The sequence below is a fragment of the Sorangium sp. So ce834 genome, from assembly GCF_051521425.1.
Taxonomy (GTDB): domain Bacteria; phylum Myxococcota_A; class Polyangia; order Polyangiales; family Polyangiaceae; genus Sorangium; species Sorangium cellulosum_D.
The window spans coordinates 13,525,064-13,582,734 of sequence record NZ_CP150351.1 but is presented as its reverse complement, the minus strand read 5'-3'; the positions used below and the strand labels follow the sequence as shown (position 1 = coordinate 13,582,734).

General features: G+C 73.6%; 39 protein-coding genes and 1 other RNA gene (2 of these 40 running past the window's edge). 15 read left to right on the top strand and 25 right to left on the bottom strand.

The window, feature by feature from the left end:
* Nucleotides 1-87: the 3' portion of a tRNA (adenosine(37)-N6)-dimethylallyltransferase MiaA gene (gene miaA / locus WMF20_RS49715; RefSeq protein WP_437609126.1), read on the top strand. 912 nt of this gene lie to the left of the window's left edge; 87 of the gene's 999 nt are visible here — the last part of the coding sequence; the start codon falls outside the window, past its left edge; its stop codon occupies nt 85-87.
* 341 nt (nt 88-428) lie between these two features.
* Here miaA and WMF20_RS49710 read toward each other — a convergent pair whose 3' ends face one another.
* The 9 genes from WMF20_RS49710 to WMF20_RS49670 form a co-directional block, all read right to left on the bottom strand.
* A complete protein-coding gene (locus WMF20_RS49710; protein WP_437609124.1) occupies nt 429-1,232 on the bottom strand; it encodes a phytanoyl-CoA dioxygenase family protein in 804 nt (267 codons plus the stop codon).
* 159 nt (nt 1,233-1,391) lie between these two features.
* Nucleotides 1,392-2,123 (bottom strand): hypothetical protein, encoded by a 732-nt coding sequence (locus WMF20_RS49705; protein WP_437609122.1) that lies wholly within the window; start codon nt 2,121-2,123, stop codon nt 1,392-1,394.
* Between the two features lie 100 nt (nt 2,124-2,223).
* On the bottom strand, nt 2,224-2,367 hold the full coding sequence (locus tag WMF20_RS49700; RefSeq protein ID WP_165374594.1) for a hypothetical protein: 144 nt from the start codon (nt 2,365-2,367) through the stop codon (nt 2,224-2,226).
* 194 nt (nt 2,368-2,561) lie between these two features.
* A complete protein-coding gene (locus tag WMF20_RS49695) occupies nt 2,562-4,892 on the bottom strand; it encodes a methyltransferase domain-containing protein (protein WP_437609119.1) in 2,331 nt (776 codons plus the stop codon).
* A gap of 271 nt (nt 4,893-5,163) precedes the next feature.
* Complete coding sequence (locus WMF20_RS49690) at nt 5,164-6,498, bottom strand: DUF1552 domain-containing protein (protein ID WP_437609117.1); 1,335 nt, start codon at nt 6,496-6,498, stop codon at nt 5,164-5,166.
* A 51-nt stretch (nt 6,499-6,549) separates the two neighbouring features.
* On the bottom strand, nt 6,550-8,220 hold the full coding sequence (locus WMF20_RS49685; RefSeq protein ID WP_437609115.1) for a DUF1592 domain-containing protein: 1,671 nt from the start codon (nt 8,218-8,220) through the stop codon (nt 6,550-6,552).
* Between the two features lie 677 nt (nt 8,221-8,897).
* Complete coding sequence (locus WMF20_RS49680; RefSeq protein ID WP_020742099.1) at nt 8,898-9,440, bottom strand: inorganic diphosphatase; 543 nt, start codon at nt 9,438-9,440, stop codon at nt 8,898-8,900.
* A 209-nt stretch (nt 9,441-9,649) separates the two neighbouring features.
* Nucleotides 9,650-12,067: a DUF1592 domain-containing protein gene (locus tag WMF20_RS49675; protein WP_437609113.1), complete on the bottom strand. Its 2,418-nt coding sequence runs from the start codon at nt 12,065-12,067 to the stop codon at nt 9,650-9,652.
* A gap of 59 nt (nt 12,068-12,126) precedes the next feature.
* On the bottom strand, nt 12,127-13,422 hold the full coding sequence (locus WMF20_RS49670; protein WP_437609111.1) for a DUF1552 domain-containing protein: 1,296 nt from the start codon (nt 13,420-13,422) through the stop codon (nt 12,127-12,129).
* 745 nt (nt 13,423-14,167) lie between these two features.
* Here WMF20_RS49670 and WMF20_RS49665 point away from each other — a divergent pair.
* Complete coding sequence (locus tag WMF20_RS49665; protein ID WP_437609109.1) at nt 14,168-15,412, top strand: hypothetical protein; 1,245 nt, start codon at nt 14,168-14,170, stop codon at nt 15,410-15,412.
* A 106-nt stretch (nt 15,413-15,518) separates the two neighbouring features.
* Here the strand turns inward: WMF20_RS49665 and WMF20_RS49660 are convergent, their stop codons facing one another.
* The 3 genes from WMF20_RS49660 to WMF20_RS49650 all read right to left on the bottom strand — a co-directional run bounded on the left by WMF20_RS49660 (nt 15,519) and on the right by WMF20_RS49650 (nt 20,932).
* Nucleotides 15,519-16,850, bottom strand: a complete 1,332-nt coding sequence (locus WMF20_RS49660) for a phosphoribosyltransferase family protein (RefSeq protein WP_437609107.1) — start codon at nt 16,848-16,850, stop codon at nt 15,519-15,521.
* Nucleotides 16,851-16,975: 125 nt separating this feature from the next.
* Nucleotides 16,976-18,673, bottom strand: coding sequence for a DUF6882 domain-containing protein (locus WMF20_RS49655; RefSeq protein WP_437609105.1), 1,698 nt, complete (start codon nt 18,671-18,673; stop codon nt 16,976-16,978).
* A 282-nt stretch (nt 18,674-18,955) separates the two neighbouring features.
* Nucleotides 18,956-20,932: a DsbA family protein gene (locus tag WMF20_RS49650; RefSeq protein WP_437609102.1), complete on the bottom strand. Its 1,977-nt coding sequence runs from the start codon at nt 20,930-20,932 to the stop codon at nt 18,956-18,958.
* A 207-nt stretch (nt 20,933-21,139) separates the two neighbouring features.
* Here WMF20_RS49650 and WMF20_RS49645 point away from each other — a divergent pair, with 207 nt between their 5' ends.
* The 4 genes from WMF20_RS49645 to WMF20_RS49630 all read left to right on the top strand — a co-directional run bounded on the left by WMF20_RS49645 (nt 21,140) and on the right by WMF20_RS49630 (nt 27,658).
* Nucleotides 21,140-22,426: a GNAT family N-acetyltransferase gene (locus WMF20_RS49645; protein ID WP_437609100.1), complete on the top strand. Its 1,287-nt coding sequence runs from the start codon at nt 21,140-21,142 to the stop codon at nt 22,424-22,426.
* A 78-nt stretch (nt 22,427-22,504) separates the two neighbouring features.
* Nucleotides 22,505-25,363, top strand: a complete 2,859-nt coding sequence (locus tag WMF20_RS49640; protein WP_437609098.1) for a DUF4175 family protein — start codon at nt 22,505-22,507, stop codon at nt 25,361-25,363.
* Nucleotides 25,360-26,931: a hypothetical protein gene (locus WMF20_RS49635; protein WP_437609096.1), complete on the top strand. Its 1,572-nt coding sequence runs from the start codon at nt 25,360-25,362 to the stop codon at nt 26,929-26,931. The genes WMF20_RS49640 and WMF20_RS49635 overlap by 4 nt, the downstream gene beginning before the upstream one ends.
* Nucleotides 26,932-27,052: 121 nt before the next feature.
* A complete protein-coding gene (locus WMF20_RS49630) occupies nt 27,053-27,658 on the top strand; it encodes a hypothetical protein (RefSeq protein ID WP_437609094.1) in 606 nt (201 codons plus the stop codon).
* Between the two features lie 40 nt (nt 27,659-27,698).
* Here WMF20_RS49630 and WMF20_RS49625 read toward each other — a convergent pair whose 3' ends face one another.
* The gene (locus WMF20_RS49625; RefSeq protein ID WP_437609092.1) at nt 27,699-29,204 is read right to left on the bottom strand and encodes a sigma-54-dependent Fis family transcriptional regulator; all 1,506 of its coding nucleotides are present in this window, start codon (nt 29,202-29,204) and stop codon (nt 27,699-27,701) included.
* Between the two features lie 32 nt (nt 29,205-29,236).
* On the bottom strand, nt 29,237-30,079 hold the full coding sequence (locus tag WMF20_RS49620; RefSeq protein ID WP_437609090.1) for an MBL fold metallo-hydrolase: 843 nt from the start codon (nt 30,077-30,079) through the stop codon (nt 29,237-29,239).
* Nucleotides 30,080-30,634: 555 nt separating this feature from the next.
* Here WMF20_RS49620 and asd point away from each other — a divergent pair.
* From asd to WMF20_RS49605, 3 genes are read left to right on the top strand one after another with little or no spacing between them, the layout of a single operon-like run.
* Nucleotides 30,635-31,360 carry an archaetidylserine decarboxylase gene (asd, locus tag WMF20_RS49615; protein WP_129582082.1) on the top strand — a complete coding sequence of 242 codons (726 nt, stop codon included), beginning with the start codon at nt 30,635-30,637 and terminating at the stop codon, nt 31,358-31,360.
* On the top strand, nt 31,357-33,663 hold the full coding sequence (locus WMF20_RS49610) for a methyltransferase domain-containing protein (protein ID WP_437609088.1): 2,307 nt from the start codon (nt 31,357-31,359) through the stop codon (nt 33,661-33,663). The genes asd and WMF20_RS49610 overlap by 4 nt, the downstream gene beginning before the upstream one ends.
* A 22-nt stretch (nt 33,664-33,685) precedes the next feature.
* Nucleotides 33,686-35,740 carry an FAD-binding protein gene (locus tag WMF20_RS49605; RefSeq protein ID WP_437609086.1) on the top strand — a complete coding sequence of 685 codons (2,055 nt, stop codon included), beginning with the start codon at nt 33,686-33,688 and terminating at the stop codon, nt 35,738-35,740.
* A 21-nt stretch (nt 35,741-35,761) separates the two neighbouring features.
* Here the strand turns inward: WMF20_RS49605 and WMF20_RS49600 are convergent, their stop codons facing one another.
* From WMF20_RS49600 to rpmE, 5 genes are all read right to left on the bottom strand, one after another.
* A complete protein-coding gene (locus WMF20_RS49600) occupies nt 35,762-36,100 on the bottom strand; it encodes a histidine triad nucleotide-binding protein (RefSeq protein ID WP_437609084.1) in 339 nt (112 codons plus the stop codon).
* Between the two features lie 235 nt (nt 36,101-36,335).
* Complete coding sequence (locus WMF20_RS49595) at nt 36,336-36,899, bottom strand: hypothetical protein (protein WP_437609082.1); 564 nt, start codon at nt 36,897-36,899, stop codon at nt 36,336-36,338.
* Nucleotides 36,896-37,999: a peptide chain release factor 1 gene (prfA, locus tag WMF20_RS49590; protein ID WP_437609080.1), complete on the bottom strand. Its 1,104-nt coding sequence runs from the start codon at nt 37,997-37,999 to the stop codon at nt 36,896-36,898. The genes WMF20_RS49595 and prfA overlap by 4 nt, the downstream gene beginning before the upstream one ends.
* Before the next feature lie 62 nt (nt 38,000-38,061).
* Nucleotides 38,062-39,183, bottom strand: coding sequence for a DUF1385 domain-containing protein (locus tag WMF20_RS49585; RefSeq protein WP_129580793.1), 1,122 nt, complete (start codon nt 39,181-39,183; stop codon nt 38,062-38,064).
* Between the two features lie 328 nt (nt 39,184-39,511).
* Nucleotides 39,512-39,718, bottom strand: coding sequence for a 50S ribosomal protein L31 (gene rpmE / locus WMF20_RS49580; RefSeq protein WP_012241637.1), 207 nt, complete (start codon nt 39,716-39,718; stop codon nt 39,512-39,514).
* A 560-nt stretch (nt 39,719-40,278) separates the two neighbouring features.
* On the opposite strand from rpmE, the gene dnaK reads away from it, so the two are divergent.
* The 3 genes from dnaK (at nt 40,279) to WMF20_RS49565 (ending at nt 45,148) form a co-directional block, all read left to right on the top strand.
* Entirely contained in the window at nt 40,279-42,195 is a 1,917-nt protein-coding gene (gene dnaK / locus WMF20_RS49575) for a molecular chaperone DnaK (protein ID WP_129580792.1), read from the top strand.
* 266 nt (nt 42,196-42,461) lie between these two features.
* On the top strand, nt 42,462-44,486 hold the full coding sequence (locus tag WMF20_RS49570) for a hypothetical protein (RefSeq protein WP_437609077.1): 2,025 nt from the start codon (nt 42,462-42,464) through the stop codon (nt 44,484-44,486).
* 236 nt (nt 44,487-44,722) lie between these two features.
* On the top strand, nt 44,723-45,148 hold the full coding sequence (locus WMF20_RS49565) for a TraR/DksA family transcriptional regulator (protein WP_020742079.1): 426 nt from the start codon (nt 44,723-44,725) through the stop codon (nt 45,146-45,148).
* 57 nt (nt 45,149-45,205) lie between these two features.
* Here the strand turns inward: WMF20_RS49565 and WMF20_RS49560 are convergent, their stop codons facing one another.
* Both WMF20_RS49560 and def read right to left on the bottom strand, forming a co-directional pair.
* Nucleotides 45,206-46,801 carry a bifunctional metallophosphatase/5'-nucleotidase gene (locus WMF20_RS49560; protein WP_437609075.1) on the bottom strand — a complete coding sequence of 532 codons (1,596 nt, stop codon included), beginning with the start codon at nt 46,799-46,801 and terminating at the stop codon, nt 45,206-45,208.
* Nucleotides 46,802-46,828: 27 nt separating this feature from the next.
* Nucleotides 46,829-47,404: a peptide deformylase gene (def, locus tag WMF20_RS49555; RefSeq protein WP_437609073.1), complete on the bottom strand. Its 576-nt coding sequence runs from the start codon at nt 47,402-47,404 to the stop codon at nt 46,829-46,831.
* A 115-nt stretch (nt 47,405-47,519) separates the two neighbouring features.
* Here def and WMF20_RS49550 point away from each other — a divergent pair, with 115 nt between their 5' ends.
* Entirely contained in the window at nt 47,520-48,443 is a 924-nt protein-coding gene (locus tag WMF20_RS49550; RefSeq protein WP_437609071.1) for a hypothetical protein, read from the top strand.
* Nucleotides 48,444-48,518: 75 nt separating this feature from the next.
* Here the strand turns inward: WMF20_RS49550 and WMF20_RS49545 are convergent, their stop codons facing one another.
* A complete protein-coding gene (locus tag WMF20_RS49545) occupies nt 48,519-49,307 on the bottom strand; it encodes a hypothetical protein (protein ID WP_129580786.1) in 789 nt (262 codons plus the stop codon).
* A gap of 276 nt (nt 49,308-49,583) precedes the next feature.
* Between WMF20_RS49545 and ffs the strand changes: the two genes are divergently transcribed.
* An RNA gene (gene ffs, locus WMF20_RS49540) (signal recognition particle sRNA small type) lies at nt 49,584-49,673 on the top strand.
* An 87-nt stretch (nt 49,674-49,760) separates the two neighbouring features.
* Here ffs and WMF20_RS49535 read toward each other — a convergent pair.
* The gene (locus tag WMF20_RS49535; protein ID WP_437609069.1) at nt 49,761-51,233 is read right to left on the bottom strand and encodes a hypothetical protein; all 1,473 of its coding nucleotides are present in this window, start codon (nt 51,231-51,233) and stop codon (nt 49,761-49,763) included.
* Nucleotides 51,234-51,289: 56 nt separating this feature from the next.
* A complete protein-coding gene (locus WMF20_RS49530; protein ID WP_437609067.1) occupies nt 51,290-55,558 on the bottom strand; it encodes a protein kinase domain-containing protein in 4,269 nt (1,422 codons plus the stop codon).
* A 345-nt stretch (nt 55,559-55,903) separates the two neighbouring features.
* On the opposite strand from WMF20_RS49530, the gene WMF20_RS49525 reads away from it, so the two are divergent.
* Nucleotides 55,904-57,310 (top strand): sigma 54-interacting transcriptional regulator, encoded by a 1,407-nt coding sequence (locus WMF20_RS49525; RefSeq protein ID WP_437609065.1) that lies wholly within the window; start codon nt 55,904-55,906, stop codon nt 57,308-57,310.
* Between the two features lie 79 nt (nt 57,311-57,389).
* On the opposite strand, the gene WMF20_RS49520 is transcribed toward WMF20_RS49525, so the two are convergent.
* Nucleotides 57,390-57,671 carry the 3' portion of a deoxycytidylate deaminase gene (locus WMF20_RS49520; protein ID WP_129580783.1) on the bottom strand. Its footprint extends 159 nt past the window's final position, so 282 of the gene's 441 nt are visible here — the last part of the coding sequence; its start codon lies beyond the right edge, outside the window; it ends in the stop codon at nt 57,390-57,392.

Here is a 57,671-nt window from a genome sequence, read left to right as displayed (position 1 = left end):
GTGCGCTCCACGCGCGTCTTCGTGCGGCGGCAGCGCACCTGGCTGAGGGATCAGCCGGTCGCGTACGTCGCGCTCGCCGAGCGGTGATAGTTAGATAGTCTAACGAACCTTATCGCGCCGCGAAGCAGCCCCCGACGAGCGGACGAGGGCGGTCGAGGGGGGCAGGCCGGTCGCATGCGCCAGGCTCACGGGCAGCGTTGATAGTTAGATAGGCTAACGAACCTTATCGCGCCCCGAAGAGCCCCCCCGACGAGCGGCCGAGGGCGGCCGAGGGATCAGGCGGTCGCATACGTCGCGCTCGCAGAGCGATGATAGTTAGATAGTCTAACGAACCTTATCGCGCCGCGCGGAAGCCCCTCCTCCACGAGCCCCCGATGCAGCCCCGGGGCGTCGCGGCCACGGGCGGTCCGGGCGCGCGACGGCGCGGGTCAATAGGCGAAGGCCTGGTAGACCTCGGTCTCCTCGGGGCCGTCGAGCGACTCGACGATCGGGTTGAAGCGGAGCATGCGCTTCGCCCGCTCGGACAGGTGGGGGAGGCTCTCGCGGGGCACCCGGATCGAGACCTCCGGGCGGAAGAGCCAGCGGCGGCTGTAGCCGATGACGACCATGGGCCGCGGCTCGCGCGAGCGGTTCGGGGTCCCGCGGTGCAGGCCGCGAACGTCGCGGACCATGACGTCGCCGAGATCCATGGTGATCGGCTCGAGCGCGACCTCGCCCTGCTCGAGGCGCCGCATCCCCTCGGCCTTGGAGAGCATGTGCGTGCCACGAGCGATCTCGAGCGGGCCGTTCTCGGCGGTGACGTCGACCAAGGGGAAGTTGACGGCGAGCTGGAACGCAGGCGTCTCCCTGCCGGTCTCCGGGAAGAGCGGCGGCGTGTCGCGGTGGACGTCCTGGTACTCGGACCCGAGGAGCGGTGTGTCGGTCGCGAGCTGGACCATGGTCATGTCGGCCCCCACCAGGCGCTCGACGACGCCCAGGATCGTCTCGTCTTCGTAGATGCGCGGCTCCGCGAAGGGGGCTTTGAACGGGAGCGTCACGTAATAGCGCCCTGGCCCCCGGTTCTTGAGGTGCCCCTCGCGCGCGATGTGCGCGTCGAGGAGCGGCGCGAACGCCTCACGCCACGAGTGCAGCAGGCTCTTCGGGATGAGGCTCTTGATCAAACAGAACCCATCGCGCTGCGCTGCGTGGGCAAGCTCATCCAGTTCGGCGCTCGTGCGTCGGGCGTGGCTCATAGCTCGGCGCCAAGCTTGGTGTGGCTCCCGCCGAGTCGTCAAGCTCAGCACTCGCCGTCTACCGATTCGTGCCGACCCCGCCTTTCGCGGAATCGTCGTCTTCGAAAGAGAAGTCGCCGCGTCAGGCAGTTGGAGCACGCGCGGGACGGACGAGCGCTCTCATCTCGCCCGATGTCCGGAGGACGCCGCGTCGGCGGCGTCGATTCCCTCGCCGTCAGCGCGGCTGCACCTCACCTCGCCGTCGCAGCGCGGGCAGCCCGCGCCGCGGGGCCGCGGCTCCTGCGCGAACGCGACCCGACCGCAACCAGCGCAGACGGTCATGTGGCTCCGGTAGAGCTCCGCGTCGGAGAGGATCTCGGCGGCGAACAGGCTGAGCACGATGTCGCTCAGGAGGTCGCTCTCGCGCGGCGCCGGGATCCAGCCCGAGCGGTCGCCGACCACGCTCCACCTCACGCGCGCGCTGTACAGCGCTGCGCGGAGGAACCCGCGATCGGGGTTCGGCGACACGAAATCGAGCAACGCGAGCGCCACGCGCCGGCGCGCACATCCGGTGAGCGCCGCGATCTCGCGGTGACGCTCGTCGAGCTCGCAGAGCTCCACGGTCGCCGCGCCCGGCTCGCGCACCGCGCGGGGGGCCTTCATCCAGCCGGGCGCGACCACGTGCTCGTGGAGCCACGCCGCGAGCTCGTGGGGTTCCCACGGACGGGTGGTGACCTGCATGAAGCTGAGCGCGCCGGCCAGGCTCGGGCTCGCGAGCAGGCGCGCCCGCAGCGCGACGAACGAGCTGGCCCGCCCAGCGCCGACTCGAACGCCCTGCCCGAGCGCCTCTCGTCGGACGGAGCGGCTCGCGGGCCTGAGGCCTTCCATCGCGATCTTCAGGGAATTGCTCATAAGTTCCATGGTGTTCCGTCCCGCGGTGCGCTGCGGGGGGCGGCCGATCGCCGGCGATGTGCGGCGCTGTAAGCGCCCCGCGTGCCAGCCATTCGATGCGTCAGCCCTCCGCCGCATCGCGCGAAGACGCGCTGATTGCGCTCAAAAGAGCGCGGCGCGCGAATGCAGCTGAGGTCTCGAGACCGCCGTCCATCGCACGCAATTGCTGCGTCCAGGCATCAGGCAGCTGGAACGCAATCGACATCTGCGCTCGGAGCGCGTCCTGCGCTCATCCGCGGCTCGATGAAGAGGGTCCGTTTCGCGCGCCGGCGCGGCACGCAGGCGATCATCCGCCCGCGACAACCCGAGATCGCGTCCGATCGCTCCCCGAAACATCGTGATGAGAGCACCCGGATGCGTGCCTGCCGTCGGCTCACCCGCCGGGCAGCGAGGAATCCATCACTGCGGGCGCGGCGGCGAGATCGCGGCGCCGAGCGCGTGGGCCGCGCGCAGGGTCACGACCCGCAGGTGACCGTCGGGCAGGTGCTCCCGCCCCGCGACCAGCGCGGTCAGCGGCACCCAGTGAAGCCGCCGATGCGGAGCGGACACCGGCGCGGCCACCCCGGTGACCACGAAGGCGATGGGATGGACCAGCTCCGGCGTCAGCCCTGCCGAGGGGCGGTAGGCGCCTCCGAGCTCGACGGCCTCGCCCGCGTCGACGCCGTACTCGACCAGGAGCCGCGCCCGCACGAAGGCCTCGGCCTCCGCGAGGGTGCGCGCGCTCCGAGGCAGCCGCCACGCCGGCGCGACCAGGAGATCGCTGTTGCCCGAGAAGCTCTGGGCGGCGGGCAGGTCGTGGTCGTCCACGCCGAGCACCACCTCTCCCGACGGCGCGCGCGCCAGCAGCGCGGTCGAGACGGTCAGCGCGCCGAGCGGCCGCGGCACCACGTACTCGAGCTCGCGCGCGGCCACCACGGCGCCGCCTTCGGCGAGCTCCTCGAAGCGCGCCCGCCGCACCTCAAGGAACCCGGCGCTGGCGCTCGGGTCCACCCGCGCGTACCGCCGGCGGCTCGGGCGCTCGAGCAGGGCGCGCAGCGACGTCGGCTCCACGACGGCCACCGCGCCGCCGCCCACGCTCGCGAACGCGGCGCCTGCGGCGCCCGCTCCGGGCGGCGCGGAGGCCCCCCCCGGGAGCGCGATGTCGTCGCCGATCCACGGCCCGAACGGCAGCCCGAAGCGCGCCAGCAGGTCGTAGACGTTCAGCTCGAGCCGCGCGTCGGGCAGGCCGCCGACCTGCGCGGCGCGCAGCAGCTGGCGCGCCTCGATCGCGCGGATGCGGCCCGAGGTGCCGAACCCGGAGACGTTCTCGGGAGGCGCGTTCACGAACGACGGCTCGACCTCCACGAGCATCGAGCGCACCTCTTCGAGGATGCCGCCGGGCGACGGGTAGTACGTCGTCCCCGGGATCATCCGCTGGATCGCCTCCGCCCGCACGCCGGCCGCGCGCTCCAGCGCTCGCTCGACCGTGTGGCCGACCGGGAGCTCGGTCTGCACGACCGCGATCGGCTCGGCCAGGTAGTCGGCCGGGCCGCTGCCGTCGAGGGGCGGCGTCTCCTCGCGGCAGGCGCGCGCGATCGGGCGCGGGTAGCTCGTCCTCGCCAGCACGTACGCCGTCTCGCCGGCGAAGAAGAACGGCACGATGTCCAGCGTGGGGTGGGGCCGCGCCGCCAGGTCGAACACCCGCCCGGTGGCGCGATCCTGGTGGTGCTCGATCCGCAGGAACCGCGGAGGGCCCTCCGCCGGCCGGAGCCGGAACGCGACCCCCTGACCGGCCCTCACCTTCTCGCCGACGATGAGGTAGTTCGTGGGCGGATACGGCAGCCGCGCGCCCGCGGCGTCCCGCAGCTCGAAGCGGCCGGCGAACCGGTTGCGCACGATCCACGGGTTGCGCAGCGGCGTGGACGACAGCACGCGCAGGCCGAGCCGGGCGAAGAGGGCCTCGAACTGCGCTTGCGAGAAATAGGTGTACTCCTCCTTGACCTCGGCCTCCCAGTCGGCGCGGTAATCCTTCCGCAACGCGAACTCGACCGCGTGCTTGTGGGCGAGCCGATACCGCCGCCACCCGGGGCGCGGCGCGGGAAGCGCGCCGGACGGCCCGGGGGAGAGCCGCTCCAGCGGGAACCCGGGCTCGGGCGACAGCGAGCGAAACTCGCCGGCGAACCGCTCGAGCAGCGCCGCGGTCGAGGCGCTGCGGGGGTCGGGGCCGCCGTCGCCGTCGTCGGCGGGCACGTCGAGCAGCACCGGCTCCGGCCCCGGGTCGACGAAGTCGCGCACCACCAGCACGCCGCCCGGCGCGAGCTGCTCCACCTGCGCCGAGAGCGCGTCCGCCGCGTTCGCGTGGCGATAGCCGCCATACGAGGTCACGTGGTGCAGCACCGACGAGTCGAAGATCCCGTCGAGGCTCTCGGGCGGGAAGACCGCCGTGGCGATGTCGCCCAGCTGGAAGCTGAGGTTCGGGTGCCGGTGAGCGCGGCGCGCGAGCTCGATGACCGTGGGATCGATGTCGACGCCGATCACCTCGAGCCGCGGGTAGAGCTGCGCCAGCGCGGCGCTGCCCTGCCCCGAGCCCATGCCCATGTCGGCGACGCGGCCCTCGCACAGGAGGTGCGCGGCCGTGAGCGCGATCTTCTGGCGCATGGACGCGTCCATCGCGGACAGGTACCGCGCGTACGCGGAAAGGTCGTCTCGCCGTTGATCCGCCTCGTACCCCGCCGCCGCGCTCGTCGTCATGGCCACGAGTGTACGCGGGGCGCGGGGGGCGGAAAGACCGCAGCGCGGGTCGTCGAGCGCGCTCCTGCGTGCGGCGCAGCACCTCGTCCGAGGTGGTGTTCGACGGGATCGCCGCGCCGAAACAGGGTGGAGTACGCGGGTGTTGGGGGAAGCGATGGTCGGCAGGTCGTCCGCGGCTCCGCGCGACCGACCCTTCCAGTCGCCGACCCCCGCGGAGCCCGCCGCGACAGGCGCGTGGGGGCGCGCCTGTCGCGGCGGCGGTGCGCGTGGCTCAGGTCGCGGCCAGGCCCGGGAGCGGCGACTTCGCCGGGAGGGCCGGATCGCCGAAGCCAGCGTAGTCCGTGACGCCCATCGCGTCGCACAGGCTGAGCAGCACGCGCTCGTGCCGTTCGTTGCTCCTGATGAACCGGCCGCCCGGGGCCGTCTTCAGGTAGCCGCCGGTGCCGCTCGCCAGGACGAACTTCATCTCGTTCTGGGTGTGGTTCGGCGCGTCGCCCATGTCGCGGCACCAGGCGACCAGCGTGTTGTCGAGGAGCGTTCCCGAGCCGTCGGCCTCGGGGATCGACTTCAGCTTCTTGACGAGGCTGACGAACTGCTGGTGCAGCCACTTCTCGAGCTTGATCAGGTCGGCGTGCGCAGGGGCGCCGGTGTGGATCATGCCGTTATGCTCCTCACCCCTGAGGCCGATCTCGTCCAGAGCCACGTTCATCGTCTGATCCGAACCCCACTGGATCCCCGCGACCCGGGTCATGCCGCACGCAAAGGCGCTGACGATGATATCCATATGAATCAGGTTCGCCTTCAGATTGTTGGTGAAGTCGCCGGTGGGCTTTCCCGGGACCGTGCAGGCCCCGCCGCCGCCGCCGCCGCCGCCGCCGTCGCCGCCGGTCATCTGGCCCGCGATGGACTGCTCGAGCTGACGGATCGAGTCGAGATGCAGATCCAGCTTGTACTTCTGCTCCGACCCGAGATTCCCCTTCAGCGTCGTGATCTCGCCCCTGAGATTGTCGAGGATGCTCTTGCGCCGGCGCAGCCGCTCCTCGGCGGAGTTGTCGTTGGGGGTCGTCGGGTTCGTCGGCGCCACATCGCTGAACAGGTTCGAATAGGCGGTCACCGGGGACGCGGTGGGCGGCAGGTTGTCCTTCTTGTAGAACCCGGTCTTGCCGCCTCCGGTGTCGGCGCCGAGCAGGAGATACTCGGTGGTCGTCCCCAGCTTCCCGGTGGCCTTCAGCTTCTCCACGATGAACTGGTCGACCGAGATCAGCCCGTAGGGGCCGTTGCTATAGTAGCCCATCCCGGTGAGGCCGTCGGCGGACCCGTGGTTGTTGCTCGGGCTGCCGCTGGGGAGGCCATCCACCATCACGATGTGCTCCTTGATCTCCGCGAGCGGCGATGTGGACTCGCTGAACGTCGGGGTCTCGCCGGAGACGCTCGTGGGCTTCCAGATCGAGGGAGCCGTCCCCATGGTGAAGAAGATCAGGAGCCGCTTCGGCTTCTTTCCAGGAGCCGCGTTGGCGATCGAATCATAGAAGGGCGCGAACAGCAGGCTGGCCCCCAGGCTCGCCCCGACACCCTTAAGAAAGCTCCTACGATTGTGGCTGCGCATGACCGATCCTTTCACTCACTACCGAACTCTTCGTTGTTTGCAGCCGTGAGATCACGGACCTTGAACTCTGCGGGTGAAGTGCGGCGCGTGGGTCAGCGCGAGCCACACGCTCTTGAGGCGGAAGTCCCCGGTAGCCGCCTCCTCCTGAACCTTCTCGTACGTGCAGCCGTCCTGCTCCCAGGTGCCGCCGAACGCGTAGTACGACCAGTAACGGACCATGCACGCCTTGACGTCCTCGTTCGCCGCGAGGTAGTCGGCCAGCTCGGTCAGGCCGTCGAAGCTGAAGTTTTCCCCCGAGGGCGGCTCGACGACCGTGCCGGTCGCGTCGATCTGGAACCCTTCCTCCTCGCTCCGCCACCGACCGAACGTGTCGTAATGCTCGAAGCCGTAGCCCATTGCGTCCGTGAACTTGTGGCAGCCGGCGCAGTAATCCGCCTTGGTGTGCGCCTCGTATCTCATGCGCGTGGTGGCCGGGCCCTCCAGCGCCTTGACGTTCGGATCCACGCCGGGCGGCGGGGGCTCGAGCGGCTGGCAGAGGAGGCGCGTGCGGACCATCTTGCCGCGCTGGGTCGGCGAGGAGTACTCCGAGCCCCCGTGGCCCGTCAGGAAGCTGGCGTGGGCCAGGATGCCCCGATCGCGCTGCCCCGGGCTGATCGACACCCGGGTCAGCTCGGGGCCGCCGGCGCCGCCGATGCCGTAGTGCTGGGCAAGGCTGCTGTTGATGAACGTGTAGTCCGCCTGCAGGAGGTTGGCGAACGTGCCGTCGTTGTTGAACACGGTGTCCACGACGAGCGCCTGCGTCTCGGCCATCATGTCCGGGCGCAGGGCGTCGAACTGCGTGTCCTTCTTCACCACGGGGCCGAGCCGGTTGAGCTGGAGCCAGCCGCGCATGAACCGCATCAGCTCGGCCTCGGCGCGCGGCCGGGCCGCCGGGTCGGTCATCAGGCGCAGCGCGTGCTCGGCGATCTGCTCGCGGGTCAGGCTGGCGCCCTGGTCCGCGGCCGCGTCGGCGGCCTGCAGCAGCGCGTCGTCCGGCATGGTGCCGGTGATCAGGTACGAGAGGTTGTTCGCGACCTCGTACGGGCCGAGCTCGTAGACGCCCGAGCCCGTGTCGTTCCCGATCTCGCGGCGGTACAGGAAGTACGGCGACTGCAGCATGGCGGCCACCACCACCTTGGCGCCGTCCTCGAACGTCTTCTCCGCACCGAACAGCGTGTCGTAGGACTTGAACTGCTCGTCCGTGAGCTTCTGACGGAACGCGCGGCGGCCGAAGTCGCGGATGAACTGCCCGCGGCAGGCCTCATCGACGGTCCTGCAGGTGGCCGAGGTCAGGCTGTCGAGCTTGCTCGTCACGGCCCAGTCCGCGGTCTCCTCGGCCCAGAGCATGATGGACTTGGCGGTCCCGTCGCGGATCACCAGCGCGTTCGCGTCGACCCTGAAGCCGAGCACCTCCTTATCGTCCAAGATCGGCGGGACGGTGATGCTCGGGTCGCGGAACAGGTCGCGAACGGTGGCCTCGAACTGGTCGACCGCCAGGCGCCGCACGACGCGCGGGCCCGGGGTGCCCTTGTCGGCCGCCAGGCACTCCGACACCTTCGGGATGTCGTGGGGCTGCGGCGGCGGATCGCCGATGGGCGGCGTGCCATCCGGGTTGCTGGAGCCGCCACCGTTGCCGCCGCTGCTGTCGGAGGGGGTGCCGTCGACATCGCCCAGATTGCCCAAGCAACCGAGCGGGCCGGCGAGGAGGAGGGCCACCGCGCAGGAGCGGCGGCACGCGCTCGCCGAAACTAAGCCCTTAAGCGTGCTCATCATTGCTTGAGAAAAGCTGATGTCTCTCATGTTGTCAAGCCCCGATCAAGCGGTGTCGCCTTGCTAGCTCACGAGCTCACGTGGTTTCCACGTGCCCTGACTGGATTCGTCGGTTATCGGTTAATCGATTCAGCGCTTCTGCCTGTCTCCGCCGGCCTCCGCATCGTTCACAGGATCGTCACAGGACCGAGTTCGCTCTCCAGAGATGGAGTCTCGCTCGACGCAGAGCGTCGAACCGCTTCACGATGTCGTGCGCCATGCGGGCGAGCTCGGCCGGCCCGCGTACCCAGAGCCGAACCGGAGCCGCTGGATCGCCAGGCGCGCCTCGACCTCGGGTCCCGCGACGAGCCGCTGGGCGAGCACGCCATTTCCCGTGAGTGTCGAAAAGCGATCCACGGCGAGATGAACTGCAACCCCTGTGCCGCGTCGTCCCTCGATACCGACCCGGGGCCGACCCGGGGTCCTGGGCCGATTTCTGGATTTTTTCGGAGATTTCGCTGGGGTGGACGAAAAAAAGTCCAGGAAGCGTGATCCACCCCGGTAGCGATCCATCCATGCTCATCCGTGACGGGGCCCCCGCCCCGGCCGCGTCAGCCCTTGGACCAGGCGCTGATCGAGCGATAGCTGGCGACGGACTCCTCGATGACCTCCAGGGCGCGGTTCCTGTCGTACATCGTCTCGACCTCGGCGAGCTTGTTCTCGAGCGTCTTGTAGTCGATGAAGAACCGCATGAGCTCCTTGGTCACATGCGGGGGCAGCTCCTCGTGGGTCAGGTAATGGGCCACGGAGGGGTCGTCGACGGCGACCGCGATGATCTTGTCGTCGACGCCCTTGTCGTCGCGCATGAAGAAGCCGCCGATGGCGCGCGCCCTCACGATCGTGAGCGGCACGACCGGCTCCTGCATGAGGACGAGGACGTCGAGCGGGTCGCCGTCGCCCGCGTGCGTCTGGGGGATGAAGCCGTAATTGGCCGGATAATGAACGGACGAGTAGAGCACGCGGTCGAGCATCAAGAGCCCGGTCTTCTTGTCGAGCTCGTACTTGCACTTCGACCCCTTGGGGATCTCGATCACCACGGGAAAGAAATCGTGCCGGCTGTCGGGGAGCAGGATGTCGTGAAGCGGATGGGTCATTGAGGCGTCCTGGGCTTTCGCCCCGCCCTGGGTGTGGACGAGGGGCGCGCAGGATAGCAGAATTCCAGGTAAATTACCGCGCGACGTGGCGCCCGCCACGCTCGCCGCGCGCGCCGTCATCTGATGACACGCATGACGCGCACGCACAGGCGCGCGGCCGAGCCGGCTCGGCCGCGCGCCCGGGCGTGGCGGCGGCGCGCCGCCGCGGCTCACTCCCGCCAGCAGAACCCGAAGCGCGCGGACGCGCCCGGCAGGAGCTCGGCGTTGTAGCTCATGCCGGAGAACTTCACGCCCGCGTTGCCCGCCTCGGCCACGGCGTTCCACACGTCGGTGGGCGTGCCGTCGGTCTGCAGGGTGACCACCCAGGTCGCCGGTGCGTCGCCCACGTTGGTGACGTCGACCGACTTGCAGCCGCCGCCGTCCCACACCGTGTCCACGGTCTCCTTGATATCGAAGTCCGAGCTCACGGGCGGCGGGTCGTTGTCGGTGCCCGACGGCTCCTCGCCGCCGCCGGGCTCCTCCGACGGATCCGGCTGCGCCGCCGCCTCGGCGAGGCGCCTCGTGAAGCGCGGCGACTGCGCGATCGCCTTGATGACGCCCGCGACCGTGAGGTCCTCGGGCCCGAGCTGGCCGGTGATCTGGTCCGCCATGCAGGAGAGCTCGGCCTGGTCCATGGCGCCGAAGCCGAAGCGGAGCCACTGGAGGGTGAAGCACGCCTGCGCGTCGGGGCTCTCCGCGAGCTTCTGGGCGAGCTCTCCGGTGCCGTCGAACGGGCCGCTCGTGCCCGCCGCCCCCACGATGTTGCCGCTCGCGTCGACCGGGTGTCCGTCGTCGGTGTCGCGGTAGCGGCCGACGCCGTCGAAGTGCTCGAAGCCGAAGCCGATCCCGTCGATGAGCGAGTGGCAGCTGCCGCACGCCTCGTTGTTCGAGTGCTCGAAGAACCGCTCGCGGGTCGACTTCGTGGGATCGGGCTGGGGCGGCTTGACGTCGAGCCCCGCGGGCGGGGGCGGCAGCGGCTGGCAGAGGAGCTGCTCGCGCACGAACTTGCCGCGGTGCACCGGCGACGACTCGCCGGCGTGCGCGTGGGTGCTGAGGACGCTGCCGAGCGTGAGGATGCCCATCCGGTTCGACCCGGTGAGGTCGACCCGCGCCGTGCCGTCCTGGTCCGCGGCCCCGCCCGGCGCCGCGAGCCCGTAGAACGACGCGAGCTCCGGGGTCACGTAGGAGTAGCTCGCGGTGTACATCTCGCCCAGCGAGCCGGCGCCGTCGTGGATGAGGTGGCGCACGAAGGCCGCCGTCTCCTTCTCGATCGCCTGCCGGATCTCCTCCGTGTACTCCGGGTACGCGGTCATGTCCTTCGACGGCTTGGCGCTCAGCTGGAGCCAGGTCCTGAAGAACCGGAGGACGCCGGCGTCGGCCCGCGGATCCTGCATCATCCGGTCGACCTCGGCGGAGATGGCCGCCGGCGTCGCGAGCTCGCCCGACTCCGCCTTGCTGAGCAGCTCGTCGTCCGGCATCGAGCTCCAGATCATGTAGGAGAGCTGAGAGGCGATCTCGTGCGGCAGGAGCTGGTAAGTGCCGTCCTGCGCGGCGACGCCGAGCTCCGGGCGATAGAGGAAGTAGGGAGACTGGAGCGCGGCGGCGATCATCGCCTGGATGCCCCCGGCGAAGCCCTCGTCGGCCTTCACGCTGCTGTAGAGATCCATGTACCGGGATCGGTCCTCTTGCGTGAGCGGCCGGCGGAAGGCGCGGCGCCCGAATCGCTCGAAGAACTCGGTCGCGCACGCGTCGTCTCCGGCCTCGATCGGGCAGGGGACGAGCGACCCCGGCGCCGCGGCCACCTTTGCGGCGATGTCCTCGGCGGCGTCCCGCATGAGCTGGACGTCGGCCCCGGCGTAGAGGAGCGCGTCGGCGTTGTTGTCGAACCCCTCGACGTTCGCGTCCGTCGGGAGGATGTAGCCGGTCGTGTCGACGCCGAGGAGGTCGGCCACGGTCCTGTCGAACTCGACGCGCGACAGCCGGCGCAGGACGCGCCGCCCGGACACCGAGTTGGGCTCGCAGGCCGTCGGCTGCTCCTCGCATCCCTCGCCCAGGTTGACGCGGTTCACGAACTTCTCGAACGCCTGGTATTCCTCGCTCTGGAACGGGATGAGCGCGCCGCCGGCGTGGCCGTCGGGGTGCCGTCCGGAGGGGCGCAGGAGGAGCGTCGACTCGCCGTTCACCTCGAGCGCGGCCATGGCGCGCACCGCCTCGAAGTTGGCCTGCAACGCCTCGTCGGTGCCCGAGGTGTCGAACACCATGCGGGTCCCCTTCGCGAGCCCGCTCGCGGTGTGGCAGACGGTGCACTTCGAGGACATGATCGGGTCCCAGAGGTTCGCCTTGAAGAACTCGATGTTGTCGGCGCACCCCGAGTCCAGCGAGCCGGTGTCGTCTCCGCCGTTCGTCTCGTCGCCGCCGCCGAACATGCCGTTGCAGCCGGCGCCCGCGGCGCCCAGCGCGGCGCACGAGAGCAGGAGCGCGTAGCCGAGGCGCGGAGTCCGCCGGCGCCGCGGGGGGTCGCTCGCCGGCGGGGGCCGGGAGACGGACGCGTCCGCCGTGTCGAAGGGTCCCTTCGCGTGTGTGTTCATAAGCTTCTTCCTCGTAATCCCAAGTGCTTTAAGAGGACGGACGCGCGGACGACCGCGCGTCACGCGAGCCCGTCCAGCGGGCCGGTGCCCTTCGAGGCGTCGCCGAAGGTGCTGTTGCTGAGGCCCATGGCCTGGCAGATGGAGACCAGGAGCTGCTGGTGGGGAGCGCCGCCGAACTTGAGGTAGCGGCCGGGCGTGAAGGCTCCCCCACCGGCGAGGACGAACGGGACCGACTCGCACCGGTGCAGCGGCGCGTCGCCGAGCTCCTTGGCCCACACGACGAGCGTCTCGTCGAGCAGGGTGCCGCCGCCGGCGCCGGCGGTCGACTTCAGCTTCTTGAGGAGATAAGCGAACTGCTCGGCGAACCATCGCTCCGCGATGCGGAACCGGTCGACGTCCTCCCCCGAGCTCGCGTGCGAGAGCGAGTGATGATCCTGGCTGGACAGGCCGAGCCACCTGAGGTGCAGCGGCGAGACCGTGTGAGAGAACTGGACGGTCGCGACCCGGGTCCGGCCGCAGGCGAGCGCCGCGGCGACGAGGTCCATCTGCGCGACGGCGATGTCGGGCACGGCGTCCTCGTCCGTCGGGTTGAACGAGGGCGGCGGCGGGGGCGCCGTGCCGCAGCTCGCCGCGACGGGGCCGACGCCGGCGCTCGCGCCGGGCGCGATCTGCTTGAGGCCGTCGATGTGCGCGTCGAGCTTCGCCTGCTCGCGCGCGGGCACGCCGGCGCGCAGCGCCTCCATCTCGCCGTTCGTGACGCGCAGGATGCTCTGCCTGCGCTTCATCTTCGGATCGATCTCGGGAGCTCCCGTTCCGGTCGAGCCGCCGTTGCCGGTGAAGCCGTCGAAGATCTGGTTGTAGGCGGTCCGCGGCTCGTCGATCACGGGCGCGAACTGCCCCGCCGCGCTGTAGGACATGCGGGTCTGCGCGCCGGTCCCCCACGGGCTCGTGTAGATGCCGAGGTTGACCGGCCGGACGCCGAGCTCCTGGGCGACGTACCAGTCGACGCTCTGGCCGCGGCTCGCGCTGCCGGCGTTCCCGCCGCCCGTGAGCATGTTGATCATGCCGGGCTCATGGTTGTCGACGCCCTTGAAGTCGATGCCGTCGCAGACGATGAGATCGGACTTGTGCGCTGCGAGCGGCTCGAGGATCGAGCCCGCAGGGAAAGAGAAGCTCGATCCCGAGCCCGTCGGGCGCCAGAGGTGATGATGGGTCCCGTTGGGGGAGAAAAAGATGACGAGATTGCGCGCAGTACCACCGTCGGCGCGAAGCTGGCTGATCCTCCCGAGGAACGGAGCGGCGAGGAGACCAGCGCCCAGGCCGGCGGCGAAGCGACGTCGGGATATGCGGTTCATGCGAGCGTGCTTTGCAGACGCCGTGCCCGCGAGGCGATCAGCGCCTGAGCACTCGAATCCATCGAGCTCGCGAGTGTGCCACATGTCGCCTGAACCCGGAGCGGTTCTGGGCGCGGGATCCAGTCGATTTGGAGGATGATCCTGGACCGGAGCGAGTTCGGCGCACATTCAGCACAATGCGTGAGCCTCTGCGGCATGGCACGGGATTCCCCGCGAAGCGCGCGCCGCAGGCCCTCATTCAGCGGCGGAGATTCAAGACACGTGCCGCGGGCGTCCGGAAATGCCTTAAGGGACCTCAGCGCCGTTGGTGATGCCTGGCACATTCACGCAGAGACAGCATCACGAGGACGCCAGGAACGCGAGGAGAAGCCACAATTTTATCATCCTGGCATCCTTTGTACCTCGGCCGCTCGACATCTCCTCGCTTGGGGAATACGACGGTGCAGCGATGTTCGTGAGCGTCCGATCCAGTCACGCAGAGCCAAGACCGCCAGGACGCCAAGAGCAGTCGAGACCGTGCCCCGCGCACGCCCCCCCCGGACGTCGGGAGCGCGCGCCCGCGCCTCGGCGCAGGGCGCCGTGCGCGCTCGCGCTGCTCGCGCTGGCCGCGGCCCTCGGCGGCCCCCCCGCGGCGGCAGCGCGCGCGCCCGACGCGGCGCCGTCCGGTCCGCCGCCGCCCGCGGCGGGCGCGCGGACCGTCGCGCCCGCCGATGAGGCCGCCGAGCCGCCGGCCGAAGGCCGCCCCGTGGTCTCGCCGGTCCAGCGCCCCGACGAGCGCGACGTCCCGCAGCGCGCCTGCTCCTTCGCGCTGCCCGTCTGCGCGCACGCGCCCGCGGGCGTCCCCGGCGCCGCCGTCCTGGAGAGCCTCGCCGACCTCGAGGCCGCGATGCGCGCCTACGACGCGCTCGGCCTGCCGCGGCCGCTCCCCGACGGGGCGCGCGGCGGAAGCCCGGCGTACGACCTCTACCTGGAGCGCGGCCCGCGCCGCCCCGCGCGCGTCGGGCACGACCTCAGGGCGATCGGCGAGCGGTTCGACGCCGCGAGCGCGTTCGCCATCGTCGCGGCGCCGGGGCGGGGCGGGTGCTCGAGCGCGTCCGACGCGGCGTACGCGCTCGGCCACGCCGTCGCGACGCGCCTCGACGCCGGGGCCGAGGAGGGCGCGCTCGCCATGGCGGCGAGCTACCTCGCCGCGATCGCGGCGCCGTGCCCGGCCGAGGAGCTCGCCGCGATCGACGCCTTCCAGCGCGCGCCCGAGCGGGCGCTCACGGGCGCGGCGCTCGGCGCCCTCGACGGCGCCCTGCTCTTCCCGTGGTACCTCGACGACGCCTACGGCACCGGGACGCCGGCGCAGGTCGCGATGTCGCTGCTCGCCATCGCGGCGCAGGCCACACCCGGCGGCGCCGCGCGCTTCCGCGCCGAGCCCGACACGTTCGACGCGCTCCGGGCGTCGCTCCGGTCCCGCGGCAAGGACCTCGACGACCTGCTCCTCGAGTTCGCGATCGCGCGGGCGTTCGTGGGCAGCCGCAGCGACGGCGCCCATCTGTCGGACGTGGAGCGCTTCGGCGACTTCGGCCGGGTGCGCTTCGAGTGGTCGCTGCCCTACGCGACGCTCCCGCGGCGGGTCGCGCCCCTGCGCCCGATCGAGCCGACCGGCGCCACCTACCTCTGGCTCGATCTCGGCGCGGAGAGCGCGGCCGGCGGGCCGGACCTCAAGGCGGCCGAGATCACCCTCGTGGCCGACTGGGAGCTGCCCGCGCTGTTCCGCTGGGCGATCGTGAAGATCGACCGGCAGGGCGCCGAGGCCGGCCGCGTCGAGGTGGCCGGCATCTTCGGCGAGAGCCGCGCGCAGCGCACCGTGGTCGGGCTCGACGGCCTCGCGGGGCTGCTCATCGTGGGCGTCAACGCGGGGAGCATGATCCGGAGCCGCCCCTTCGACCCCGACGACGCGCCGTTCATGCCGCACGCGTACACGGTCTGGCTCTCGAGGTGATCGCGGCGTAACTCGACGTAACTCGACGTAGACAGCGCGCCGGCCGGCGCCGCGGACGGCGGCCCAGGGCGCCGCCGCGACGGCCGCGCGGCGGCCGTCCGGCGCGTCACGCCCGCGCCTCGTCGCCCCTCGGGGACAGGTGCTGCGCGAACCACTCCCCCGCGAGTCGGGCCACCGCCGCGAGCGCGCCAGGCTCCTCGAACAGGTGCGTCGCCGAGGGCACCACGGCGAGGCGGCGCGGGCCGGCGAGGCGCTCGAGCGCGTCCTGGTTCAGCGCCAGCACCGCGGTGTCCGCGCTGCCGACGATGAGCAGCGTCGGCACCCGCACCCGCGTCAGGGCCGCGCCCGCGAGATCCGGCCTGCCGCCGCGCGACACGACGGCGCCCACGGCGCGAGGCCGCGCCGCCGCGGCGACGAGCGCGGCCGCCGCGCCGGTGCTGGCGCCGAAGTAGCCGACGCCGAGGTGACGGAGCTCGGGGCGCGCGAGCGCCCAGTCCGTCACCCCGACAAGCCGCCGGGCGAGAAGGTCGATGTCGAAGCGGAGGCGAGCGCTCCGGCGATCTTCCGCGGCCTCCTCCTCGGTGAGCAGATCGAACACCAGCGTGGCCAGCTCCCACCGCCAGAGCGCCTCCGCGACCGAGCGGTTGCGAGGGCTCCTGCGGCTGCTGCCGCTGCCGTGGGCGAAGAGCACGAGGCCGATCGCGCGCTCCGGGATCGCGAGATCCCCCGGCAGCGCCGCCGGGCCCGCCTGGACGAGGAGCGGCCGCTCCGCGCCCTCGGGCGGCGGCAGCTCGCGCCGCGCCTCGGCGAGCAGCCAGGCGACAGCGTCGTCGGAGGTCTGCGAGAAGTCCTCGTAGTAGGCGCCGATCGCCTGGAGGCCGGGGTCCTCCTCGATGCAGGCGATCGAGTCGACCTCGCGGGCGAGCGACGACAGGCTCGATGGCGCGGCGACCGGCGCCGCGAGCACGAGCCGCCTCGGCGAGCGCTTGCGCAGGTCGCGCAGCGCGGCCCGCACCGTGCTGCCGGTCGCGATGCCGTCGTCCACGACGATGACCGTCCGCCCCTCGACGCGGGGCATCGGCCTGTCGCCCCGGAACCGGCGCACCCCGCGCTCCACCTCGGCGGCCTGCTGCTCCGCGATGTCGGCGAGCTCCGCCTCGGTGATGCCGAGCAGCGCGACGAGGCTCCGGTCGATGTACACCTCGCCCCCCTCGGAGATCGCGCCCACGCCGAGCTCCGGCTGCCCGGGCGCGCCGAGCTTGCGCACGATCCACACATCGAGCGGCGCGCCCAGCGCGCGCGCCACCTCGTAGCCCACCTCGACGCCGCCGCGCGGCAGGGCGAGGACGAGCGGAGCCTCGCTCCTGTACCCCGAGAGCAGCTGCCCGAGCCTGCGCCCGGCGTCCCTGCGATCCTGGAACAGCTTCGCTCGACCCATCGCCGCCTCCCCTCACCTCCGCGCCCTTGGATCGTGTTGATCTTTCAAGAGCGGTGCCGCGCGCAGCGCGCGGCAGGGGGCAGCGCCGGCGCGGGCTCAGCCGCGCGGCGCGGGGCGGCGGACCGTCAGCCGAACAGGCTCCACTCGTCCTCGGTGAGCGAGAGGGCGTTGATCAGCTCGAGCGCGAGCTCGCGATCGAGCCACTCGTCGACGCGCTGGCCGGCCGCGACCGCGCTGAAGCACGCGCGCGGGATGCGCTTGGAGAGGTGCATGAGGCACGAGCCGGTCCGATCGAGGCGCGCGACCCAGTCGGTGTCGCGGTAGGCGTACCTGGCCTGGTGGAACAGCGAGTCGCTGAGCGCGGAGATCCTGTCGCGGATGACGTCGGCGGGCTCTGCGCGCGACGCGATCGCCTCGCGGACCTCGCCGATGGCGCGCAGCACGAGGCCGACCGGCGCGCCGGGGTGGAACGAGGCGCGCTTCGGCGAGAACGTGAGATCGTCGAGCGCCAGGAAATACCAGGCCTGTGGCGAGGACACGCGGTAGAGGTACGCCGCGCCGCAGGCGTCGGCCGCCCTCATCGCGATCCGCCAGGCGCCCTCCTCGTCGACGCTGTCCTGCTCCGCGGGCATCCCGTCGATGCGCTCGATCCCGGCGCTGCTGACGAGCGGATCCGCCCACGCCATGACCACGACCGACGTGGCGCGCGACCAGCAGCACAGGAGGCGCGCCCTCGCCTCGGCGGACACGCGGCCGCCCGGCGCGATCCAGACGAAGCGCCCGTCCTTGAGGTCGGCGCGGTACTCGTGCTGCGAGGCGCCGTGCTCGGCGAGCTGCTGGAAGAGCTCCTCGCCCCGCGCCGCCCAGCGCTGGGCGAGGGCCTCCTCGGCGCCGTCGGACGGCGTGTCGTCCCAGTCGAGCTCCGGCGGCCGGGGCGGCGAGAGCTCCGCGTCGTCCGCCTCGCTCGTGTTTTTTTCGCTGCGGGGTCGCCGCTTCGGCGGCGCCGCGCGGGCGTGCTCGTCGGCGCGTGCCCTCGCGGGGCGGAGCCCCGGCGCCGGCGACCGCTCCGCCGCGGCGCCCTTCCGCGCCGACGAGCGCTCCGTCGCGGCGCCCTTCCTCGCCGACGAGCGCTCCGTCGCGGCGCCCTTCCGCGCCGACGAGCGCTCCGTCGCGGCGCCCTTCCGCGCCGACGAGCGCTCCGTCGCGGCGCCCTTCCGTGCCGACGAGCGCTCCGTCGCGGCGCCCTTCCTCGACGCCGCCGCGGCGCCCTTCCTCGACGCCGCCGCGGCGCCCTTCCTCGCCGACGAGCGCTCCGCCGCGGCGCCCTTCCTCGACGCCGCCGCGGCGCCCTTCCTCGCCGACGAGCGCTCCGCCGCGGCGCCCTTCCGCGCCGACGAGCGCTCCGCCGCGGCGCCCTTCCGCGCCGACGAGCGCTCCGCCGCGGCGCCCTTCCGCGCCGACGAGCGCTCCGCCGCGGCGCCCTTCCTCGACGCCGCCGCGGCGCCCTTCCGTGCCGACGAGCGCTCCGTCGCGGCGCCCTTCCTCGCCGCCGCCGAGCGCTTCGTCGTGGCCACCTTCCGCGACGTGGCCGATCGCTTCGCCGGCGCGGCCGGCCGCGCGGCGGCTGCCTTCGCCTTCCCGGGCGTGGCTCGCGCGCTGGCGGCCGGCCGCTCGTGCCTGTCGCGCAGCGCGGCCGGCGAGCCCGCCTCGGCGACGCCGCGCTGGCCCGCCTTGTCACGGGGCTGCGCGCGCGCCCGCCCGCTCGATGCCTTGACGGTGCGCCTGGGTTCGGCCGATGTCCTTCGACCGCGCGGTTTGGGCATTGGGACAGCGTATCACGAGCTCGGAGGGCGATACCGACAGACGCGCGCCGAGAAACGCGCATGTCGAACGGAAAGGCGGTCTACCGAGCGCCGGGCGAGCGCCGGGCCCGGGAGCCCGCAATCGAGCGCCAGCCCACGAGCCCTTCACCCGAGCTCGCGCCCCCCCGGCCCCGCGCGCTCACGCCGCGTTCGGCGCACGTGCGTTTGCGTTCAGCGCGCGTCATTTCTGCTTCTATTTGCGCCCGTTTGCGCCCGTTTACGCCCGTTCACGCCCAGTTGCGTTCAGTTCGCTTCGCTGAGGGCGCGGCGCACGACCTTCTTGAATTTCCTGAGCGGTTGGGCTCCGCTGACCAGGTAACCGTTGATCACGAACCCCGGAGTCCCGGTGATGCCGGCGCTCCGCGCGGCCTCCGCGTCGGCCTCGACGGCGGCCCGGTGGGTGCGCTCGTCGAGGGCCCGGGCGAAGCGCGCCGCGTCGAGCCCGATGCTCGCGGCGTGCTGCTCCAGGGCGGCGCGATCGAGGTTCGCGGCGTCATGGGCCTTGAAGAGCCGATCGTGCATCTTCCAGAAGCCGGCCTGCCCCTGCTGCGCGAGCGCCTCCATGGTTGCTTCGGCGGCCAGCTGCGCTTCGGCGTGGAAGGGGAGCGGCAGGTGGCGAAAGACCACGCGGACCTTGCCCGGGAACGCCTTGATGAGCTCATCCACCGTGGCGACGCTGCGCGCGCAAAAGGGACACTGGAAGTCGGAGAACATCTGGATGACCACCTTGCCGGCGGGCGCCCCCTTGGCGGGGTGGCCCTTGGGCGGCGGCGGCACGGACACCTTCGGCGGGGGCGCCGGCGGGACAGCCTGCTTCTGGATGGCCTCGTAGACCTTCGCGCGCGGCGTCCCCGCCACGACCATGGCCTCCGCCTTGGCGATCTCCTCGTCGATGAGCGCCTGGAACTCCTCGATCGGCTGCGCGCCGACCAACCTGCGCCCGTTGATGAAGAAGTGCGGCGTGCCCGCGGCGTCGAGATCGTCGGCGAGCTCCATGTCGGCCTCGATCGCGGCCGCGTGCTTGCGCGAGGCGACGGCGCGCTTCGCCGCCGCCACGTTCAGCTGGAGCTCCGCGGCGAGGGCCTCGAGCGCCGCGTCGTCGAGGCCGGCCTCGGGCGCGAGGAGGCGGTCGTTCACCCGCCAGAAGGCGGCGTCCCCCTTCTGGGACCGCGCCTCCCGCGCGAGCTCCGCCGCGGGCTCGGCGCGGGGGTGGAACGGGAGCGGGTTGTCCTTCCAGACGACGCGCAGCTTGTCGCCGTACTGCGCCGCGAGCTTCTCGACCGTCGGCGTCACCCGCCTGCAGAACGGGCACTGGTAGTCGCTGAACAGCACCATCGTGACGAGCGCCGTGTCCTTGCCGCGCACGGGCGAACCGCCGACGGGCACGAGGTGCACCACCCGGCGCTCTTCCTCCTCCGCCGCCTCCTCGGGATCCGCGGCGGGCGCCGCGAAGTTCTTCTTGGCGAGCGCCGCGTAGATCTGCTCGGGCGGCGTCCCCTCGGCGCGGAGCGCCCGCGCCGCGGCGAGCTGCGCGTCGATGATCTCGGCGAACCGCTCCGCCGGCTGCGCGCCGACGAGCAGGACGCCGTTGATGAACGACGCCGGCGTGCCGTCCACGCCGAGCCGCGCGGCGAGCGCCATGTCGGCGTCGACCTTCCGCGCCGCCCCGCTCCGCTCGACGAGCTGCTTGACCTGGCCCGGCGTCACCCCCGCCCGCCGGAGCGCCGTCGCTTCGAGCTCCGGCGAGAGCCGCTCGTCGGCCCCGAAGATGGCGTCGTGGAACGCCCAGAAGGCGCCGGGGCCGGCGTGCGCGAACACCGCCATCGCCGCCTCGGCGCTCGGCCGAGCCTGCTTGTGGAAGGCGAGCGGGAAGTTCTTCCACACGATCCGCAGCTGCTCCGGGCCGTAGCTCCGCTCCAGCTGCCGCAGCGTGCCGCCCAGGTGTTTGCAGAAGGGGCACTCGAAATCGGAGAACACGACGATCGTCACGGGCGCGATCCGGCTGCCGCGCGCCGGATCGGCGCGGGTCACCGGCACCGGACCGGGGTCGCCCTCCGCGACCATGAGCTCGTCGAGCGGCGGGCGCTCTGCGGCGCTTGCGCCAGGTGGCCGCGCGGCCTTCGCCGGCTGCGACGGAGGGGACGGCGGGAGCGCGGAGCTGCAGGCCAGGGCGAAGATCAGCGAGAGCCAGGCGACGGCGGCGAGGGCGCGGCGGAGCATCGCGCGAGTGTACTCGCGTTCCGCGATGACGCCGGCCGTCGCCGCGCGGCCTCGCTGCGCCCGGCGCGGAACGCGTCCGCGCGCCGCCTCCGGGAGCGGCGAAGCCCACGGATGCGCCGGGCCAGGCACGATTGACGCCCTCGCCGCCTTCGGCCATGACGGGCCCGGCGCGCCGCTCGGCCGCGCCAGGAGAGCGCACCGGAAGCCATGGAGAAGGTCTACAGCGCCGCCCGCGTCCAGCCGGACGAGCACAGGGACGTCCTCGCGCAGCTCTGGAGAGAGAACCTCGCCCACGGCCAGGCCTCGCAGGAGTTCGTGGAGCGGCGGATGCGCTGGTTCCAGGAGCAGAACCCGGCGGGCCCCCCGCGGACCTGGATGGGCTTCCACGGCCCGGAGCGCGAGATCATCGGCTGCGGCTCGTTCTACCCGCGCGACGTCTACGTCAGCGGGCGGAAGCTCAAGGCCGGCGTCCTCGGCGATTTCGGCGTGACCAAGGCGCACCGCATCGCCGGGGCCGCCATGAGCATCCAGCGCGAGCTCGCGAAGGGCTGCCGGGACGCGGGGGTCGACTTCGTGTTCGGCTTCCCCAACAAGGCCTCGTTCCCGATCTTCCAGCGCGCCGGCTACAAGAAGATCGCGGACTCCACCATCTGGGTGCGGCCCCTCATGGCCGCGTACAAGCTGAACGAGCTCGCGGCCTCGTCGGCCGGGGAGCAGCAGGGCACCGTCAGCGCGGTCGTACAGCGGGTCGCCGAGCGGGCCGCCTCGGCGGTGCCCCACCCCCGCTGGCGCGCGCTCTGGGAGCCGGCGGCGCCGGGCGCCCCGCCCGCCCCCCTGACGCAGGCGCTGTCGACGGCCGCCGAGCGCGCCGTGCAGCGGGCGACCGTGAAGCCCGACAACGCCTTGGTGCGCGCCGCCGGGCGCGCCGTCGACGCCTCGATGGCGCTCCGGGACGCCGCGGCGCTGCTCGCGCGGGGCAGCCGCGTGCGCACCGAGCTCGTGGACGCCGCCGACCACCGCTTCGACGAGCTGTGGTCGCGGGCGAAGCCGTCGCCGATCGTCGGCGAGCGTAGCGCCCAGTTCCTGAACTGGCGCTACGCGCAGCTCGGCACCGTCCGGTACCGCTTCTTCTGCATGCTCGACAGGCACGACGGGCGGCTGCTCGGCTACGCGGTCTACTCGGTGCGGAACAACAAGGTCGAGATGTCCGACGTGTTCTGCGAGGACGGCGGCCCCCTGCTCGACGCCCTGCTCCTCGAGTTCTGCCGGGCGATGCGGCGCGAGGGGCACGTCTCCGTGGGGATGCTCGTCGTGACGCCGCCCGCGTTCAGCGCGCGCCTGCGGGCGCTCGGCTTCTTCTCGCGCCCTCACCCCCCGAGCGTCGGCTCGCGGTGGCTCATCGTACACCTCGACCCGAGCTTCCCGGACGAGCTGCGGCGCGTGCTCCTCGACCCGGACAACTGGTTCATGACCGACGGCGAGCTCGACGTCTGACCGCCCGGGCGCCCGCCCCCCGGAGGATCCCACCGATCCGCTGGACCCCCTCCTGCCGCCGGTTACCCTTGCCTCTCCATGGATAACGAGGCGCCGGCCCTGTCCATCGCGCGGCTGCGCTCCCTCTGGGACGCGGAGGTGGACCCCTCCGCGCGGCGCGCGCTCACCGCCGCGGCCTTCGCGGGGCTGTTCGGCGCGGCGCACGTGGCGCGCGTGGGCTCCCCGCTCGCCCGCGGGCTCGCCGGCGCCGGCCTCGCGCTGCTGCTCGCGGCGATCGTCGCGCGGGTCGTCCTCGCGCGGCGGCGGCGCGGCGACGCCCGGCGCACCGTGCGCGAGATCGTCGGCCGCACGGACGAGGCGCTCGGCGCGGCCACCCTGCGGGCGCTCTCGCTCGTGGATCGCGCCGCGGCCGACGATCGGGTCGGGTCGCCGGAGCTCGCCGGCCTGCACCTCCGGCGGCTGCTCGGCCGCGCCTCGCGGGCGCGCATCCTCGCGCGCGCGCAGCGGTCGGCCGCGCGGTGGGCGAGCGCGGGCCTCGGCCTCGGCGTGGCGGCGCTCGCGGCCGCCGCGATCGATCCGCCCCGCGTCGTCGAGGGGCTCGACGTCCTCGCCGCCCGCGGCGGCGAGGCGCCGCTCGATCTGCTGTGGCTCGAGGACGTCGAGATGACGGCCACGCCGCCCGAGTACCTGCACGAGGGCGCCGAGGTGCTCCTGCCGTTCACGACGACGATGCAGCCGCGGGGGACCGTGATCACGGTGCGCGGCCGCCCGATCCGGGCAGGGCGCGCGCTCGTGTTGACCGACGGCGGCGCCGAGGTCCCGTTCGTCGACGACGGCAAGGGCGGCGTGATCGCCCACTGGACCCTCGGCGACTCGACGACCCTCCAGGCGGCCGCGCGCTTCGGGCAGGTCCGCGTCCGGCAGGCCGACGCGCAGCGCGTCGTGTCGATCCCGGACGACGCGCCGCGCGTCACGCTCGAGGGCGCGCCGCGCACGGTCAGGCTCCTCGACGAGCCCAGCATCCCACTCCGCTACGAGATCACCGACGATCACGGCCTGCGCGAGGTCGACCTCGTCCTGCGCGCCGGCGCGAAGGAGGAGCGGCGCGTGCTCTCGCGGCCCGCGGGGGACGCGAAGATCGACCGCGGCGGCTACGAGCTCAGGGCGCGCGATCCGTTCTTCCGCAGGACGTACGTGCCCGTCGAGGTGCGGATCGAGGCGCGCGACAACGATCCGATCGAGGGCCCGAAGTGGGGCAGGAGCGAGGCGATCGTGGTCATCCCGCCGCAGGTGGGCGAGCCCGAGGCGCGGCGCTACGCCGCGCTCGCGAAGGCGCGCGACGCCCTCACCGACCTGCTCGCGGACCGCATCGGCCAGCGGACGCCGGAGGCGGGCGGCGCCGCGGCGCACGCGGCGCACGAGGCCGAGGCGCAGGCGACCGCGAAGGCGGAGGTCGAGCGGGCGCTCTCCGCCGACTACGGCGGGCTCCGGGTGCGGGGGCGCATCGCGTCGCTCGCGCGCGGCCAGCTCGCCCGGCTCGACGAGGCGCTCGCCGCCGAGCGGAAATCGACCACCCGCGCGGCGCACCAGAAGCTGCTCGACGAGACCGAGGGCGTGCTGCTCGCCTTCGACGCCGGCCTGCGCGGCCTCGGCGTCCGGGACGCCCGGGCCGTCGCGCAGCGGCTCGCCGACGTCGCGGACGAGGCCGCGGCCGCGGCCGAGCTCCTTCAGGGCGGCGACCGGGAGGGCGGCGAGATCCGCCTCGAGGCGGCCGTCACGGTGCTGGGCGGCGGGGGCGCCGAGCTGCGCAAGCTCGGCGAGCTCGGCCTCGATCTCGGCGAGATCGTCGCGAGCGACCTGCGCAGGGTCGCGCGCGCCCGGGGCGCCGGCGACTGGGCGCACGCCGAGCTCGCGGCGCGCGACCTCGCGGCGCGGCTCCGGCGTCCGGAGCCCTCGTTCGGCGGCGGCGGCCGCGGCGGGGTGGAGTCCGGGGCGCCGCGCGGCGCGCCCGATCCCGGGGAGGCCTCGAGCGCCGACGAGAGCGTCGCGCAGAGCGAGCGGGAGCTCGAGGACCTCGCGCGCGATCACGCCGCCGAGACGAACGCGGTCGCCGAGGAGCTCATGCGCGCCTCGCGGCCCGAGGACGTCGCGGCGCTCCGCGAGGAGGCGAAGAAGCACGCGGAGGCGATCCGCGAGGCGGTGCAGGAGCTGCCGCAGCCCGGCGGGGCGCCGGGCTCGGCCGAGTCCGCCGCGGCGGCCGGCAGGGAGCAGGCCGAGGCGATGGCCGGCGCGCTGGAGCAGGGCCGCCTCGAGGAGGCGGTCGAGAGCGGCCAGGGCGCGGCGCGCTCGCTGGGCGAGGCGAAGCGGCTCGGCGCGCAGGGCGGCGGCTTCTTCCCGGAGGAGCGGGCCGGCCGCGAGGCCGGCGAGGCGCAGCAGGCGCTCGCCCGGGAGCTCGCCTGGGCCGAGGAGGCGCTGCGCCGGCTGCGGCAGGCGGCGTCGGAGCGGGCGCGGGAGGGCCTCGCGCGCTCGAGCCAGCGCGAGGGCTCGCTCGCCGATCGCGCGCGCGAGCTGCGCCGGCGGGGCGAGCGCGGCGACGGCCGCATGCCGGAGGAGATGCTCGAGCGCCTCGAGGAGGCCGAGCAGGCGATGCGCGACGCCCAGCGCGCCCTCTCCGAGGGGGAAGGCGAGCAGGGCAACGACCGCCAGCGCGACGCGCAGCGGCTGCTCGAGATGTCGCGCAGCGACGACCAGAGCCAGGACGGCGACGCCGAGTCGGAAGGGAACAGGGACATGGCGAGGAAGGCCGACATCCCGGACAAGGACAAGCACAAGGGCCCCGAGGAGTTCCGTCGGCGCGTCCTCGAGGGGCTCGGGAGCGCCTCGGAACCGCGGCTGCGAGAGGCGGTGAAGCGCTACGCGGAGGGGCTCCTGAAATGACGCGCGCCGGCGCTACGGCGGCCCCGGCGAGGGCTCCGCGCGGGGCGACGGCGCTCGCGAGGCGCGGCCTCCGGGCGGTGGTCCTCGCCGCGCTCGCGACCGTGTCGGCGACCGCGTCCGGCCGCATCACGGTCGGCGATCTCGATCGCGCGGTGCGGACGCGGGCCGCGATCCTGGAGATCGACGCCCCGGCGGCGCGCAGCCTCCTCGAGGGCGCGGATCCCGCCGATCCCGCGCTCGCGCTCGAGCGCGGCCGGCTCGCCATCTACGAGGGCGACTGCGACGCCGCTGCGGCGATCCTCGCGCGCCCCGACCTCGCGGCGACGGCGGAGGGCGCGGCGCTCGGCGACATCGCGCGCGGCTGCGCCCGCGCCACCGCCGCGACGGTCGTCGTCGAGGACGAGGCGCGCGGCGTGTGGGTGCGGCTCCAGGACGACGACGATCGCGCGCTCATTCCGCTGCTCGTCGAGGTGGCCGCGAAGACGCGCGACGTGCTCGCGAAGGATCTCGGGGTCGAGCTCCTCCGGCCGCTGCGGATCGACCTCGTCCGGGATCAGTTCACGCTCTCCGCGATGACGGGCCTGCCGGAGGACGCGGCGCGGACGACGGGCACCGTCGCCATCGCCAAGTGGGGGCGGGTGACGATGCTCTCCCCGCGCGCGACGCCGAACGGCTACCCCTGGATGGACACGCTCGCGCACGAGATCACGCACCTCGCGCTCTCGCGCGGCACGCGGGACAACGCCCCGCTGTGGCTGCAGGAGGGCGTGGCCAAGCGCGAGGAGGTCCGCTGGCGCGAGCCCGACCCGCTGGACGACGTGCCGTCCGCGGACGCGATCGCCTTCCTCGGCATCCAGAAGGGCCTCGGGCGCCCGCTCGACAAGATCGGCCCCTCGATCGCGATGCTCCCGAGCGCGGAGGAGGCGGCGATCGTGTTCGCCGAGGTCGCGAGCTTCATCCGGTACTGGACGAGGGAGGCGGGCGACACGGCGCTGCCCGAGCTCTTGCGCCGGCTCAAGGACGCGAGCAGCGACGCGGATCTGGAGCGGGCGATCGCCGAGATCTCCGGCGCGGATCTCGCGGCCTGGGACGGGCGCTGGCGCGCCTACCTCGCCACCGTGCCGGCGAGCGTGCCGCCCGACCTCGCGCCGGGCGGGGACATGCCGCACCGGCAGGAGGTCGCCAAGCGGGTGCGGCTCGGGCAGCTGCTCCACGATCGCGGCCACCACGCCGCCGCCGCGGTCCAGCACGCCCGCGCGCAGGCGCTCGCGCCGCACGAGCCGGCGGTGCGCAGCTTCCTCGCCGCCGCCCTGCTGGCCTCCGGCGAGCGGGCGAGCGCCGCTCCGCTGGTCGAGCACGTGGAGGACGTGAACAGCCGCCACGGCCGGTGGTGGTCGCTGCACGGCCTGCTCCACGGAGGCGCCGACGGCGGCCGCGCCTTCTCGGCGGGCGTCGCGCTCGACCCGCTGAGCCCCGAGGTGGCCTGCGAGGAGAAGCTGCCGCCGGAGCTCCCCAGCGACCCCACCCGGTCGGCCCTCTGCGAGGCCGCGCGCCGCAGGGCGCGCTGATCAAACGACCGCGAGGCGAGGAAAAGCCGCCGCTCGGCGCAATGGCGCGCGCTCGCCGGTTTCTGCGCGAGCGCGCGCGCTCCGCGCTTCCGTCGCGCTGGAGCGCGCCTACGGTCGCGCGGTGCCGAACCTGGATCGCATCGCCCTCGTCGTCGCGCTGAGCCTCGCCTTGCCGGCTCGGTCGCACGCCGACGACACGCCGCCCTCCTCGGCGCCGCGCAGGGTCGTCGAGCTCGGCGCGTCCTCCGTGCTGGCGTTCGGCTTGCTGCCTGCGGCGAGCTTGGGCCCCTCGCTGGAGGCCACCCTCCGCTGGCTCGACGCGTCCCTGTCGGTCGAGGCGCGCGTGCTCCGGGCGCTGGGCCGCGACCCGAACGCCGCCTCGATCCTGGGGCCGGAGAGCACCGCCGGCCTCGGGCTCATGTCGATCTGCAGGCACGACGAGGCCGTCTTCGTGTGCGCTTCCTTTCAGACCGGGGTCGTCGCCGCGGACGTCGAGGAGAACCTGAAGTCGACGGACGACGGCAAGCTCTCCTGGATGGTCACCTCCGGCCTGCGCGGGGGCGCCGCGTGGCGCCTCGTTCGCCACCTCGAGCTGCGCAGCTTCCTTGAGCTGCACACCGTCCTGGAGCGCCCTCATGTGAGGGTCGACTCCGTCGAGCGGTGGCGGGCGTCCTACGTCGCGGGGATCATCGGCGTCGGCCTCTCGTTCCGCCTGAACCCGGAGTGACGCACGCCTCCCGGCGCGCCGAGGCGCCCGCGCCGCCGCCTCAGCTCTTCGTGCGGAGCGCGCGCGCCAGGGTGTTCCTGCCGACGCCGAGCCGCTTCGCCGCTTCCGTCTTGTTCCCCTCGCACGCGCGGACCATCGCCTCGACGTAGCGCCGCGTCACCTCGTCGAGGGTGAGGCCGAGCGGCAGCGCGACCTGATCGTCGCCCTCGGGCCCCGCGGCGGCCTGCGGCGGGGCCCCCCCGCGCCGGCGCGCCGGCAGGTGCCCGGCGGAGATGCGGCCGTCCGGGGCCAGGGCGATCGCGCTCTCGACCCAGTGCTCGAGCTCGCGCACGTTGCCCGGCCAGGTGTGGGCGCGGAGGTGGCGGAGCGCGTCCGGATCGAAGCGCGGCGCGGGCCTGCCGTACCGCGTCGCGTAGACGTCCGCGAAGTGGCGGGCCAGCGTCTCGACGTCCTCGGGGCCGCGCTCGCGCAGCGCCGGCAGGTCGATCTCGACGACGCGCGCGCGGTAGTAGAGATCCTTGCGGAAGCGGCCCTCGGCGACCGCGCGCTCGAGGTCGCAGTGCGTGGCGCACACGACGCGCACGTCGGCGCGGAGCGTCTGCCGACCGCCGACGCGCTCGAACGAGCGATCCTGCAGGAAGCGCAGGAGCTTGCCCTGGATGTCGAGCGGCAGATCCCCGAGCTCGTCCAGGAACAACGTGCCGCCCTCCGCGAGCTCGACCTTGCCCGGCACGCGCCGGTCCGCGCCGGTGAACGCCCCGCGCTCGTGGCCGAAGAGCTCGCTCTCGACGAGCTGCGCCGGCAGCGTCGTGCAGTCGACCGTGACGAAGGGCCGCGTCTGGCGCCGCGAGTTGACGTGGATCGCCCGCGCGAACAGGCTCTTGCCGGTGCCGGTCTCCCCGCGCAGGAGCACGGTCGCGTCGGTCTGCGCCGCGAGCTGGACCTTCTCGTACACGGCGGCCAGCCGCTCGCTGCGGCCGACGATCCGGTTGAACGGCCCCTGCAGCACGACCCCCGGACCGCCGCCCTCGGCCGCGCGGAGCGTCGTCAGGAGGAGCGCGCGCGCGAGCTGCGTCGCGAGCGCGACGAGGTAGCGCTCGTCCTCCTCGTCGAAGGGCGCCTCCGCGCGGTTCAGCAGCTGGACGACGCCGCGGATCGGCGCGGCGGCGTCCTCGCGGATCGGCGCGACGAGCATCGAGCGCGTCGTGTAGCCCGTCGCCCGATCGGCCGACGGATCGAAGCGCGGATCGCGCGCCGCGTCGTCGACGCGCACGACCTCGCCGGTCCTGGCGACGTGCCCCGCGATGCCGCGCTCGAGCGGCTGCCTGAGCGCGGGGAGCTCGGGCAGGACGGCGACGCGCGTCACGAGATCGCCGCGCTCCGCGTCGACGAGCCAAATGGTGGCGCGGTCGGCGCGGAGCGCCTTCGCGAGCCGCTCGCACGCCGTGCCGAGGAGGGCGTCGAAGTCGACCTCCCGGGCGAGGAGGGAGGCGAGATCGACGAGCAGCGAGAGGCGCGACATGGATAACGGAGCAGGATCCAGCATAGAGGCCGCCGCCCTTGTCGTCACCCGCGTCATCACGCGGCCCGCGCGACGGCCTCGACGTCGATGCAGAGCCCCTCGCGCGCGGCGACCGAGGCAGGGAAGAGCTCGCGCGCGAGGCGCTCGATCTCGGCGACGCCGGCGTCCGTCCGCTGCGGGTCGTGGTGGAAGAGTACGAGCTGACGCGCGCCGCACGCCCGCGCGATCTCGGCGCCCGCGATGTACGTCGAGTGCCCCCATCCGACCCTCGATCGCCCGGCGTCGCCGCGGTACTCCTCCGGGGTGTACTGCGCGTCGTAGATGAGCACGTCGGCGCCGTCCGCGAGCGCGCGCAGCGCCGGATCGACGCAGGCGTAGTGCTCGGTGTCGGTCGCGTAGACGACGCTCTTCCCCGCGTGCTCGAGGCGGTAGGCGAGCACGCCGCCCGGGTGGTTGAGCTTGGCGGTGCGCACGCGGACCTCGCCCACGTCGAACGCCTCGCCCGGCCGCGCCTCGCGCAGGGCGATCTGGGCGCCCAGCTCGTCCAGCCGGACCGGGAAGCTCGGCGCCGCCATCTGCGTCGAGAGCGCCTCGCGAAGCGTCCCGACCCCGTGCGCGCTGCCCACGATCGACAGCGTCGAGCTCGGCAGGTACGCCGGCACGAAGAACGGCAGGCCCTGGATGTGGTCCCAGTGCAGGTGGGAGAGCAGCACCGTGGCCTCCACCGGCCCTTCCCGGAGCAGGGCATCTCCGAGCTTGCGAACGCCCGTCCCGGCGTCGAGGATGAGCTGCGTCGATCCGCAGCGGACCGCCACGCAGCTGGTGTTTCCGCCCACCGCCGCCGTCTCCGGCCCAGGCGAAGCGATGCTCCCGCGAACCCCCCAGAACCTGATCTCCATCGTCGTCGCGTGCCTCCTGGGCTCCCTTCAGCGAGCGGCGTGCCAGGGCGCAGGGACTTGAAATCGCTCCGCTTTTCTGCTGCCCCCGGCCGGGCCGATCGAAGTTGCAGCGCCGGGTCCGGATCGGCGCTTCAGAATGGAGCGCGCGGCCGGCGCGGTCTGCCGGCGCTCGCGCCGCCATTTGCGTGGGGCGGCGCTTCGCGGTTGACGCCCTCGCGGCGACGTGGAGAAACGTGGAGCGCGGGGGACGGGCCTTTCGTCGCGCCACGGATCGCGCTGAGCGTCGCGCGTCGCGTCAAGGCTGAGCTCCTTCGCTGGATGGGGGGACCGCGCCGGCGCGGAAAGGTTCGCCTGACCCGAGCGTTGACCGAGGTCCGTCCCGAGGCCTAGCATTCCTGCACCGCTCTCTTTCCCGCATTGTTACCGCCGCTCCGCACAATGACCGTTGCCACCTACGCCGCCGCACAGCTGTTGCGGGTGCTTCCGCGAGAGCGCATTACCCGGGCCGTTGGCCGCCTCTGCGACGCCAGGGCACCCGCCGCCGTCTTGAACGCGGTGGTCAAGCTCTACGCGCGCGCGTACCGCGTCGACATGGACGCCGCCGAGGTGCTGACGAGCCCTTACGAGAGCTTCGACGCGTTCTTCACGCGCAAGCTCCGCGAGGGGATGCGCCCTGTCTGCTCCGATCCCGGAGCCATCACCAGCCCCGCCGACGGCCGGATCGAGGCGATCGGCCCCGTGACCGAGGGCGGGCGCCTGCTCATCAAGGGGCAGCCTTACCGCGTGGAGGACCTCGTGGGCGACCCCGCGGAGGCGTCGCGCTACGACGGCGGGCAGTTCGCGGTCGTCTACCTCTCCCCCCGCGACTACCACCGGGTCCACTCGCCCGTCGCCGGCCAGGTGAGCCTCATCCGCTCGATGCCGGGGGAGCTGTTCCCGGTGAACGCGATCGGCGAGCGCCACATCCCGGGCCTGTTCGCGCGCAACCGGCGCGTCGCGATCGTGATCGACACCGAGCGCCAGGGGCGCGTGACGGTCGTGATGGTGGGCGCGATGATCGTCGGACGGATCACGGTGAGCGCCGTCGACGCGCGCGACGTGCCGCTCGGCGAGCACCCGATCTCGCCGGCCCTCCCGGTCGCGTGCGGCGAGGAGATCGGCAAGTTCCACCTCGGCTCCACCGCGGTCCTGTTCGTGGAGCGCGGGGTGTCGCCCCCCTGGAGCAGGGCTCCGGGGCCGGTCCTCTACGGTGAGCCGCTGGACGGAGGGGGCAAGCAATGACGAGCGAGCGGCCGCGCAACCCCCTGGCCCAGGCCGCCCAGGAAGGCGGCGCCTCCGGAGAGTCCGGCGCGCCCCCGCCGGGCGAGGCAGGGAACGCGGCCGCGCTCGCGCCGCAGGGAGAGGGCTCGCTCCCCGCGCGCTCGTCCGTCGCCCCGCGGCCCGAGCGCACGCCCAGCGTGCGCCCGCAGCTCGCGACGACCACGCCGCTGCCGCGCCTCGACGTCATCCCGGGCATGGCCGACGGGAGCTCCGGCCGGCCGCTCTCGGAGATCCCGGATCTCGATCTCGATCCGCGCATCGCCGGGCCGCCGACGGAGCGCTCGCGGCACGGCACCCCCTTGCCAGCCACGCCCACCTCGAGGCGGGCCTGGCAATCGCTGGCCGCGGAGGTCGAGCGGGCCACGGAGGCAGAGCGCGGCGACGGCGCGAAGACCGCGCGTCGCCGCTCGCGGCGGCTCGTGAACGTGCCCGGAGACGCGGCGCAGCAGGGCGACGACCCGGGCGCCTCGCTTGATTCGAGCGCCGCGCAAGCGGACACGGCGATGCCGCGCTCGCTGGGGCTCGATGAGGCGGAAGACGACGGATGGTTGACCGCCGGCGCGAGGCCTCCCAGCGAGCCGCCGATCGAGGTGCCCAAGACCGCCAGCAAGCCGGCGCCGCCGCCGAACCTGGCGGAGCTTGTCGCGCCGCGGGCGGTCCCGCGGCCGTCGCCGAAGTCCTCGAGCGTTCCGCCGATGCCGACGCCGGGGCTGATCATCGACCCGGACTCGGTCGCGGTGATCCGGCCGCTCCAGATCCTCAGCATCGAGTCGAACCTGCCGCCGGTCACCTCGCAGGCCGAGCCGCAGCCCGAGCCCGCCAGGCCGCCGCTGCTGACCGACCCAACCGAGCACGAGTGGCCGCCGCTCCAGTTCCGGATCGGGCCGGACTCGCGCCACACCGCGCTGGGCCTCGACCCGTACCAGGAGGGCCCTTCGGAGGGCCCGCCGACGGCGCGCGACGCCGCCTTCGACGCCCTCCAGCCCGAGCCCCGGCGGCCGCAGGGCTCGGCGCCGGAGATCGAGGCGCGCCCGCTCGACTGGCGACCCGGGTCGAGCCCGGAAGAGCTCACGGAGGTCGAGCCCGAGCCCGAGCTGACCGACGAGGCCAGGGCCGACGCGACGAGCGCCCCGCCCGTGGCGGGCGGAGGCGAGCAACAACAGGTCGACCCGACGCGCATCACCCTGCCGCCGAAGAGCAGCGAGGTCGAGCTGGAGGAGGTCGAGCCCGAGCGCGACGCCGAGCTGACCGAAGCAGGCCTGGCCGCCCGCGCCGACGCGCAGGCGGCGCATCCCAAGAAGCCGCCGCCGCCCCCGCCGCCGCCGCGGCGCCCGCGCGCGCAGGCGCTCGCCTCGCCGGATCTCGCGACGTTCACGTCGGCGCCCCCGCCGCCCGTGTCCGTGCCGCCGCCGCACGGCGATCCCTCGGCGCGCATCTCCGCGCCCCCCGCGTCGCCCGCGGCCAAGCCGCTCGATTTCGAGTCGAACTCCGGCCCGTCGACCGAGCCCGCCGCGCGCCGCAAGCGCCCGTGGTGGGAGGAGCTCTTCGGCGACGACTTCCTGCGCACGCTCGACAAGATCGACAGCAAGGTGGTTCGCCGCGAGGTCGACTTCATCGAGGAGCGGCTCGGCGTCGAGAAGGGCGCCGTGATCCTCGATCTCGCGTGCGGCGCGGGCGGCCACGCGATCGAGATCGCGAGCCGCGGCTACAGCGTGGTCGGCTTCGACCTGTCGCTGGCCATGCTGGCCCGCGCCGCCGACGACGCGCAGGACCGCGGCCAGAAGCTGAACTTCCTCCAGGGCGACATGCGCGAGATGACGTTCGAGGAGACCTTCGACGGCGTCTACTGCTGGTCGACGAGCTTCGGCTACTTCGACGACGAGAAGAACGCGGACGTCCTCGCCCGCATCCGCCGCGCCCTCCGCGCGGGCGGCATGCTCCTGCTCGACATCGTGAACCGCGACTACGTGGCGTCGCGCCAGCCGAGCCTCGTCTGGTTCGAGGGCGACGGCTGCGTCTGCATGGATGAGATGCAGGTCGACTTCTTCACGAGCCGGCTCAAGGTGAAGCGCACGGTCATGTTCGAGGACGGCCGCTCGCGCGAGATCGACTACTCGCTCCGCCTCTACGGCCTGCACGAGCTCGGCAAGATGCTCCACGAAGCCGGCTTCAAGGTCACCGAGGTGACCGGCCACCCCGCGCACCCGGGCGTCTTCTTCGGCTCGGAGTCGCCGCGGCTCATCATCCTTGCCGAGCGCAGCTGACGCGCTAGGGGGCTCCTGACGCATGCGCTTCGAGGCCGCGATCTCGCGCGCGCTGCCGGGGATCCCGGCCAGCGCCTCCCCCGTCGATCAGATCGCCTACGCCCGCGATCTCTGGCCGCGGCACCACCTCGCCGTGACGGAGGGCCGCATCGCCGAGCACCGGCCCGGGATGATCCTCTGGCCGGCGTCCACCGAGGAGGTCGCCCGGGTGGTCCGCTTCTGCGCGGACGAGGGGCTCCCGCTCGTGCCGTACGGCGCGGGCTCGGGCGTGTGCGGCGGCGTCCTGCCGGACGACCGCACGGTCGTGCTCGACCTGAAGCGGCTCTCCCGCCGCCGCTCGCTCGATCGCCAGGCCCCCTCGGTCGAGATCGAGGCCGGCGCCCTCGGCATCCGCTTCGAGGAGGAGCTCAACGCCGAGGGCTTCACGCTCGGCCATTTCCCGTCGTCGATCCTCTGCTCGACGGTGGGCGGCTGGGTCGCGGCGCGCAGCGCCGGCCAGTGCTCGGGGCTCTACGGCAAGATCGAGGACATGGTCGCGTCGCTCGAGTGCGTCGTCGGCCGCGGCGAGGTCGTCCGCTTCGATCGGCGCGCGCGCGGCCCGGATCTGACGCCGCTCCTCATCGGCAGCGAGGGCGTGCTCGGCGTGGTCACCGCCGCGACGCTCCGGCTGCACCCCGCCCCGCCGGCGCGCGCGTTCGCCGCCTTCTCCTTCCCCACGCTGGAGGCCGGGTGGAACGCGATGCGCGAGATGTTCCAGGCCGGCCTTCGCCCGGCGGTCTCGCGGCTCTACGACCCGTTCGACTCCTTCATGGCCCGGCTCGGCGCGGTGCGCCGGCAGCACGGCCACGCCGGCGCGGGCGACGAGCCGACCGAGGGGCCGGCCGCGCCGGCGCGCGGCGCGCGAGGCCCGGGCGCCGGCGCCGCCGTGCTGCGCGGCCTGCTGCGCGCGCCGGGGCTCCTCAACCAGGCCGTGGACGCCGTCGGGTCGCGCGTGCTCCGCGGCGCGACGCTCATCCTCATCTTCGAGGGCACGGCGCGCGCGAGCGCCGAGGATCTCGCCCGCGCCGCGGCGATCGCCGGGCGCGCCGGGGCCAAACCGCTCGGCGAGGAGCCGGCGCGCCACTGGCTCGCGCACCGCTACAGCGTGAGCTACCGCCAGGCGCCCGTCTTCATGGCCGGCGCGTTCAGCGACACGATGGAGGTCGCCGCGCCCTGGTCGCGCCTCGACGCGCTCTACCGCGCGGTGCGCGGGGCGCTCGGGCGCCACGTCTTCGTGATGGCCCACCTGTCCCACGCCTACCCGGACGGCTGCAGCATCTACTTCACCTTCGCGGGCAGCGCGCCGACCGTGGCGGCGGCCGAGGCGAAGTACGACGCGGCCTGGCGGGCGGCCCTCGACGCCGCGATCGACGCCGGCGGCACGCTCTCGCACCACCACGGCGTCGGCCGCAGCAAGGCGCCGCGGCTCGGCGCCGAGCTCGGCCTCGGCGCCGACGTCGTCCATGCGCTCCGGGGCGTCTTCGACCCCGCCGGCATCATGAACCCGGGCAACCTGCTCCCGCGCGACGCCGCCCGCGCCGCGCGCCGCCCGCTGCCGCCGCCGCCCGCGTCGCCCGTGATCGACCTCGACTCGCTGCTCGTGCACGCCGCCGGCGAAGCTCGCCTCGGCGAGGTCGAGCGCGCGCTCGAGCAGCGCGGCCTCACGCTGGCGGTCGACTTCGGCGCGGCCTCGCGCGAGCTCACGCTCGACGCGTGGATCGCGGCGGGCGCCCCGGGCGCGCCGGATCCGTGGAGCGATCCGGTCGATCACCTCGTCGCCGGCTTCACCGCGCGGCTCGCGTCGGGCGCCGAGCTCGCGGTGCGCCCCGCCCCGCGGCGCGCCGTCGGCCCGGATCTCTTCGCGCTGTTCCTCGGCGTGGGCGGGCGCGTCGGCGCCGTCACGTCCGTGCACCTGCGCGCCCACGGCGCGTCGCGGCCGCGCGCGCTGCCGACCTCGCTGCCGCGGCAGCCGCCGCTCGGCGAGGCCGAGGCGGCGTGGCTCGACGCCGTGGTGAGCGCCGCCCGCGACGTCCGTTGAGCGGAGCCGGCGCTGGCCGGCTCAGCCGGGGGGCCAGGCCATGGGCCGGCCGCCGATGACGTGGACGTGGAGGTGGAAGACCGTCTGGCCGGCGTTCGCGCCGCTGTTCACGACGGTCCTGAAGCCGCTCTCCGCGATGCCGGTCTTCTCCGCGACCTGCCGCGCGGCGAGCAGCAGCCGCCCGAGGGCGGCCTCGTCCTCCAGCGTGGCCTGGGCGATCCCCGCGATGTGGCGCTTCGGGATGACGAGCACGTGCGTGGGCGCCTGCGGGTTCACGTCGTGGAAGGCGATGACGTGCTCGTCCTCGAGCACGACCTTCGACGGGATCTCCTTGTTCGCGATCTTGCAGAAGATGCACATGGTCGCCTCCTAGTACCGCGTCGTACCGCGCGTCAGGAACCCCTATCACGCAGCGCTAGCTCCACCCACCAGCAGTCCGGCCAGGGATCCGGAGAGAGATTTCAACGCAAAGGCGCAAAGACGCAAAGGCGCAAAAAGACGAGTATTTTTGCGTCTTTGCGCCCTTGGCGCCTTTGCGTTGAAGTCTTCCTCCGCTCGCGAGGCAGTTCCCTGGCGGGATTTCTGCCCCGCGGCACTAGGGCGCCTGCGTATCGCGCCGCTCCCGGTCGCGGGGCAGCGCCCTGGTCGCCGGGTCCGGCTCTCCCGGCTCTCCCTGGCCAGCGGCCTCCAGCGCGCCGCCCTGCCCTTCCCTGGGCAGCAGCCGGGCGAGCGCGCGCTCGATCCGCGAGGTGTCCGCCGGCTCCGGGAGCAGGTCGTCGGGCAGCGCAGCGCCCGACGGCGGGCTCGGCGCGACGCCCCCGCCGTCCTGCTGCGCGACGCGGGGGACCGTCCCGCGCGCGACCGCGATGCGGAGCACGGCGAGCTCGAGGTCGTCGAGCGCGGCGGTGCGCTTCAGCCCGAGCGACGGCACGTCGTAGGTGAGGAGCGCGCCGCCGCTCGCCGCGGGCGCGAGCCCGGCGCGGCCCGCGCCGCCGACCAGCTGCCGCACGATGCTCCTGAGCAGCGCCGCCCGCCGCCGCACCCGGCGCGCCTCGGGATCGGCATAGAGCGAGTAGAACCGGTTCCGCGAGAACGTGGACGGCGCCAGCACGAGCGCGACGAACAGCGCCTCCAGGTCGATGGGCGGCGTCCCCCTCACGTCGCGGGCTCCACCGCGCCGCCCGCGGGCCCCGAGAGCCCGCCGCGCCGCAGGAGCTCCGCCTGGCGGTGCGTGCGCAGCGCGCCGATGAGCTCGTCGAGATCCCCCTCGACGATCTTGTCGAGCTTGTGCAGCGTGAGGCCGATCCGGTGATCCGTCACGCGGTTCTGCGGGAAGTTGTAGGTCCGCACCTTCTGCGCGCGCTCCCCCGTGCCGACCATGGTCCTCCGCTCCGCGCTCTGGGCCTCCTCCTGCCGGCGCTGCTCGAGCTCGAGCAGCCGGCTCCGGAGCACCTTCATCGCCTTCGCCTTGTTCTTCAGCTGGGAGCGCTCGTCCTGGCACTTCACGATCATGCCCGTCGGCAGGTGCTTGATCTGCACGGCGCTGTTCGTCGTGTTGACGCCCTGCCCGCCGGGGCCGCCCGACGCGGCGATCGAGATCTCCAGGTCCTTCTCGTCGATGTGCACGTCGACCTCGTCCGCCTCGGGCAGGACGGCGACCGTCGCGGTCGAGGTGTGGATCCGCCCCTGCGTCTCCGTCGTGGGGACCCGCTGCACGCGGTGCACGCCGCCCTCGTAGCGGAGGTGGGAGTAGACGTCCTGCCCCGAGATCAGCGCCGCGACCTCCTTGTAGCCGCCGGCCGAGGCCTCGCTCAGGTTGAGCACCTCGACCTTCCACCGCTTCGTCTCCGCGTAGCGGCAGAGCATGCGGAAGAGGTCGGCGGCGAAGAGCGCCGCCTCCTCGCCGCCCTCGCCGCTCCGGATCTCGATCACGGTGTTGCGCGCGTCGTTCGGGTCCTTCGGCAGGAGGAGCAGCTCGAGCTCGCCGGCGAGCCGCTCCCGCTCCGTCTCGAGCTCGGGCAGCTCCGCCTGGGCGAGCTCGGACAGGTCGGGATCGTTCAGCGCCTCGCGGTCCTCGGCGATGCGCCGCTCGACGTCCCGCAGCCGCGCGAAGGCGACGACCACCGGCTCGATCTCGGTCCGCTCGCGGTTGAGCCGCTGGATCTCGGCCGGGGAGGAGAGCACCGCCGGGCTGCACATGAGGTGCTCGAGTTCCTGAAAGCGGCGCTGGACCGCCTCGAGTTTCGCGATAGGTAGCATCTGGAATCCGAAGACGACGCGGAGAGTTGGACGGCGGCGGCGTGCGGCGGCGCCGGCGCGCGCTAGCCGTGGGCGCCAGCGTAGCCGGGGTCGGCCAGCACCTTGGAGTAGTCGGCGAACACCCGATCGGGCTGGACCGGCGCGGTCACCGACTCCTCCCGCCAGAGCGTCGCGCGGAGCGACGCGAGGGCGATCTCGAGCTGCGCGTCCTCCGGCTCCGCCGTCGTGATCTTCTGGACCAGGAACCCCGGCCAGAGGAGCACGCGGAGCGGGCCGGTGGTGCAATAGCGCGCGAAGAGCCGCTGGATCTCGAAGGTCACCGCGGCGATCAGCGGGAGGAACGGCAGCTTCATCAAGAAGAAGCCGACGCTCTCGACGAGCCGGCCGCCGGGCAGCTTGGGCAGGAACGCCCCGAGGGACGCCCCGGCCACCGAGAACACCACGATCGACACGAGCGCCACCATCACCAGGAACGTCGTCCCACAGCGGGGGTGCATGGCCGTCTTGCGGCGCGCGTTCTCGACCTCGAGCGGCTCGCGCGCCTCGTAGGTGGAGATCGCCTTGTGCTCCGCCCCGTGGTACTGGAAAACGCGCCGGACCTCGGAGATCTGGCGGATCAGGAGGAGGTAGGCGACGACGATGGCGAGCTTCGCCACGCCGGTGATCGCCTGGAACCCCGGCGACGTGACCTCCAGCCCGAGGCCGAAGACCTTGTTGACCAGCTCGGCGCCGGCCTGAGGCGCCGCCACGAAGAGCAGGACCGCGAAGAGGATCGGGATGATGCCCATCCCCCCGCCCTTCTTCTTTCCGTCTGCGCCGGTGCCGCCGGGCGCCGGGGCGCCCGCGACCTGCGCGGGCTCGCCGTCCTGCGTCGCGATCGCGGCCATGCTGAGCGCCAGGGAGGTGAGGCTCGCTCCGCTCGCGGGGCCGGCGCTCGAGCGCCTGGAGGCCGGCCCCTTGGCCGAGGCCGCCTCTTCGGCCGCCAGATCCTGCTCGTAGAGATCCGCGGACCAGCGGAGCGCCTGGGACCCGAGGCGCAGCGACTCCACGAGCGTCGCGACCCCCCGCACGAACGGCCACGTGCGCGGCCCCTTCGAGACCGCGGTCATCGGCTGCTCGCGCACCACGAGCTCCCCCGAGCGGCGCCGGCAGACGATCGCGACCGAGCTCGGCGATCGCATCATGACCCCTTCAATCACCGCTTGGCCGCCGATATACGGACGTGCAGGCTGATCGCTCATACGCGTTCCAATCTAGCGCATCACGCGGCTTTCGCATCGGCCTGGCCGATCAGCGCCGCGATGGTGGATGGGCGACCTCGTCCGTCGTCCGTCGTCGTCTGGCGCGCGCGCACGCCGCGCGACGTCTCGGCCGGTCGCGCGGCGTGGGTCGGCCGCACGGGCCGGGCAGCGCGCTCGGGACGAGCGCGGGCCTACGCCACGCCCCGGGCGGGGGCGGCGTGACGGGCGCGTCTGTAAAGAGGGGATGTCGAGGAGGGGGCGAGCCGCCCGCCTACTTGCCAGCGGTCGCGTACTTCTTGCGGAAGCGGTCGACGCGGCCGGCGACGTCCATGATCTTGTGCTTGCCCGTGTAGAACGGGTGGCAGGCGGAGCACACGTCGGTCGTGAAGCTGCCGCGGGTGGAGCGGGTCTCGACGACGGCGCCGCACGCGCAGGTGATCGTGGAGGCCTTGTACTCGGGGTGGATGCCGGGCTTCATGGTGAGTCCTTCGGGTGTTGCGAGGGAGGGCGCCTATAGCTCAGGGCGTCTCGGACCGCAAGAAGCCCTCCAGCGCGCCGCGTGTCTCCCTGCTCCCCGCCTGCTCCCGCCGGAGTCTGCCGGACGGGCGTTCGGCGCGGGTTGCGTGAAGAGGTCGAGCGACCGGAAGGATCCTGGCGTGGCCGGCGGAGCCCGCCGCTCCGCATCGACGCGGCACCTCGGACCGGGGCGCCGGTTCGAGGCGCTCGACGGCGCGGAGCGCGGACGTTCTACCTGCGGCCCGAGGGCGCTCCCGTCAAGCGTCCGGCCCGGCTGGCCCCCGCGCACGGCAATTGCTAGGGGCGGCGTTGACGCTCGGATGCACATGGTTAGTTTCGCGGTCGCGAGCCAGCGAGCTCGCGAAATCCGGCGAAAGTATCCGAATTCCCAGCGGTTTTTGACGGCTCTGGAGCAGGGGCTCGCGGCAGCTGTCAGCCGGGCCCTGCTGGCCGGTCGGGTCTTCTCGCCCCCCCGGCGGCGACCAAGCCGTCGCGCAAACATTTCTCGGAGGGTTCAACGTCATGGGCAAGATCATCGGCATCGATCTCGGCACGACCAACAGCGTCGTCGCGGTGATGGAGGGCAAGGAGCCCAAGGTCATCGTGAATGAGGAGGGCTCGCGCCTCACGCCGTCCGTCGTGGCCTGGGACGACAAGGGCGAGGTGCTCGTCGGGCAGATCGCCAAGCGCCAGGCGGTCACGAACCCCACCAACACCATCTACTCGGCCAAGCGCTTCATGGGGCGCCGCGCCGAGGAGGTGCAGGACGAGACGAAGCGCGTCCCGTACAAGGTCAGCAAGGGCAAGAACGGCGACGCCTCGATCGAGGTGCGCGGCAAGCAGCTGTCGCCCCCCGAGGTCTCTGCGAAGGTCCTGCAGAAGCTGAAGAAGGCCGCGGAGGACTACCTCGGCGAGAAGGTGACCGAGGCCGTCATCACCGTGCCCGCGTACTTCAACGACGCGCAGCGGCAGGCCACCAAGGACGCCGGCCGCATCGCCGGCCTCGAGGTGAAGCGCATCGTCAACGAGCCCACGGCGGCCGCGCTCGCGTACGGGCTCGACAAGAAGAACGAGCAGGTCATCGCCGTCTACGACTTCGGCGGCGGCACGTTCGACATTTCGATCCTCGAGGTCGGCGACAACGTCGTGCAGGTCATCTCGACCAACGGCGACACCCACCTCGGCGGCGACGACGTCGACCACCTCGTCATGGACTGGCTCGCGGCCGAGTTCAAGAAGGACACGGGCATCGACGTCTCGAACGACAAGATGGTCGTGCAGCGGCTCAAGGACGCCGCGGAGCAGGCGAAGATCGAGCTGTCGAACGTGCAGGAGACGACGATCAACCTGCCGTTCCTCACCGCGGACGCCTCGGGGCCGAAGCACCTCCAGAAGCAGCTCACCCGGGCGAAGCTCGAGCAGATGATCCGGCCGCTCATCGAGCGGACGCTCGAGCCGACCCGCAAGGCGCTCGCGGACGCGAAGAAGACGCCGCAGCAGATCGACGAGATCGTCCTGGTCGGCGGCTCGACGCGCATCCCGCTGGTCCAGGAGACGGTCAAGAAGTTCTTCGGCAAGGAGCCGCACAAGGGCGTGAACCCGGACGAGGTCGTGGCCGTCGGCGCCGCGGTCCAGGCGGGCGTGCTCTCGGGCGACGTGAAGGACCTCGTGCTGCTCGACGTCACCCCGCTCTCGCTCGGCGTCGAGACGCTCGGCGGCGTGATGACGGTGATGATCGCGAGGAACACGACGATCCCGACGCAGAAGAAGGAGATCTTCTCGACCGCGACCGACAGCCAGCCGAGCGTCGAGGTCCACGTCCTCCAGGGCGAGCGCACCGAGGCCCGCTACAACCGGACCCTGGGCCGCTTCCACCTGGAAGGCATCATGCCGGCGCCCCGCGGCGTGCCGAAGATCGAGGTGACCTTCGACATCGACGCGAACGGCATCCTGTCGGTGCACGCCAAGGACACCGCCACCGGCAAGGATCAGCGGATCACGATCACGGCGTCGGGCGGCCTGAAGGAGGACGAGATCAACCGGATGGTCAGCGAGGCGGCGACGCACGAGGCCGAGGACAAGCGGCGCCGCGAGGAGATCGAGCGGCGCAACAAGCTCGACAACCTCTGCTACACGCTGGAGAAGACGATCAGCGAGAACAAGGAGAAGCTGCCGGAGAGCGACGTCTCGGCGCTGAACGGGATCATCGCCGAGAGCCGGTCGGCCATCGAGAAGCAGGACGACGCGGCCGTGACCGCGGCGCTGGAGCGGCTCGAGAAGGAGGCGCACCGCATCGCGAGCGTCATGTACGAGAAGGCCGGCCCGCCGCAGGACGGCGGGGGCGCCGCGCCCGGCGCCGCGGGCGGCCAGCCGCCGCCCCCCGCCGGCGGCAAGGGGAAGGACTCGGTCATCGACGCGGAGTTCGAGGAGTCGAACTGATCGCCGCGGGGTGAGCGGTCCTCGACCGGTGAAGCCGGCGCAACCGGCGCGACCGACGCGACCGATGCGACCCGCGCGACCGACGTACCCGATAGTACCGGCGCGATTGGCACAACGATGAACGAGCAACGAGCGCGGCTTCGTCCGCGCTCGTTTGCATCTGCGGCCGCGCCTCACGCTCCGAGGCGGCGCGGACCGCCATCTCCCCCCGCCGCGCGCTCCTTGGGCGTCGACTCGGATGTCCGGGGGCCGTATAACCGGCGCTCATGCGAACTCTCCTGCCGCTCGCCACCCTGGTCCTGATGGCCGGTCCCGTCGCCTGCGGGCCGGCCCCCACGCCTGCCGCGCCGACAGGAGCACAAGGCGAGGTCAAGGCCGGGCCCTCCCAGCCCGCAAGCCCCGCGTTCGATCTCTCCCCGGTCGCCGAGCCCGCCGACATCGTGGGCGTGCTCCGCTGGAGCAACCCGGCGGCCACGCTGTCGGGCGTCGCCGCCTGCGCCGGGCTGCCGCCGGCGCTCGCCGAGGCCGGCGCGCAGGGGCTCTCCGCGGGCGTCCTGAGCGAGCTCGTGAGCCCCTCGATCGACGCGAACCAGCTCGCCGCGGTGGTCGCGCTCGACGCGCCGGTCCACCTCGTCGTCGCGCTCGACGACAGCTCGAAGCGGGGCAACCCGGTCGCGGCCGTGTCGCTCGGCCTCACGTCGCTGGAGCGGGCCAGGGGCGCGCTCGAGGCCGGCGCCACCCTGACCGAGGTGAAGCCGGGGATGTGGAAGATCGGCGGCAAGGAGCGCGCGTCGTCGAGCTGCTTCCTGGCCGCGTCCGCGGGCTCGACGCCGGCGCGGCTCCTCTGCGGCGATCGAGACCGGGACGTGACGACGCTCGGGCCGTACCTCGCGCGCACGCTGCCGACGCTCGCGCCCGAGGCGCGCGACCTCCACGGCGAGGTCCGCTTCGTCCCGCTCAGCACGAAGTACGGCGACATGGCCAAGCAGCAGCTCGGCGGGCTCCCGATCCTCGCGCAGAGCCAGCTCTCGATCGGGCAGCCCCAGTTCGACCGGGCGCTCACCGACGCGACGACCGCGGTCCAGGCGGAGCTCGAGGCGCTGATCAACGACGCGAGCAGGGCGGTCGTCGACCTCAAGGTCGACAACCAGACCTGCGTGAACCTCACCGCGGCCCTGGAGCTGCGGGGCCAGTCGTCGTGGCTCGCGAAGACGATGGCCGACGGCGCGAGCCGCGCCGCGCCCGCGCCGGCGCTCTACTGGCGCGTGCCGAAGGACAGCCACGGCGCCTTCTTCGACCACGGCTACGACCCGGCGCACTACACCGGCATCCTGAAGACGCTGCGCGAGATGCTCGAGGGGTGGCTCGAGAAGGAGAAGATCGGCAGGCCCGCCGATCGCAAGGCGCTCGCCGACGTCCTCTCGCTGCCGATCAACCGGACGGCCAGCGTGTCCGCGCACGGGTACGTCGACGCGCCGCCCGCCGCCGCGAAGACCGGCAAGCCGTCGCCGAACGAGATCCTCGACGGCATGATGGGCGGCTTCGTCGGCTGGAACCTGTTCGGCTTCGAGGAGGCGCCGGACGCGCTCATCAAGTACCTGAAGAACGCCGTCACCGCCTACAACACGCCCGCGCTGCGCAAGCGGCTCCCGGAGCTCGACGTCGATCCGAAGGACCTGCCGACGGTCAAGACGGTGCAGGCGCCGAAGGAGCTCGGGAAGACGTCGCTCGCCGTCGAGATCCAGATCACGAGCGAGCTGCCGTCGCCCGACGCCGACGCGGCGCAGGCTCCCGGCGGCAAGGCCAAGCCGAAGCCCAAGGTCACGGTGACGCTGCACCTCCTCCTCATGGGCGACGAGAAGACGACGTGGATCGCGTTCGGGCACGACAAGCGCGAGCTGCTGAGGCGGCTCGCCATGGTGAAAGCGGGCGCCCCCGACACCGACACGCTCGCGTCGCGCCCGGGGCTCGAGAAGCTGAAGACCGGGAAGTTCGTCTCCGGTGGATTCTCGACGCTCGCCCCCATCACCCGCACGGTGCAGAGCGTCCTCACGAGCCTGGACAGCCCCGGCGCGGCGCCGGTGGCGCTGCCGCCGGAGGCGCGGCGGTTCGGCGAGGCGCTGGCGAAGCTCCCCCACAAGGGCGAAGGGCTGATGTTCATCACGACGCAGGAGCAGGGCGGCGCCGCGCCGCGCGCCGAGATCGCCATCAACGTGTCGAAGCCCGTGCTCGAGGACATCGGCGCGCTCCTCGCGGCGGGGCTCCAGATGGCCGGCATCACGAAGCCATAAGCCCGCGGATGCGCTATCACAGCGGGAGCCCAGCGTGGCCGCTCCTGCTCGGTCGTGTCCTCCGGAGGGCGCACGTAGCGCGTGCGCCCTCCGCCCACGTTCAAGACCGGTACGCGGATTGCCCAGCTCCCTGAAGAGATGAGAGGAAACCCATGAACAACCGTGAAGGTGCGAGTCGCGACGGAACGAGCCCCGCGCGACCGGAGACGTCCGGGAACGCCCCGATGGCAGCCCCCATGCCGAGGCCGCCCGTGCGCCGCGCGGCGCCCGATACGGACGACTCCGATCTGCCCGAGCTGACGCCGGAGCAGCTGAGCGAGCTCAGGCAGGCGCTCGAGGAGCGCCGGGCGAGCCTCGTCGCCAACATCGACGAGCGGCAGCACGCGGAGCGCGACGTCTCGCGGGAGGTGGGCGACGAGATGGACGAGGCGAACGCCGAAGGCGCAACCTCGCTGACGTCGAAGCTCCTGGAGCGCGATGTCCGGGTGCTCGCCGAGATCGATCGCGCGCTCGCCAAGATGAAAGAAGGGACCTACGGGATGTGCGAGGGCACCGGCGAGCCCATCGGCTATCGCCGCCTCAAGCTGCGCCCGTGGGCGCGCTACAGCGTCGCCTACCAGGAGCAGATCGAGCGCGAGGAGCGGACCGGCGGCGGCTCCTGATCCCGAACGCCAGCGCAGCGCACGCCCCGCGTCGATCGCGGGGCGTGCGGCCGGGCGCTAGCGGAAGCGCGCGTCCAGCGGGGCGCTCGAGCTCGTGCCGAGCGCCTTGGTCCACGCGATCACCGGCGCGCGCCAGTCGACGCCGGTCCATTGCGGGGACGGGTCCTGAGCCTGGAAGCGAAAGCCGTCCCCGCCGTAGTAGAGGAAATCGATCGTCGCGACGGTGTAGCGGCGCTCCTCGTCCAAGGGGCGCCCGTCGTGCAGGACGTAACGACCGCCGGCCGAAGGCGATAGGCCGACGAGCACCGCGTCGCGGTGGCGGAGCGTCTCGAGGATGTCGCTGCCCCGCAGCGAGCAGATGACGAGCTTGTTGTCGAACGGGAGGACGGAGAACACCGTCGCTTTCGTGATGGGCCCCCTGGGGACGGCCTGCCGGATGCCGTCCTTGTTCAGGATCGCGATGTCGACCCCGAGCTGCTCGCGCCACGACCCCGCGATCCAGCGCTGGATCTCGGCGGAGTCGCGCTCCATTCCGTCGCTCGAATAGCCGATCTGCTCGCCGAGCGCCGCGTCCAGCTCGCGCTGCCAGCCTGCGGCGGCCCTGGCGAGCGCCTCGTCCGGCGGGGCCGCGGGCGCGCCCTCCGGGTGGGCCACGTCGACCACCTCCGCGGCGGCCGACACGACGCGCTGCCGGAGCGGACGGCGGGGGTCGATGTCGAGCGAGACGCGGGCGTAGCTGCGCAGCCGCCAGCCAGGGTTGACGAGCGGGACGCCGCCCACGCGCAGCTCGGCCCTCGTGTGGCAGTGCCCCGCGCCGACGAAGGACAGGCGCCACTCGGGGTGACGCGCGAGGATCGGCGCGAGCACGTCCTGGCACTGGTGCGCGACGAGCACGAGCGCGTCGGGCGCGGCGCGCCACGCCTCGGGGATGGCGCGCGAGAGCGCCGCCTCCTCGCCCTCGAAATCGATGCCGTCGAAGCGGCTCGCCGTCGCGGCCTCGCGGGTGCGCGAGGTCGAGAGGCCGACGACGCCGATGCGCAGCCCGCGCCGCTCGAACACGGCGAAGGAAGGCAACGCGAAGGCGGAGAGCCCTGGATCGGTCACGCGCAGGTTCGCCGCCAGGTAGGTCACGCGAGACCGTGTCCGGTTCTGAAGAAAGGCGTCCCTGCCGAAATCGAACTCGTGGTTTCCGAACGCCGACGCGGCGTAGCCCATCCGCGCCATCGCGTCGGCCATCGGCGCGCCCAGGAAATAGGAAGAGATCGCGGGGCCGGTCCAGTTGTCGCCGCCGGAGAGCGCGAGCGTCGACGGGTCCTTGCAGGCCGGCGCTGGCGGGAGGTGGGGCGGAGCCCCGGACGCCGGGCCCGCGCAATGGCCCTCCCGCCCGCGCCACACGGCCAGCACCTCGGCCGCGCCGCCGAGGACCTTGCCCTCCTCGGCGGCGGGCAGGAGCCACCCGTGCTCGTCGGTCGTGTAGAGGAGGGTGACCGCCGCCGGAGCGCGCTCGGCCGGAGCCGGCGCCTGCGCGGCCGTCGCCGCTTCCCTGGGCTCGCACGCGGAGAGGGGCAGCAGCGCCTGCGCGCCGAGCGAGAGCGCGGCGATCGCGCGCGCGGCGCGGGGCCGTCGCGCCGCCGGCGCAGCGCTCAAGGGCATCGCGCAGGCTCCGCGCGGCGACGCACCTCAGCCGCCCATCCGCTGGATGAACGGGACGATGCGCTCGACGAAGGGCTGCTTGTGGTAGCGGTCGAACTCCGCCCACGTGCAGAGCGTGCGGGGATCCTTGACGCGATCGACGAAGAGCACGCCGTCGACGTGGTCCTTCTCGTGCTGGAAGGTGCCCGCCGACAGCCCGCGCACGACGCGGTCGATCGGCTTCCCGTCGCGATCCAGGCCGGTCAGGCGGATCTCGGTGGCGCGATCGACGACGCCCCTCAGGTTCGGGACGCTCAGGCACCCTTCGTAGTTCTCGAACGTCTCCTGCGTGAGCGGCTCGATCACGGGGTTGACCACGATCGTCAGCGGGATGTTCGGCTTGTACGGATATCGTGGGTTGTCCTGCACCTCGACCGCGAAGATGCGCAGCGGCGCATGGACCTGAGGGGCGGCGATGCCCGCGCCGTTCGCGTCGCGCATCGTCTCGACCAGGTCGTCGATGAACGCCTGCATGGCGGGAGAGGAGAGCTCTTCCGGCGTGACCTCGCGCGCTCGCTGCCTGAGGACGGGGTTGCCGATGTGGGCGATTTTCAGGAGCGTCACGCGCCGATCGTACCATACGCGCGCCATACGCGCGCGCCGCTACCCCCGCCCCGCGGGGACGCGCTCGCGCGCGCGGCCATGCGGCGCGCTGGAGCGTCAGCTATGGAGAAGGGCCATGCACTACTTCCCCGACGAGCCCCACGTCCCCGAGCAGCGGCAGGCGAACGCCGTCATGCACCTCCGCTTCGAGGACGTCAGCCAGAACGGACGGGTGATGCTGGACGCGCTGCCGCACGGCCTCGGGCCCGCGATCTGGGTGAAGCTCCTGCGAGCGAGCCCCATCGAGGCGCTGATGACCGCGCAGGGGATCATCCCGATCCTCACCCGCCTCATCATTGAGGGCGGCGACGGCCCCGTCGCGGCGCGGGAGCCGCTGGAGCTCAAGGGCAGCTACCAGCTCGCGCGCACGGAGGACGCCGCGTCGGAGGTGAACCGGCTGATCCTGGCCATGTGGCTCTCGGCCAGCGCGCGCCGCAGCCGGACCTACGGCCCACCGCCGCCCGGCGCCGGCGAGCCGATCCAGGTCGGCCGGGTGTTCGCGGAGCACGTCTTCACGCGGCCCTTCGCCGAGCCCGGCGCGCGCAAGGTGCTGCGCTTCGACGCGCCGGATCTGCCGCCCGTCCCGCCGGAGCGCTACGCCTGGCGCTCGCCGGAGGCGCTGATGGGCCTGCCGGCGGGCGCGGAGCCGTTCGACCCGGAGCCGACGCTGGATCCGGTCTCGATCGCCTTCGGCCTGGATCACACGGACGGGAACCAGCATGTGAACTCGCTCGTGTACCCGCGGCTCTTCGCGGAGGCCGCGCTCCGGCGGCTCGCGCAGCACGGGCACGGCACGGCGCTGCTCGCCCGCAGGGTGGAGGTCGCCTACCGCAAGCCGTGCTTCGCGGGCGCGCGCGCGAGGATCGTGCTGCGCACGTTCGCGATCGACGGCGCGCTCGGCGCGCTCGGCGCGTTCGTGCCGGACCCGCCGCACGGCGCCGAGGGCGCCGCCCCCGAGGCGCGCGCGTACTGCTACATCCGCACGCTGTTCCAGGGCTGAGCGGGCCCTCGGGCGAGCGCGCCGCCGCCGGACAGCGCGGACCGGCGAGCGGCCCGCGCGCGACGACCGGGCGCGCTACGCGCTCGCCGGGCGCGGGAGGCCGGCGCGATCGGCGATCTCGTCGTGGAAGGCGCGGAACGTCGACTCCTGCGGCCACGAGGGCGCGTCGGCAAGGAGCTCCCCGACGCGGGTGAGCTCGCCCTCGTCGATGGCGATGACGGCCGCGGCGTAGCGCATGGCCCAGAAGACGAGCGGGCTGACCTCGCTCGCGCGCTCCAGGAGCGCGCGGTCGCCCGGCACGCTCGTGTGCGCGAAGGCGCGGGCGAGCGCGCCGGCCGCCGCCCGCAAGGTGACCACCCGGTCGCGGAAAGGAGATCTGACGTTCGGGAGCGGGAGGCGCTCCAGGCGACCGGCGCGCTCGAGGGCCGCGTCGCGATCGCCCTCGAAGGTGTAGAGGAGCGTGTCCAGGAAGAGCCGGTGCTCGAGCGCCGCGTCCCACGCCGGCCCCCGCTCGGCCGCCGCCATGGCCGCCCGCGCCTTCTCGACCCAGCCGTAGGCGGCGAACGCCGTCGCCGTCATCAGCGGCGCCATCGTGGCGGGGTGCGGGATGCGGTGCAGCGTCGGCGACCAGCGCTGCAGCACCGAGCGCACGTCGCCCGAGCGGAGCAGCCGGCGCAGCTTGCGGCGCGCGAGCCAGCGGGCCGCGGCGAACGCGAGGACCAGACCGAGCACCGCCGCCATGATCACCGGCTGCTGCCAGGCGAACCGGAGCGCAGCCGCGGCCAGCGCTGCGGAGCCGGTGAAGAGCAGCACCGGAATCAGCCGGCTGCTCCGCCCCTCGTCCTCGGAATCGAACGGATCCACGACACCTCCAAGCGTACGGGGCTTCCCGAACGAGGCAAGTCCCGGGCGACGCGCGCTCCGGCGCCACCCACACCCGCGCGCGTCCCGCGCTGAATTGCACTCCGACTGCAGCCGGATGGCCCCCGGCGGGAGAGCCCGGCGAGGCATGGCCTCCGGGTGTTCGCCGCGCGGCTGAGATGCCGTGGCGCCGTCGACGCGCCGCCGCGCGCTTCATGGGGCTCGACACGGCGCCGAAGTTCGACTACGTAGTCCGTGCGTCAGGCGAAAGCCTGAACCTCATGGGTCCGCCGACAGCGCGCCGTGAACCCCGCCAGGCCCGGAAGGGAGCAACGGTAGCGGAAAGCGAGTGTGGCGGGCCCACTTGCTTTTTGTGGGCTCGATGCGCTCCCGCCCCCACCTCGGGCGCGGCCGCGGAGCCCGGTGCCAGGTCGCTGCCGCGGGCGCGACCGACCGTCAGGGCGCTTCGAGCGCCGCCGGCGCGATGGGCGCGACGGGCACGGAGAAGAGCGCGTCCGGGCTCGTCGTGATGCGCGGGACATCCGTGCTCCGCAGCGGGCTGACGCCGCCGGCGGCCAGGCGCTGCTGCACGATGCCCGCCTCCTCGTCGCCGCCCTCGAGCGTGATCGCCCCGAGGCGGCTGTCCCGGCCGACGTCGCCGTCGATGAGCACGCTCGCCCGGCGCGACGGGGTGATGGACGGGTTGCTGGACTCGAGCCCGTTGCCGCTGAGGACGAGCCCGTGGATCGCCGCTTGCGCCCGCTCCTGCCAGCTTACGCCGTCGCCCACGACCTCCTGCGCCTGCTCGCCGCTCGCGCTCACCACCGCCGAGTCGGCGAAGGTCCCGGCGATGCGCATGCCGTCGATGATGATGCCGCGCGCTTCGCCGCTCATCCCCAGGCCGATGGCCCTGTTCTTCTCGAGGACGCCCCCACGGAGCGCGACGGGCTGCTCCGGCGTCGTGTTCTGGATCCAGATCCCGGGCTGGTTGCCGCTCACCTCGAACCCCGCGCCGTCCCCGCCGATGGCCGCGCTCGCGCCGTCGATCAGAAGACCGAAGCCGCTGTTGTCGGCCACCTTGAGGGACGTCGCCTCGAGGCTCGAGCAGCTGGACACGGAGACGCCGCCGCTCGGATCGAACCCGCTCAGGCCGTTGCCGCTCACCTCGACGCGGGACAGCGAGGCGCGCGCCCCGACGAGCGACACGCCGACGACCTTGTTGTCGCGGAGGACCGTGTCCTCGACCTCGAGATCCACCGTCGCCTCGCAGTCGCAGCCGCCGGTGCACTGCGCCCACAGCCCTGGCCCCCGCGAGCCGGAGACGACGGACCGCGCCACCGAGACGCGGTCGGCGTCGAACACGCTCAGGCCGTAGCGCGCCGAGCCCTCGATCGCCGCGTCGACGAGGTCGAGCGTCGCGCCGAGGCCGACCGTCACGCCGTCGGCCGCGCTCGCCGCGACGCGCACCGCCTCGATCCGCGCCCGCGCGCCGGCCGCGACCGCGACGCCGCCCTCGCCGACCGTGAGGCCCCGGAGGACGGCGCCGTCGCCGGCCGCGAGCGAGACGGCCGCCACGGTCACGGAGCCGGCGCCCCTGCCCAGCAGGCTCACGCCGGGCGGCAGATCGACGGAGCCGTAGGCGCCGGGGCCGAGCGCGATGCACACGCCGGGCTCGGCCGCCGCGGCGGCCGGCGAGAGCGCCGCGGGGCTCGCGACCTCGATCACCTCGGCGCAATCGACGGACCCGGCGCAGAAGTCGCCGTCGCAGAGCGCGCCGGCGGGGACGCCGACGCACGCGCCGGAGGCCGTGAGCGCGCCCGGGCACGCGCCCTTCGTCGGTTCAGGGTCCGACGCGCACCCGAGCGCCGCCGGGCCGAGCGCGGCCACGGCGGTCAAAACGAGAGCTGCCTGATTCCAAGCCTTCATCATGACGAACGTCTCCTGCGCGGCACGCCGCGCTACCCAACGAAAAGAGGCGCGGCCCCTCAGGACCCCGCGAGCACCGCGCGGCACTCGCGCGCCCGCGCGGCGAGCTCGCCCTCCACGAAATGCGCCGCCAGCGAGGCGGAGAGCTGCGCCGCGGCGGCCTCGGCGCGAGGGCGCGTCGCGGCGTCGCGCAGGCCCGCGCGGCAGATCGTCGCGAGGCCGAGCGCCACGTCGGCGAGGTACACGCGCCCGCCGCCCACCTCGGCGAGGCGCAGCGCCGCGCAGCCGGACTCGAGCGCCTCGCCGACGTGGCCGACCGCGAGCAGCGCCGCGGCCAGGTTGCGGTACGCGTCCGGGAGGTCGGCGCCCGCGCCGGCCTGCTCGCCCAGCGTCACCGCGCGCCGCGCGTGCTCGAGCGCGGCGCGCGGGCGCGAGAGCCGGAGCTCGACCTCCGCGAGGTTGTTGTGCCCGGAGGCGATCGCCTGGAGATCGCCGAGCCGCTCCTTCAGCGCGAGCGCGCGGGCGAACACCTCGCGGGCGCCGCCGAGGTCGCCCCTCGCGAACAGCGCGGCCGCGACGCCGTTCAGCGCGAAGCTCAGCGCCTGCGGGGACGCGCGCTCGTCGACCGCGCGCGCGGCCTGGCGGTAGCAGCGCTCGGCCTGCACCAGCCGGCCGCGCGAGTAGAACACCGTCCCGAGCGCGAGGAGCAGCTGCGACGCGGCCTCGCGGCGGCGGCCGTCGCCGGGCGGCAGCGCCGCGCAGACGCGCAGGCTCCGGAGCGCGGCCGCGCGGCAGGCGTCGAGATCGCCGTCGCGCCGGTGGAGCGCCGCGAGCAGGCCGACCATCGGGAGCGCCTCCGGCGCGGCGCCGCCGCGCTCGGCGAGCGCGATCGCCCGCTCGACGAGCGCGCGCGCCTCGGCCGTCGCGCCGCGCACCTTGAGCGCGAGGGCGAGGCGGTAATCCACGCGCGCGTCCCAGAGCAGCGCCGCGCTCGGGTCGCGCGCCGACGGCGCGGAGGCGCGGCGCTCCACGCGGAGGATCCGCGCCCGCGCCTCGTGGTACGCGCGCTCCGCCTCGTCGAGGCGGCCCGCCCGCCGGAGCGCGTCGCCGGCGTCGAGCAGGAGCCCGGCGCGCTCGTGCCACGCGAACAGCCGGCGCTCGCCGCCCGCCGACGCGGCCGCCGACGGGGCGCGCGCCTCGGGGCCGGCCTCGGCGCACGCGTGGATCTCCCGGGCCCGCGCGAAGTGACGCAGCGCCTCGGCGTTCTGCCCGAGCGACGCCGCGCTCGCCGCGGCGCGGGCGTAGGCGAGCGCGGCGCTCCGCGCGTCGCCGCCGCGATCGTGGTGCAGCGCCGCGAGCGCCGCCCCGACCTCCCCGAGCCCCCGCGGCGCCGCCGACATGCCGTCGAGCCAGGCGGCGACCGCGCGGTGCATCGCGCGGCGCACCTTGAGGCTGAGCGTGTCGTAGGCGATCTCCTGGGTCGCCGCCTCGGCGAAGACGTACTCGCAGTCCTCGGGGAAGGTCGACGCGTCGCGCGCGCGGATGAGCTGCTGATCCCGCAGCCGGCGCAGCACGTCCGCGGTGCTCGAGGCGCCGCCGCCCTGCGGCGCGACGCCGCGGAGGTGGTCGATCGCGCCCTTCCAGAACGTCCTGCCGACCACGGCCGCATGCGCCAGGACGGCCCGCGCCTCGCCGTCGAGCCGATCGAGCCGCGCCTGGACGATGCCCTGGATCGTCGCCGGCAGCGAGAGCCGGGCGAGCTTCTCCTCGTGCAGGATCCACGGCTCGCCGTCGCGCCGCTCGAGGGCGCCGACGTCGATGAGCAGGTACAGCGTCTCGGTCAGCGTGAGCGGGTTGCCCTCCGCGCGCTCGGCCAGGGCGCGGATGGCCTCCGCGGAGCAGCGCGCGGCGAGGCGCAGGCGATCGCGGGCCATGTCCTCGACGTGCCGCCGCGACAGCGGGCCGAGATCGAGGCGCGCGTGGCTCGCCTTCCCCTCGCCCCAGTGCGGCCGCCTCTCGTAGAGCTCGGGCCGCGCGGCGCCGACGAGGAGCAGCGGCGCGTCCGAGAGGCGCACGGCGAGGTCGTCGAAGAGGTCGAGGCTGGCGTCGTCCGCCCAGTGGATGTCGTCGAGCAGGACGACCACGGTCCCGCGCGCGGCCATGGCCCCGAGGAGCGCCGCGACGGCCGCGGCCACCCGCTTCTTGACGTCCGCGCCGCCCTCGTCGGGGACGATCGCGGTCGCGGGCGCGATCGGCGCCGCGCGGCGCGGGCAGAGCACGTCCGCGATCTCGGCCAGCGCGTCCTCCAGGGCGAGCGGATGGGGCGCGCCGCCGGCGTCGCCGCCCGCGCCTGCCCCGGAGGCGCCGGCCCTGAGCTTGCGCAGGACGACGTCGCGCGCGTCGTCGTCCTGGATGCGGAAGTGGGCGCGCAGGAGCGACGCGGCGAGGTGGTAGCTCGCATCCATCGACAGCGAGGAGCACGCGGCGCCGAGCACGACGCACGGGCCCCCCAGAGGCGGCGCCATCGCCCGGATCTCCGACAGGAGGCGGCTGCGCCCGACGCCGCCCGCGCCGATCACGGAGATGAACATCGCGCGCCGCTCCGCGACGACGGTCTCCAGCGCCTCGGAGAGCCGCTGCAGCTCCGCCGCCCGCCCGACGAAGCGGGTGCCCTGGCCGAGGAAATCAAAGCCGGCGATCGAGGCGTTCGCGGGCTTGAGGACGCGGAAGCTCGGCGCGTCGCCGCCCTGCGGCTCGACCTCGAAGAGGCCGGCGACCTGCCGGAACGTGGGCTGCGCGATCAGCACCGCGCCCGGCGCGGCGGCCTGCTGGAGCTGCGCGGCCGCCCTCAGGGCCTCGCCGGAGGCGTCGACCGGGGCGCCCGGCCCGGCGGCGCCGCTCACGAACAGCCTCCCCGTGCTGACGCCCACGCGCAGCCTCGGCCGGCACCCCGGCGGCAGCTCTGCGCCGAGCGACGCCGCGTCGATCGCGGCGAGCTCCAGCCCGGCGCGGACCGCCCGCTCGGCGTCGTTGTCGGTCGCGCGCGGCGCGCCGAACAGCGCGGAGACGGCGCCGTTGCCGCGGCCGCTCACGGCGCCGCCGAGCGCCTCGACCCGCGCGCGGACGAGCGCGAAGCAGGCCTCGCGAAGCTCGAGCTCCTGCTCCGGATCGAGCGGCGCCTGCCCGTCGCCGCCGGCCACGATCTCCGCCGAGAGCACGGTGCAGACGCGGTACTCGCCCGCCGACGGCGCGGCCCTCGCGGCGCGCGCGGGCGCGGCAGCGGCGTTCGGCAGCGTGGCCGCCAGCCCATCGGAGGGCCTCGGCGCGGCGCCGCGGCGCGCTTCCGGGACGCGCGCGAGCGCCTCGCCGAGTTCGCGCGCGTCCCGGAAGCGCGCCGCGGGCTCGACCGCGGCGGCGCGCCCGATGACCGCTTCGAGCGCTGGGCTCGCCGCGACGCCCAGCCCCGCGAACGACGGACGCCTGCGCGGGTCGACGGCGGCGAGGTAGAGATCGGCCCAGTCGCTCCCGTCGAGCGGCTGCTTGCCCGAGGCGAGCTGCAGCAGGATGAGCCCCAGCGCGAACACGTCGGTCCAGGGCCCGGTCGCGCCCAGCCTCGGGTCGAACTGCTCCGGAGCGCCGTAGAGCGGGGTGAACGCGTGCAGCGTCCGCGACGCCGCGAGCTCCTGCGTCGTGTCGGTCGCGGCCCCGCCGGCCGCCGGCGTCGCCGAGCGGCTCGTCTCGACGAGCGCCTTCGACAGCGGCATCGACGCGTCGATCACCTTGGCGATGCCGAAATCGACGACCTTGATCGTCGTCGCGCCGGGCGCCCCGACGAGGAACAGGTTCGCCGGCTTGATGTCGCGGTGCGAGACGCGCTCGTCGTGCGCCATCGCGAGCGCCGACACCGCCGGCGCGAGGAGCTCGATCGCCTCGTCGACGGGGTACGGCCCGCGCCCGGCGGCGCTCCGCGCGTCGATGTGCTGCGCGAGCGTCTCCCCCTCGAGCCACTCCATGACGAGGTACGGCGTCCAGTGGCCCTCCGGCGAGGTCGCGGCGGCGACGTCGAGCGCCTGGACGATGCCCGTCGTCCGGCGCGAGAGCCGGTGCAGCAGCCGCGCCTCGCGCTCGAACGTGTCGAGCAGCGCCCCCCGCTCTTCCAGCGATAGATCCGCGGGGATTTTCAAGCACTTGACCGCGACCTGCTCCTGGAAGCCGAGGTGCGTCGCCCGGTAGACCACGCCGAACGCCCCCTCCCCGGCCACGGCGTCCACCAGCAGCTTGCCGCCGATGGTGCTGCCCACCCAGCCGAACGGGTCTCCCGCGATCATCCGCGCAAATTCTACCGCCCAGATCACCACGCCGGGAGCGCGCCGCCTCCGCGGGGCGACGATCGCCGCCCCGCGCCGCCGCCGGTGGCCGAGGCGGCGAGGCGAGCGCGACAGCAGTCGCCCTGCGCGCGCGTCCATGCTACGCAGCCGCCTGCAAGGCGCGCCCTCGGTCCTGGCCGCCGTCCTGCGCGAGCTGCCGCAACGGTCCCCGGGACGGATCGCACGCGTGCAGTGGAAGGGCGCCGTCGGGCGCCCGGCGCGACTCTGGGGTGCGATGTGGCTGAGCCGGAGTTTGTTTCCCGCGATGGTGGCCCGCTCGAGGTCCTGATCATCACCCAGGGCTCGATGAGCACGCGGCAGCTGCCGGGCTCCGGGAGCGTCGTGCTGGGCAGGGACGAGGACGCCGGCATCTGCGTCCCGGACTCCTCGGTGTCGCGCCGGCACGCGGTGCTGCACCTCGGCCCGCCGCTCCGGGTCGAGGACCTCGGCAGCAGCAACGGGACCCGCGTGCGCACCCGGCACAGCAGCGCGGCGACCGAGCGCCTCATCGACGTCGGCAAGGGCGCGCCCGCGCGCGGCGCCGTCGAGCTCGCGCCCGGCGACGTGATCTACCTGGGCGCCGCGCGCGTCATCCTCCGGCAGAAGGACGCCGAGCGGGGCGCGCGCAAGGACGTCATCGTCAAGGACGACGCGATGCGCGCCGTCTACGCGCTGGCTGAGCGCGTCGCGAAGGGCCCCATCAACATCCTGCTCCTCGGCGAGACGGGCGTCGGCAAGGAGGTGCTCGCCGAGTCGATCCACAAGGCGTCGCCGCGCGCGGGCCGGCCGCTCCTGCGCCTCAGCTGCGTCGCGCTCTCCGAGTCGCTGCTCGAGAGCGAGCTGTTCGGCCACGAGCGCGGCGCCTTCACCGGCGCCGTCCGGGCGAAGCCGGGGCTGCTCGAGACGGCCGCGGGGGGCACGGTGTTCCTCGACGAGATCGGCGAGCTGCCGCTCTCGATCCAGGCCAAGCTGCTCCGGGTCATCGAGGAGCGGAAGGTGATGCGGGTCGGCGGCCTGACCCCCACGAAGATCGACGTCCGCTTCATCTCGGCGACGCACCGCAACCTCGAGGCCGAGGTGAGCCGCGGCGCGTTCCGGCAGGACCTGTACTTCCGGCTGAACGGCGTGACCCTCACCCTCCCGCCGCTGCGCGAGCGCCCCGGCGAGGTCGCGGCGCTGGCGCAGCTCTTCGCGGAGCGCACGGCGAAGGAGCTCTTCCCCAGCGAGGCCAGGGCCGCGGCCGTCCCGCTCTCGCCCGCGGCCCTGGCGGCGCTCGAGCGCCACAGCTGGCCAGGCAACATCCGGGAGCTGCGCAACGTGATCGAGCGCGCGGTGATCCTCGCCGACGGGGCGCCCATCGGGCCGGAGCACCTGCTCCTCTCCTCGCTGGCCGATCCCGCCCGTCCCTCGCATGAGCCTACCCTTCCGGCGCAACCGTCTCAGGCGCCCGCCCCGGCGGCCGCGTCCCCGAGCTCCCCGCAAGGGAATGCGAGGGGCGTGCCCGACGGCGCGAAGGGCGCGCTCGACGGCGCGGGCGCGGGCCCCACGCGGCTGCGCGACGCCATGGAGGCCCACGAGCGCGAGCGCATCGTCCAGGCGCTCGAGCAGTGCATGGGCAACCAGACGCGCGCCGCGGCGCTGCTCGGGATCTCGCGGCGCACGCTGGTCGAGCGCATCCGGGTGTACGGGCTGCCGCGGCCGCGCAAGGCCTGAGCGTCGCCTCAGCGTTGCGCGAGCCGCCGCGCAAGTCGCGCGAGGGCTCGCTCAACCGCGCGCCCGCGCGCGCAACGCCTCAGGCGGGCGTCTCGCGACGCGTGAGCGGGGCGAGCTCGATCCCGAGCTCCGTGGCGAACCGGAAGATGCGCTCGTCGCGGTAGAACTCGCCGAAGACGACGCGCGAGATGCCCGCGTTCGCCATCATCTTGAAGCACCCCCAGCACGGCGAGGCCGTGACGTAGACCATCGCGCCTTCGATCCGCACCCCGTTCCGCGCGGCCTGGATGATCGCGTTCGCCTCCGCGTGGATCGTGCGCACGCAGTGGCCGTCCTCGATGAGGTGCCCCTCCTCGTCGCA

Excerpts from the sequence above, each read along its gene's own strand:
- WMF20_RS49635 (WP_437609096.1), top strand. The coding sequence starts at position 25,360 with ATGACGCGCGCCGGCGCTACGGCGGCCCCGGCGAGGGCTCCGCGCGGG.
- WMF20_RS49610 (WP_437609088.1), top strand. The coding sequence starts at position 31,357 with ATGACGAGCGAGCGGCCGCGCAACCCCCTGGCCCAGGCCGCCCAGGAA.
- WMF20_RS49640 (WP_437609098.1), top strand. The coding sequence starts at position 22,505 with ATGGATAACGAGGCGCCGGCCCTGTCCATCGCGCGGCTGCGCTCCCTC.
- WMF20_RS49530 (WP_437609067.1), bottom strand. The coding sequence starts at position 55,558 with ATGATCGCGGGAGACCCGTTCGGCTGGGTGGGCAGCACCATCGGCGGC.
- WMF20_RS49620 (WP_437609090.1), bottom strand. The coding sequence starts at position 30,079 with ATGGAGATCAGGTTCTGGGGGGTTCGCGGGAGCATCGCTTCGCCTGGG.
- WMF20_RS49585 (WP_129580793.1), bottom strand. The coding sequence starts at position 39,183 with ATGATGCGATCGCCGAGCTCGGTCGCGATCGTCTGCCGGCGCCGCTCG.
- WMF20_RS49695 (WP_437609119.1), bottom strand. The coding sequence starts at position 4,892 with ATGACGACGAGCGCGGCGGCGGGGTACGAGGCGGATCAACGGCGAGAC.
- WMF20_RS49570 (WP_437609077.1), top strand. The coding sequence starts at position 42,462 with ATGCGAACTCTCCTGCCGCTCGCCACCCTGGTCCTGATGGCCGGTCCC.
- WMF20_RS49535 (WP_437609069.1), bottom strand. The coding sequence starts at position 51,233 with ATGATGAAGGCTTGGAATCAGGCAGCTCTCGTTTTGACCGCCGTGGCC.
- WMF20_RS49645 (WP_437609100.1), top strand. The coding sequence starts at position 21,140 with ATGGAGAAGGTCTACAGCGCCGCCCGCGTCCAGCCGGACGAGCACAGG.
- WMF20_RS49550 (WP_437609071.1), top strand. The coding sequence starts at position 47,520 with ATGCACTACTTCCCCGACGAGCCCCACGTCCCCGAGCAGCGGCAGGCG.
- dnaK (WP_129580792.1), top strand. The coding sequence starts at position 40,279 with ATGGGCAAGATCATCGGCATCGATCTCGGCACGACCAACAGCGTCGTC.
- prfA (WP_437609080.1), bottom strand. The coding sequence starts at position 37,999 with ATGCTACCTATCGCGAAACTCGAGGCGGTCCAGCGCCGCTTTCAGGAA.
- WMF20_RS49700 (WP_165374594.1), bottom strand. The coding sequence starts at position 2,367 with ATGTCGATTGCGTTCCAGCTGCCTGATGCCTGGACGCAGCAATTGCGT.
- WMF20_RS49600 (WP_437609084.1), bottom strand. The coding sequence starts at position 36,100 with ATGTGCATCTTCTGCAAGATCGCGAACAAGGAGATCCCGTCGAAGGTC.
- WMF20_RS49560 (WP_437609075.1), bottom strand. The coding sequence starts at position 46,801 with ATGCCCTTGAGCGCTGCGCCGGCGGCGCGACGGCCCCGCGCCGCGCGC.
- WMF20_RS49705 (WP_437609122.1), bottom strand. The coding sequence starts at position 2,123 with ATGAGCAATTCCCTGAAGATCGCGATGGAAGGCCTCAGGCCCGCGAGC.
- WMF20_RS49625 (WP_437609092.1), bottom strand. The coding sequence starts at position 29,204 with ATGCTGGATCCTGCTCCGTTATCCATGTCGCGCCTCTCGCTGCTCGTC.
- WMF20_RS49710 (WP_437609124.1), bottom strand. The coding sequence starts at position 1,232 with ATGAGCCACGCCCGACGCACGAGCGCCGAACTGGATGAGCTTGCCCAC.
- WMF20_RS49675 (WP_437609113.1), bottom strand. The coding sequence starts at position 12,067 with ATGAACACACACGCGAAGGGACCCTTCGACACGGCGGACGCGTCCGTC.
- WMF20_RS49650 (WP_437609102.1), bottom strand. The coding sequence starts at position 20,932 with ATGCTCCGCCGCGCCCTCGCCGCCGTCGCCTGGCTCTCGCTGATCTTC.
- WMF20_RS49680 (WP_020742099.1), bottom strand. The coding sequence starts at position 9,440 with ATGACCCATCCGCTTCACGACATCCTGCTCCCCGACAGCCGGCACGAT.
- WMF20_RS49660 (WP_437609107.1), bottom strand. The coding sequence starts at position 16,850 with ATGGGTCGAGCGAAGCTGTTCCAGGATCGCAGGGACGCCGGGCGCAGG.
- WMF20_RS49690 (WP_437609117.1), bottom strand. The coding sequence starts at position 6,498 with ATGCGCAGCCACAATCGTAGGAGCTTTCTTAAGGGTGTCGGGGCGAGC.
- WMF20_RS49655 (WP_437609105.1), bottom strand. The coding sequence starts at position 18,673 with ATGCCCAAACCGCGCGGTCGAAGGACATCGGCCGAACCCAGGCGCACC.
- WMF20_RS49565 (WP_020742079.1), top strand. The coding sequence starts at position 44,723 with ATGCCGAGGCCGCCCGTGCGCCGCGCGGCGCCCGATACGGACGACTCC.
- WMF20_RS49605 (WP_437609086.1), top strand. The coding sequence starts at position 33,686 with ATGCGCTTCGAGGCCGCGATCTCGCGCGCGCTGCCGGGGATCCCGGCC.
- WMF20_RS49525 (WP_437609065.1), top strand. The coding sequence starts at position 55,904 with ATGAGCACGCGGCAGCTGCCGGGCTCCGGGAGCGTCGTGCTGGGCAGG.
- WMF20_RS49670 (WP_437609111.1), bottom strand. The coding sequence starts at position 13,422 with ATGAACCGCATATCCCGACGTCGCTTCGCCGCCGGCCTGGGCGCTGGT.
- rpmE (WP_012241637.1), bottom strand. The coding sequence starts at position 39,718 with ATGAAGCCCGGCATCCACCCCGAGTACAAGGCCTCCACGATCACCTGC.